At 72.3% G+C, this 55,333-nt stretch carries 50 protein-coding genes (1 of these 50 cut by a window edge); 12 read left to right on the forward strand and 38 right to left on the reverse strand.

All coding sequences use genetic code 11. From position 1 onward, the window contains the following. Nucleotides 1-28: 28 nt before the first annotated feature. The 20 genes from ACGF3H_RS29580 to ACGF3H_RS29675 all read right to left on the reverse strand — a co-directional run bounded on the left by ACGF3H_RS29580 (nucleotide 29) and on the right by ACGF3H_RS29675 (nucleotide 23,568). Nucleotides 29-1,324: a cation:proton antiporter gene (locus ACGF3H_RS29580; protein ID WP_393587824.1), complete on the reverse strand. Its 1,296-nt coding sequence runs from the start codon at nucleotides 1,322-1,324 to the stop codon at nucleotides 29-31. A 4-nt stretch (nucleotides 1,325-1,328) separates the two neighbouring features. Further along, nucleotides 1,329-1,814, reverse strand: coding sequence for a TrkA C-terminal domain-containing protein (locus tag ACGF3H_RS29585; protein ID WP_362500231.1), 486 nt, complete (start codon nucleotides 1,812-1,814; stop codon nucleotides 1,329-1,331). Between the two features lie 31 nt (nucleotides 1,815-1,845). Then, a complete protein-coding gene (gene glgB / locus ACGF3H_RS29590; RefSeq protein WP_362500230.1) occupies nucleotides 1,846-4,029 on the reverse strand; it encodes a 1,4-alpha-glucan branching protein GlgB in 2,184 nt (727 codons plus the stop codon). Continuing rightward, nucleotides 4,026-6,116, reverse strand: coding sequence for a maltotransferase domain-containing protein (locus tag ACGF3H_RS29595; RefSeq protein ID WP_362500229.1), 2,091 nt, complete (start codon nucleotides 6,114-6,116; stop codon nucleotides 4,026-4,028). Before ACGF3H_RS29595 ends, glgB begins: the two co-directional genes overlap by 4 nt. A gap of 84 nt (nucleotides 6,117-6,200) precedes the next feature. Then, nucleotides 6,201-6,968 carry an AAA family ATPase gene (locus ACGF3H_RS29600; protein WP_362500228.1) on the reverse strand — a complete coding sequence of 256 codons (768 nt, stop codon included), beginning with the start codon at nucleotides 6,966-6,968 and terminating at the stop codon, nucleotides 6,201-6,203. A gap of 49 nt (nucleotides 6,969-7,017) precedes the next feature. Beyond that, the gene (locus ACGF3H_RS29605) at nucleotides 7,018-8,268 is read right to left on the reverse strand and encodes a SpoIIE family protein phosphatase (RefSeq protein ID WP_362500227.1); all 1,251 of its coding nucleotides are present in this window, start codon (nucleotides 8,266-8,268) and stop codon (nucleotides 7,018-7,020) included. Between the two features lie 11 nt (nucleotides 8,269-8,279). Then, complete coding sequence (locus tag ACGF3H_RS29610) at nucleotides 8,280-8,768, reverse strand: ATP-binding protein (RefSeq protein WP_362500226.1); 489 nt, start codon at nucleotides 8,766-8,768, stop codon at nucleotides 8,280-8,282. A gap of 14 nt (nucleotides 8,769-8,782) precedes the next feature. Next, nucleotides 8,783-9,094 (reverse strand): anti-sigma factor antagonist, encoded by a 312-nt coding sequence (locus tag ACGF3H_RS29615; RefSeq protein ID WP_362500225.1) that lies wholly within the window; start codon nucleotides 9,092-9,094, stop codon nucleotides 8,783-8,785. 18 nt (nucleotides 9,095-9,112) lie between these two features. Next, entirely contained in the window at nucleotides 9,113-11,248 is a 2,136-nt protein-coding gene (glgX, locus tag ACGF3H_RS29620; protein ID WP_362500224.1) for a glycogen debranching protein GlgX, read from the reverse strand. After that, nucleotides 11,245-11,586 carry an STAS domain-containing protein gene (locus tag ACGF3H_RS29625; protein ID WP_362500223.1) on the reverse strand — a complete coding sequence of 114 codons (342 nt, stop codon included), beginning with the start codon at nucleotides 11,584-11,586 and terminating at the stop codon, nucleotides 11,245-11,247. Before ACGF3H_RS29625 ends, glgX begins: the two co-directional genes overlap by 4 nt. Beyond that, nucleotides 11,583-13,430 (reverse strand): AGE family epimerase/isomerase, encoded by a 1,848-nt coding sequence (locus ACGF3H_RS29630; protein WP_362500222.1) that lies wholly within the window; start codon nucleotides 13,428-13,430, stop codon nucleotides 11,583-11,585. The genes ACGF3H_RS29625 and ACGF3H_RS29630 overlap by 4 nt, the downstream gene beginning before the upstream one ends. Nucleotides 13,431-13,435: 5 nt before the next feature. Then, complete coding sequence (locus ACGF3H_RS29635; protein ID WP_362500221.1) at nucleotides 13,436-14,035, reverse strand: DJ-1/PfpI family protein; 600 nt, start codon at nucleotides 14,033-14,035, stop codon at nucleotides 13,436-13,438. After that, a complete protein-coding gene (locus tag ACGF3H_RS29640) occupies nucleotides 14,028-15,674 on the reverse strand; it encodes a thiamine pyrophosphate-binding protein (protein WP_362500220.1) in 1,647 nt (548 codons plus the stop codon). The genes ACGF3H_RS29635 and ACGF3H_RS29640 overlap by 8 nt, the downstream gene beginning before the upstream one ends. 38 nt (nucleotides 15,675-15,712) lie before the next feature. Beyond that, nucleotides 15,713-16,549 (reverse strand): type 1 glutamine amidotransferase domain-containing protein, encoded by an 837-nt coding sequence (locus ACGF3H_RS29645; RefSeq protein ID WP_362500219.1) that lies wholly within the window; start codon nucleotides 16,547-16,549, stop codon nucleotides 15,713-15,715. Between the two features lie 86 nt (nucleotides 16,550-16,635). Continuing rightward, the gene (locus tag ACGF3H_RS29650) at nucleotides 16,636-17,340 is read right to left on the reverse strand and encodes an EthD domain-containing protein (protein WP_362500218.1); all 705 of its coding nucleotides are present in this window, start codon (nucleotides 17,338-17,340) and stop codon (nucleotides 16,636-16,638) included. Between the two features lie 109 nt (nucleotides 17,341-17,449). Then, the gene (locus ACGF3H_RS29655) at nucleotides 17,450-18,433 is read right to left on the reverse strand and encodes an NAD(P)/FAD-dependent oxidoreductase (protein WP_362500217.1); all 984 of its coding nucleotides are present in this window, start codon (nucleotides 18,431-18,433) and stop codon (nucleotides 17,450-17,452) included. 39 nt (nucleotides 18,434-18,472) lie between these two features. Continuing rightward, nucleotides 18,473-19,969, reverse strand: a complete 1,497-nt coding sequence (locus ACGF3H_RS29660) for a maltokinase (RefSeq protein ID WP_362500216.1) — start codon at nucleotides 19,967-19,969, stop codon at nucleotides 18,473-18,475. Then, nucleotides 19,966-21,261 (reverse strand): IS701 family transposase, encoded by a 1,296-nt coding sequence (locus ACGF3H_RS29665; RefSeq protein ID WP_393587839.1) that lies wholly within the window; start codon nucleotides 21,259-21,261, stop codon nucleotides 19,966-19,968. The genes ACGF3H_RS29660 and ACGF3H_RS29665 overlap by 4 nt, the downstream gene beginning before the upstream one ends. A gap of 240 nt (nucleotides 21,262-21,501) precedes the next feature. Beyond that, entirely contained in the window at nucleotides 21,502-22,203 is a 702-nt protein-coding gene (locus ACGF3H_RS29670; protein ID WP_362500214.1) for an SDR family oxidoreductase, read from the reverse strand. 24 nt (nucleotides 22,204-22,227) lie between these two features. Beyond that, nucleotides 22,228-23,568 (reverse strand): NDP-sugar synthase, encoded by a 1,341-nt coding sequence (locus ACGF3H_RS29675; protein WP_362500213.1) that lies wholly within the window; start codon nucleotides 23,566-23,568, stop codon nucleotides 22,228-22,230. A gap of 389 nt (nucleotides 23,569-23,957) precedes the next feature. Here ACGF3H_RS29675 and ACGF3H_RS29680 point away from each other — a divergent pair, with 389 nt between their 5' ends. Continuing rightward, a complete protein-coding gene (locus ACGF3H_RS29680; RefSeq protein ID WP_362500212.1) occupies nucleotides 23,958-24,845 on the forward strand; it encodes a helix-turn-helix transcriptional regulator in 888 nt (295 codons plus the stop codon). A gap of 53 nt (nucleotides 24,846-24,898) precedes the next feature. Here ACGF3H_RS29680 and ACGF3H_RS29685 read toward each other — a convergent pair whose 3' ends face one another. From ACGF3H_RS29685 to ACGF3H_RS29705, 5 genes are all read right to left on the reverse strand, one after another. Next, the gene (locus ACGF3H_RS29685) at nucleotides 24,899-25,759 is read right to left on the reverse strand and encodes a transketolase (RefSeq protein ID WP_362500211.1); all 861 of its coding nucleotides are present in this window, start codon (nucleotides 25,757-25,759) and stop codon (nucleotides 24,899-24,901) included. A 116-nt stretch (nucleotides 25,760-25,875) separates the two neighbouring features. Continuing rightward, nucleotides 25,876-26,463, reverse strand: coding sequence for a TetR/AcrR family transcriptional regulator (locus ACGF3H_RS29690; RefSeq protein WP_362500210.1), 588 nt, complete (start codon nucleotides 26,461-26,463; stop codon nucleotides 25,876-25,878). A 198-nt stretch (nucleotides 26,464-26,661) separates the two neighbouring features. Then, nucleotides 26,662-27,423, reverse strand: coding sequence for a glucose 1-dehydrogenase (locus ACGF3H_RS29695; RefSeq protein WP_362500233.1), 762 nt, complete (start codon nucleotides 27,421-27,423; stop codon nucleotides 26,662-26,664). A gap of 2 nt (nucleotides 27,424-27,425) precedes the next feature. Then, nucleotides 27,426-28,124, reverse strand: coding sequence for an HAD family phosphatase (locus ACGF3H_RS29700; RefSeq protein WP_362500209.1), 699 nt, complete (start codon nucleotides 28,122-28,124; stop codon nucleotides 27,426-27,428). 156 nt (nucleotides 28,125-28,280) lie between these two features. Then, on the reverse strand, nucleotides 28,281-28,934 hold the full coding sequence (locus ACGF3H_RS29705; RefSeq protein ID WP_362500208.1) for a ScbR family autoregulator-binding transcription factor: 654 nt from the start codon (nucleotides 28,932-28,934) through the stop codon (nucleotides 28,281-28,283). 267 nt (nucleotides 28,935-29,201) lie between these two features. Here ACGF3H_RS29705 and ACGF3H_RS29710 point away from each other — a divergent pair, with 267 nt between their 5' ends. Continuing rightward, nucleotides 29,202-30,143 (forward strand): ScbA/BarX family gamma-butyrolactone biosynthesis protein, encoded by a 942-nt coding sequence (locus ACGF3H_RS29710; protein WP_362500207.1) that lies wholly within the window; start codon nucleotides 29,202-29,204, stop codon nucleotides 30,141-30,143. Between the two features lie 49 nt (nucleotides 30,144-30,192). Here ACGF3H_RS29710 and tpg read toward each other — a convergent pair whose 3' ends face one another. Both tpg and tap read right to left on the reverse strand, forming a co-directional pair. Then, nucleotides 30,193-30,750, reverse strand: coding sequence for a telomere-protecting terminal protein Tpg (gene tpg / locus ACGF3H_RS29715; protein WP_362500206.1), 558 nt, complete (start codon nucleotides 30,748-30,750; stop codon nucleotides 30,193-30,195). Further along, on the reverse strand, nucleotides 30,747-32,936 hold the full coding sequence (gene tap, locus ACGF3H_RS29720) for a telomere-associated protein Tap (protein WP_362500205.1): 2,190 nt from the start codon (nucleotides 32,934-32,936) through the stop codon (nucleotides 30,747-30,749). The genes tpg and tap overlap by 4 nt, the downstream gene beginning before the upstream one ends. A gap of 316 nt (nucleotides 32,937-33,252) precedes the next feature. Between tap and ACGF3H_RS29725 the strand changes: the two genes are divergently transcribed. The 3 genes from ACGF3H_RS29725 (at nucleotide 33,253) to ACGF3H_RS29735 (ending at nucleotide 35,739) form a co-directional block, all read left to right on the forward strand. Continuing rightward, the gene (locus ACGF3H_RS29725; protein ID WP_362500204.1) at nucleotides 33,253-33,570 is read left to right on the forward strand and encodes a hypothetical protein; all 318 of its coding nucleotides are present in this window, start codon (nucleotides 33,253-33,255) and stop codon (nucleotides 33,568-33,570) included. 108 nt (nucleotides 33,571-33,678) lie between these two features. After that, nucleotides 33,679-35,136, forward strand: coding sequence for a LuxR family transcriptional regulator (locus ACGF3H_RS29730; protein ID WP_362500203.1), 1,458 nt, complete (start codon nucleotides 33,679-33,681; stop codon nucleotides 35,134-35,136). 144 nt (nucleotides 35,137-35,280) lie between these two features. Then, nucleotides 35,281-35,739: a DUF2871 domain-containing protein gene (locus tag ACGF3H_RS29735; RefSeq protein WP_362500202.1), complete on the forward strand. Its 459-nt coding sequence runs from the start codon at nucleotides 35,281-35,283 to the stop codon at nucleotides 35,737-35,739. Between the two features lie 25 nt (nucleotides 35,740-35,764). On the opposite strand, the gene ACGF3H_RS29740 is transcribed toward ACGF3H_RS29735, so the two are convergent. Beyond that, nucleotides 35,765-36,358, reverse strand: coding sequence for a TetR/AcrR family transcriptional regulator (locus tag ACGF3H_RS29740; RefSeq protein ID WP_362500201.1), 594 nt, complete (start codon nucleotides 36,356-36,358; stop codon nucleotides 35,765-35,767). 152 nt (nucleotides 36,359-36,510) lie between these two features. Between ACGF3H_RS29740 and ACGF3H_RS29745 the strand changes: the two genes are divergently transcribed. Continuing rightward, complete coding sequence (locus tag ACGF3H_RS29745) at nucleotides 36,511-38,085, forward strand: condensation domain-containing protein (protein WP_362500200.1); 1,575 nt, start codon at nucleotides 36,511-36,513, stop codon at nucleotides 38,083-38,085. A 462-nt stretch (nucleotides 38,086-38,547) separates the two neighbouring features. Here the strand turns inward: ACGF3H_RS29745 and ACGF3H_RS29750 are convergent, their stop codons facing one another. Further along, nucleotides 38,548-39,726: a glycosyltransferase gene (locus ACGF3H_RS29750; protein ID WP_362500199.1), complete on the reverse strand. Its 1,179-nt coding sequence runs from the start codon at nucleotides 39,724-39,726 to the stop codon at nucleotides 38,548-38,550. Between the two features lie 194 nt (nucleotides 39,727-39,920). Between ACGF3H_RS29750 and ACGF3H_RS29755 the strand changes: the two genes are divergently transcribed. From ACGF3H_RS29755 to ACGF3H_RS29765, 3 genes are all read left to right on the forward strand, one after another. Continuing rightward, nucleotides 39,921-41,327 (forward strand): NDP-hexose 2,3-dehydratase family protein, encoded by a 1,407-nt coding sequence (locus ACGF3H_RS29755; RefSeq protein ID WP_362500198.1) that lies wholly within the window; start codon nucleotides 39,921-39,923, stop codon nucleotides 41,325-41,327. After that, nucleotides 41,324-42,298, forward strand: a complete 975-nt coding sequence (locus ACGF3H_RS29760) for a Gfo/Idh/MocA family oxidoreductase (RefSeq protein ID WP_362500197.1) — start codon at nucleotides 41,324-41,326, stop codon at nucleotides 42,296-42,298. The genes ACGF3H_RS29755 and ACGF3H_RS29760 overlap by 4 nt, the downstream gene beginning before the upstream one ends. Nucleotides 42,299-42,559: 261 nt before the next feature. Next, the gene (locus tag ACGF3H_RS29765; RefSeq protein WP_362500196.1) at nucleotides 42,560-43,240 is read left to right on the forward strand and encodes a DUF4232 domain-containing protein; all 681 of its coding nucleotides are present in this window, start codon (nucleotides 42,560-42,562) and stop codon (nucleotides 43,238-43,240) included. 20 nt (nucleotides 43,241-43,260) lie between these two features. Here ACGF3H_RS29765 and ACGF3H_RS29770 read toward each other — a convergent pair whose 3' ends face one another. Then, complete coding sequence (locus ACGF3H_RS29770) at nucleotides 43,261-43,680, reverse strand: ester cyclase (RefSeq protein ID WP_362500195.1); 420 nt, start codon at nucleotides 43,678-43,680, stop codon at nucleotides 43,261-43,263. Nucleotides 43,681-43,783: 103 nt separating this feature from the next. On the opposite strand from ACGF3H_RS29770, the gene ACGF3H_RS29775 reads away from it, so the two are divergent. The 3 genes from ACGF3H_RS29775 to ACGF3H_RS29785 all read left to right on the forward strand — a co-directional run bounded on the left by ACGF3H_RS29775 (nucleotide 43,784) and on the right by ACGF3H_RS29785 (nucleotide 47,223). After that, on the forward strand, nucleotides 43,784-44,851 hold the full coding sequence (locus ACGF3H_RS29775) for a glucose-1-phosphate thymidylyltransferase (protein WP_362500194.1): 1,068 nt from the start codon (nucleotides 43,784-43,786) through the stop codon (nucleotides 44,849-44,851). Beyond that, the gene (gene rfbB, locus ACGF3H_RS29780; protein ID WP_362500193.1) at nucleotides 44,848-45,840 is read left to right on the forward strand and encodes a dTDP-glucose 4,6-dehydratase; all 993 of its coding nucleotides are present in this window, start codon (nucleotides 44,848-44,850) and stop codon (nucleotides 45,838-45,840) included. The genes ACGF3H_RS29775 and rfbB overlap by 4 nt, the downstream gene beginning before the upstream one ends. Before the next feature lie 204 nt (nucleotides 45,841-46,044). Then, nucleotides 46,045-47,223 carry an acyltransferase gene (locus ACGF3H_RS29785; RefSeq protein WP_362500192.1) on the forward strand — a complete coding sequence of 393 codons (1,179 nt, stop codon included), beginning with the start codon at nucleotides 46,045-46,047 and terminating at the stop codon, nucleotides 47,221-47,223. Nucleotides 47,224-47,329: 106 nt separating this feature from the next. On the opposite strand, the gene ACGF3H_RS29790 is transcribed toward ACGF3H_RS29785, so the two are convergent. The 8 genes from ACGF3H_RS29790 to ACGF3H_RS29825 form a co-directional block, all read right to left on the reverse strand. Then, complete coding sequence (locus ACGF3H_RS29790) at nucleotides 47,330-47,923, reverse strand: dTDP-4-dehydrorhamnose 3,5-epimerase (RefSeq protein ID WP_362500191.1); 594 nt, start codon at nucleotides 47,921-47,923, stop codon at nucleotides 47,330-47,332. A gap of 100 nt (nucleotides 47,924-48,023) precedes the next feature. Further along, on the reverse strand, nucleotides 48,024-49,499 hold the full coding sequence (locus ACGF3H_RS29795) for a DHA2 family efflux MFS transporter permease subunit (protein WP_362500190.1): 1,476 nt from the start codon (nucleotides 49,497-49,499) through the stop codon (nucleotides 48,024-48,026). Between the two features lie 280 nt (nucleotides 49,500-49,779). Next, the gene (locus ACGF3H_RS29800; RefSeq protein ID WP_189234194.1) at nucleotides 49,780-50,250 is read right to left on the reverse strand and encodes an ester cyclase; all 471 of its coding nucleotides are present in this window, start codon (nucleotides 50,248-50,250) and stop codon (nucleotides 49,780-49,782) included. A gap of 109 nt (nucleotides 50,251-50,359) precedes the next feature. Then, nucleotides 50,360-50,926: a cupin domain-containing protein gene (locus ACGF3H_RS29805; RefSeq protein ID WP_362500586.1), complete on the reverse strand. Its 567-nt coding sequence runs from the start codon at nucleotides 50,924-50,926 to the stop codon at nucleotides 50,360-50,362. Between the two features lie 30 nt (nucleotides 50,927-50,956). Next, the gene (locus ACGF3H_RS29810) at nucleotides 50,957-52,438 is read right to left on the reverse strand and encodes an MFS transporter (RefSeq protein WP_393816559.1); all 1,482 of its coding nucleotides are present in this window, start codon (nucleotides 52,436-52,438) and stop codon (nucleotides 50,957-50,959) included. 70 nt (nucleotides 52,439-52,508) lie between these two features. Continuing rightward, entirely contained in the window at nucleotides 52,509-53,420 is a 912-nt protein-coding gene (locus ACGF3H_RS29815) for a TauD/TfdA family dioxygenase (protein ID WP_362500584.1), read from the reverse strand. Beyond that, nucleotides 53,417-55,039 (reverse strand): AMP-binding protein, encoded by a 1,623-nt coding sequence (locus ACGF3H_RS29820; RefSeq protein WP_362500583.1) that lies wholly within the window; start codon nucleotides 55,037-55,039, stop codon nucleotides 53,417-53,419. Before ACGF3H_RS29820 ends, ACGF3H_RS29815 begins: the two co-directional genes overlap by 4 nt. After that, on the reverse strand, nucleotides 55,029-55,333 hold the 3' end of the coding sequence (locus ACGF3H_RS29825) for a thermostable hemolysin (RefSeq protein WP_362500582.1). Its footprint extends 349 nt past the window's final position; 305 of the gene's 654 nt are visible here — the last part of the coding sequence; its start codon lies off the right edge, out of view — the gene reads right to left on this strand; it ends in the stop codon at nucleotides 55,029-55,031. The genes ACGF3H_RS29820 and ACGF3H_RS29825 overlap by 11 nt, the downstream gene beginning before the upstream one ends.

A 55,333-nucleotide genomic window follows, 5' to 3' on the forward strand; every position in this document is an offset into this window, starting at 1 on the left:
GGTGGCCGGCGGTGCGCCGGCCGGGAGGTCATCGGTGGCGGCCGGCCGCCGGGCCGGGGGGACCGGCGGCCGGTGCGGGCCGCTCGGCCGGCCGGGGCGGGCTCACCGGCGTGCGGGGCTGGCCCCGGTGCGCCGGGTCCGCGGTGCCCGGGCCGCCGGCACGGCGGACGTGGCGGCGGCCGAGCTCCTGGGCCAGGGGCTCCACGAAGCGGGCCGCCAGCGGGCCGAGGACGACGAGCAGCAGGACGTAGGCGGTGGCGAAGGAACCGAGGGCGGGATCGACGCCCGAGGAGACCGCGAGCCCCGCGATGACGATGGAGAACTCGCCGCGGGCGACGAGCGCGCCGCCCGCCCGCCACCGGCCCCGGGTGCCGATGCCGGCCCGTCGCGCCGCCCAGTAGCCGGTCGCCACCTTGGTGGCGGAGGTCACCACGGCCAGGGCGAGGGCGGGCAGCAGCACGGGAGGGACGGCGGCGGGGTCGGTGTTCAGGCCGAAGAAGACGAAGAACACCGCGGCGAACAGGTCCTTCAGGGGCATCAGTACGTGGTGGGTGTGCTCGGCGACCTCGCCGGACAGGGCGATGCCGACGAGGAAGGCGCCCACGGCCGCCGATACCTGCAGCTGCTGGGCGATGCCGGCCACGAGCAAGGTCGTGCCGAGGACCACGAGCAGCAGCTTCTCGGGGTCGTCGCTGGAGAGGAAACGGGAGACGACCCGTCCGTAGCGCACCGCGACGAGCAGCACGACACCGACGGCGGCGAGGGCGACGGCCAGGGTCACGCTGCCCGTCAGCAGGCTCGAACCGGCGAGCAGAGCGGTCAGGATCGGCAGGTACAGGGCCATCGCCAGGTCCTCCAGGACCAGGACGCTGAGGACGACGGGTGTCTCCCGGTTGCCGAGGCGGCCCAGGTCGCCGAGCACCTTGGCGATGACGCCGGAGGAGGAGACCCAGGTGACGCCCGCGAGCACCACGGCGGCCACCGGCCCCCAGCCGAGCAGCAGGGCCGCGGCGGCGCCGGGGATCGCGTTGAGGAGGAAGTCGACTCCTCCCGCGGGGGCGTGGGTCTTGAGGTGGCCGACGAGGTCGCCGGCCGTGTACTCCAGGCCGAGCATCAGGAGCAGCAGCACGACGCCGATCTCGGCGCCGACCTCGATGAACTCCTCGCTGCCGCCCAGCGGGACGACGCCGCCCGCGCCGAACAGGAGGCCGGCCAGCAGGTAGAGCGGGATCGGCGAGAACTTGAGCCGTACGGCGAAGCGGCCGAGCAGGCCGAGCGCGAGGACGACCGCACCGAACTCGATCAGGAAGACCGCGGAGTGCACGTGATCAGCTCCGTTCGAGGATCTCGTGGGCGCCGTCCACGCCTTCCCGGGTGCCGATGACGATCACGATGTCGCCGCCGTGCAGGCGGAAGTCGGGTCCTGGCGAGGGGATCGCGTGGGAGCGGCGCATGACGGCGACGACGGAGGCTCCGGTGGCGGTGCGCATCCTCGTCTCTCCCAGGGTGCGTCCGTTCCAGTGGGAGGTGCCGGTGATGGTGACCTGCTCGGCGAGCAGGCCGAAGTCGCTGGTGTGCAGCAGGTTGGGGTTGTTGTGGCCGGGCAGCAGGGCGTCGGCGAGGGACAGGGCCTCCGCGCCGGTCAGCACCAGGGACAGGCCGGCGGAGTCGGGGTCGTCGTCGTGGTGCACGTTCAGGGTGCGTCTGGTGTCCCGGTGGGCGATCACCGACAGGGTGTCGTGCCGCCGGGTGGTGAGCTCGTACTGCACCCCGATGCCGGGCAACGGGGTGGTCCTCAGGCGGGGAGCGGGCATGGTGTCCCTCCTTGGGCTGCGGGCTGCTGCGTCATTGCTTGCGGAACCACACGCCGCCCAGCGGCGGCAGGACCACGCTCGCGCCGGCCGGCAGGCCCTGCCGGGGTTCGGCGACGGCGTGGACGGGCCCGGGGTTGGTGGCCCCGGAGCCTCCGTACCGCGCCGCGTCCGTGTTGAGCACCTCGGTCCAGGGGCCGGTCTCGGGCAGCGCCAGGCGGTAGTCGTGGCGGACCGTGGGCTGGAAGTGGAAGACGCACACCAGCGACTCGCCGCCCTCGCCGTGGCGGACGAAGGAGTAGACGTTGTCCTCGGCGGCGTCCGCGTCGATCCAGCGGAAGCCCTCCGGCCGGCTGTCCAGGCTCCACAGTGCCGGGTCGTCGAGGTAGGTGCGGTTGAGGTCGCGCACCAGGTCGCGCACGGCGCTGTGGGGGGCGTGCGCGAGGAGGGACCAGTCCGGGCCGCGGTCGTGGGACCACTCGGTGTCCTGTGCGAACTCCTGGCCCATGAACAGCAGCTGCTTGCCGGGGAAGGCCCACATGAAGGAGAGGTAGGCGCGCAGGTTGGCCAGCTGCTGCCAGCGGTCGCCGGGCATCTTCGTCAGCAGCGAGCCCTTGCCGTGCACCACTTCGTCGTGGCTGATCGGCAGGGTGTAGTTCTCCGCGTAGGCGTACATCATGGGGAAGGTCATGGCGTGGTGGTGGTACTGCCGGTACAGCGGGTCCTCGGCCATGTAGGACAGCGAGTCGTGCATCCAGCCCATGTTCCATTTCTGGGTGAAGCCGAGCCCGCCGTCGTCGGTGCGCCGGGTGACGCCGTCCCAGGCCGTGGACTCCTCGGCGATGGTCATCGCTCCGGGGCAGCGCCGGGCCACCGTGGCGTTCATCTCCTGGAGGAACTCGACGGCTTCCAGGTTCTCGCGGCCGCCGTACACGTTCGGCAGCCAGGCGCCGTCGGCGCGCGAGTAGTCGAGGTAGAGCATGGAGGCGACGGCGTCGACGCGCAGCCCGTCGATGTGGAACTCCTCGCACCAGTACACGGCGTTGGCGACGAGGAAGTTGCGTACCTCGTCGCGTCCGTGGTCGAAGACCAGGGTGCCCCAGTCGGGGTGCTCGCCGCGGCGCGGGTCCGGGTGTTCGTACAGGGCGGTCCCGTCGAAGCGGGCCAGGGCCCACTCGTCCTTGGGGAAGTGGGCCGGGACCCAGTCGACGATGACGCCGATGCCGGCCCGGTGCAGGGCGTCGACCAGGGCCCGGAAGTCGTCGGGGCTGCCGAGGCGGGCCGCCGGGGCGTAGTAGGAGGACACCTGGTAGCCCCAGGAGCCGCCGAAGGGGTGCTCGGCCACCGGCATGAACTGGACGTGGGTGAAGCCCAGCGCCTTGACGTAGGCGGGCAGTTCGGTGGCGAGGGCGCGGTAGCCGAGGCCCGGCCGCCACGATCCGAGGTGTACTTCGTAGACGCTCATGGCGGACCGGTCCACGGGGCGTTCGCCGCGCCGGGCCATCCAGGCGTCGTCGCTCCAGGTGTGGCGGGAGCGGTGGACGACGGAGGCGGTGCCCGGGGCCGCCTCGGCCGATGTGGCGAGGGGGTCGGCCTTCTGGATCCAGCGGCCGTCGGGGGTGAGGATCTCGTACTTGTACCGGCAGCCCTCTTCGAGGCCGGGGACGAACAACTCCCACACTCCGGCCGCGCCGAGCGAGCGCATCGGGTGGGTCCTGCCGTCCCAGTGGTTGAGGTCGCCGATCAGGCGCACGGCGCGGGCGCCCGGGGCCCACACGGCGAACGCGGTGCCGGCGGTCGCGCCCCAGCCGCAGTCGTGTGCGCGCACGCGGGCGCCGAGCACCCGCCACAGCTGCTCGTGGCGGCCCTCGCGGATCAGGTGCAGGTCGAGTTCGCCGAGGGTGGGCCCGAAGCGGTAGGGGTCGTCGTAGGCGTGCACGCCGGTGCCGTAGTGGACGCGTACCCGGTAGTCGGGCACGGCCGGGCCCGGCAGCCGGCCCGCGAAGACGCCCTCGCCCTGGTGCGCGAGCTGCGCCAGCGGCTCGCCCGACGGCGTGGTCAGCCACACCTGGTCGGCCAGCGGCCGCAGCACGCGCACGTCGACGCCGTCGGCGGACGGGTGCGGTCCGAGCAGCGCGTGAGGGTCGCTGAGCTCTCCCGTGGTGAGCCGCTTGAGGTGGGTGGCGGCCAGGGCCGTGGGGCGCTGTGCGGTGGTCACGACTGTGAAGTCCCGTCCGTGAGTATGTGGGCCACTCGGTGCCGGGGGTCGAGGCGTACGTAGTTGTCGCGTCCCCAGCGGTAGTCCTCGCCCGACAGGGCGTCGCGCACCGTGAAGGTCTCCGAGCGTTCGAGGCCGAGGGCGGGCAGGTCGAGGGTGACCGTCGCCTCGCGGGTCTCGTGGGGGTCGAGATTGAGGACGACGAGGACCCAGTCGCCCCCGGCGGTCCGCTTGGAGAAGCAGGTCACCGCGTCGTTGTCGGTGCGGTGGAAGCGGAGGTTGCGCAGCTGGTGCAGGGCCGGGTGGGCCCGGCGGATGTCGTTGAGCGCGCGGATCAGCGGGGCCAGGGAGTCGCCCGTGCTCTGTGCGCCGGCCCGGTCGCGGGGGCGCAGTTGGTACTTCTCGGAGTCCAGGTACTCCTCGCTGCCGGGGCCCATGGGCACGTTCTCGTACAGTTCGTACCCGGCGTACACGCCCCAGGTCGGTCCTGCCGTCGCGGCGAGCACCGCGCGCACGGCGAAGGCGGCCCTGCCGCCGTACTGGAGGTAGGCGTTGAGGATGTCGGGGGTGTTCACGAAGAGGTTGGGCCGCAGGTAGGCGGCGCTTTCCTCGCCGCCGAGGCCGGCCAGTTCGGAGAGGTAACTCTCGACTTCCTCCTTGGAGTTGCGCCAGGTGAAGTACGTGTAGGACTGGTGGAAGCCCACGCGTGCCAGGGCGTGGAGCATGGCCGGGCGGGTGAATGCCTCGGCGAGGAAGAGCACGTCGGGGTCGCTCGTGTGGACCGCGTGGATCAGCCGCTCCCAGAAGGCGACGGGCTTGGTGTGCGGGTTGTCGACGCGGAAGATGCGCACTCCGTGGTCCATCCAGTGGCGCAGCACGCGCAGGCATTCGGTGTGCAGTCCGTCGGGGTCGGTGTCGAAGTCGATCGGGTAGATGTCCTGGTACTTCTTCGGGGGGTTCTCGGCGAAGGCGATCGAGCCGTCGGGGCGGTGCCGGAACCATTCGGGGTGTTCGGTGACCCAGGGGTGGTCGGGTGAGCACTGGAGGGCGAAGTCGAGGGCTATTTCGAGGTCCAGTTCGCGGGCGCGGGCCACGAAGCGGTCGAAGTCCTCGAGGGTGCCCAGGTCGGGGTGGACCGTGTCGTGTCCGCCCTGGGCCGAGCCGATCGCCCAGGGCGAGCCGGGGTCGTGCGGGCCCGCCTCGAGCGAGTTGCCGGCGCCTTTGCGGTGGGTGGTGCCGATCGGGTGGATCGGTGGCAGGTAGACCACGTCGAAGCCCATGTCGGCGACGGCTTCGAGGCGTTCGGCGGCGGTGCGCAGCGTGCCCGGCCGCGGCGGGCCGGCCGCGGTGTCCGTGGCCGCGGGGACGACGGCTCCCTCGGAACGGGGGAAGAACTCGTACCAGGCGCCGTACAGGGCGCGTTCGCGGTCCACCCGCAGCGGCAGTTCCGGCGAGCGGGTGAGCAGCCTGCGCGGCGGGTGGGCGGTGAGCAGGGCGGTCACGGGGGCGGTGGTGGCGGCGGCGAGTCTGTCCTGCGGGTCGAGCCGCCCGTCGCGCAGCAGCGCGGCCGCGTCGGTCAGCGGTTCCGCCTCCTGGGAGGGGAGCGTGGCGGCGGCCTGTGCCAGGATCGACGCGCCTTCTTCCAGGACGAGTTCGGTGTCGATGCCGGCCGGTATCTTGATCTCGGCGGTGTGGCGCCAGGTCGCCCAGGGGTCGGTCCACGCCTCCACCCGGTAGGTCCAGTCGCCTTCGCGTGCGGCGGTGACCCACGCGGTGTAGCGGTCGGTGCCGGGGGCGACGAGGCGCATGGGGGTGCGGGCGGCCGCCCGGCCGTCGGGGTCGGTGAGCACGACGCGGGCGCCGACGGCGTCGTGTCCTTCCTTGAAGACGGTGGCCGAGACCGCGAATTCCTCGCCGGGTACGGCGCGGGCCGGGGTGCGGCCGCCGTCGATCCGGGGGGTCACGTCCACGATGGGGATGCGGCCGATCCCGGGTCCGGTTCCCGGCCGGTCCGTCGGCCCGCCGGGCGGCTCCACGGCTGTGGCGGCCGGGCGCGTCGCGTCGCGCTGCATGGGCTTGCCCTCCATAGTGCTCGTGCCTCCTCGCACCGGGGTGCGGTCTTCGGACAGGGGGTGCTCGGTGGTGCGGGCGGTCGGGGCCGGCCGAAGCGGTCAGCGCCGGATGGCGGTGGTGCCGTTGCTGACCTCGGAGATGATCCGGCGGTATCCCGACACCAGGGGGTGGTGCGGGTACGCCGTGCAGAACACGCGTTCCCCGGCGAGCTGTGCCATTTCGGGCGCGTACGGCAGGACGGTGGTGACGGGTGTGCGGTAGGCGCTCTCCACCTCGCCGAGCAGCCGGTCGCCCAGGGCGCCGTCGGGGGCCATGTTCACGGCGACGCTCATGGCGCCGAAGCCGAGCCGGCCGGCCAGGGCCGTGGTCTCCCTGGCGCCGGCGAGGTCGAGGCGGTCGGCGCGGGTGACGACGACGAGCGCGTCCGAACTGGCCATCGCGGTGACGGTCTCGTTGTTGAAGCCGGCGTGGGTGTCGAGCAGCAGTGCGTCGAGCGCCAGGGTGTCGATGAGCCGGTCGAAGCCTTCGCGCAGCAGGCCCACGTCGTAGCCGCGGCCCATGATCTCGTTGACGCCGGTGGTCTGGCTCCTGGCCGGGACGAGGAAGAATCCGTCGTGGCCGACGGTGTGGTCGACGGCGTAGGCGGCCTCCTCGATCTCGCAGCGGCCGATGAGGTAGTCGGTGAGCGACCGGCGGGCGGGGACCGTCACGTCGTCGAACATCACGTCCAGTGCGGGGGTCTGGATGTCGGTGTCCACCAGAGCGACCCGCAGGCCCGAGGAGGCCAGCAGCAGGCCGAGGTTGGCGGCCGTGCTGGATTTGCCGGTGCCTCCCCGGTAGGAGTGCACCGTGATGATCTGCGACATGTTCTCCACCTGACGGTTTGGGGGGGTCGGCGGTCCGGCCGGTGGGCGGTCAGTCGGCGGCCCCGGCCGGCGCCTGCCAGTGCACGGCCAGCATCGTGATGTCGTCGGACTGTTCGGCCTGGCCGACGAAGTCGCTGAGGGCGCCGTCCATGTGGTCGAGGAGTTCCTCGCCGCGCACGGTGGCCTCGGTCAGCTGCTCGACGAGCTGGTCCTCGCCGAAGAAGTGCCCGGTTCGGGAGCGGGCCTCGGTGACCCCGTCGGTGTAGATGAACAGGGTGTCCCCGGGGGTGATCTGCGTGTACCCGAGCGAGAAGGTGCAGTCCGGCATGACGCCCACGACCGGCCCGGTCGGCTGGAGGAGCACCGGTTCGGCGCCGCTTCCGCTGACGAGGACGGGGGGGTTGTGTCCGCCGTTGATGTAGACGAGGTTGCCGGTGACGGGGTCCAGGACGCCGAAGAACATGGTGGCGAAGTAGCCCTGTTTCATGTGGTTGCGGGTCAGGTAGCTGTTGGTGCCGATGACCGCGTTCAGCAGCGGGGTGGCGCCCACGACGGGGATGGCCCGGGTGTGTTCGGCGCCGCCGGGCTCCTCCCCCATCAGGTCCGCGGCGATGAGGTTCTGCAGGCCGCTCTGTTCCGCGGTGTGCCGCAGCAGGGAGCGGATGAGTGCCATGAACAGGGCCGCGCCGACGCCCTTGTCGCACACGTCGGCGACGACGAGGGCGAGGCGGCGCCGGTTGACCAGTTCGAAGACGTCGTAGAAGTCGCCGGCCACGGTCCGGGCGGGCCGGAAGCGTACCCGGATGTCCCAGCCGTCGGGGCTGGGCAGCGAGTCCGGCAGGAATCCCAGCTGGATCTCGCGGCCTATCTCCAGTTCCCTCTCGTAGCTGAGCAGTTCGGCGTGGGCGGCGACCTCCTCGATGTTCTGGTTGAGTTCGGCGTGCTGGTGGCAGTCCCGCAGCCGCGCCTCCACCAGGACGGGATGGAAGGGCGGCAGCAGGTAGTCCGAGCCCGCGCGCACGTGGCCGTCGAGGAGGTGCAGGTCGTGCTCCGCGTAGGCCACGACGGTGGGCTGCTGTCCCTCGTCCGCCAGCCGCCGGGCCACCGACCGCACGGTGTGGGGCGACAGTGTGGCGTCGGCGAGCAGTGCGGTCACCGCCGGCATCCGGCCGCGGGAGGCGGCCAGTACGTCGCCCGGTGTGCAGGTGTGCGCCTCGGCGCCCACGGCGGCCAGTGCCCTGGCCAGCCCTTCGGGGACGTCCCGTCGTTCATCCAGTATGAGGACTCTCGTCTGCGCCATCTCCGCCTCGTCTACTCCACTGCCGGCCGGCGCATCACGAGGGTGCTCACGTTGCGCCCCGCGACGAGCTCGTACTCGAAGGTGTCCACGGCTGTGAACGCCAGGAAGACTCCCAGGCCGCCGATCTCCCGCTCCGCGAGCGGCACGTCGAGCGCGGGCGCCCGCATGCCCTGCCTCGGGTCGAACGCCGGGGCGTCGTCCTGGAAGCGGACCCACACCGTGCCCGGGTCGATGCCGCCGTCGACGGTGATCTCGCCCCTGTCGCCGCGGTATCCGTGCAGGACGATGTTGGTGGCCAGTTCGTCGGCGGCCAGGCGGAAGCGGTAGAGCGCGCTCTCCGTGAGGCGGGCGCGGCGGCCGAGGACCAGGACGAAGTCGGACACCGGCTCGAGCGAATCGATCGTGGCGGGAACACGGAGCGCGTTCGCCCTGCCGCATCCGGGTGCCGGTGCGACGCCCGCCGCCGTCTTGGCCCCTGCGGCCTCGAAGTCGAACGTCATCTCGGTGCGTCCCTTCAGGCGTCCACGAGATCGATGCTGTGGTCGAAGCCGGCGAGCCGGATGGTCCGGGCCACCGGTTCGGAGGCGCCGACGACGGCGATGCGCACCTCGTCGCCCATCTTCTGGCGGGCGAAGACCAGGGAGCGCAGGCCGGCGCTGGAGAGGTAGCCGAGCTGTTCGGCACGGATGACCAGTTCGAGGGCACCGGCGCCGGCCGCCCGGCCGACGGTGTCGTGGAACTCGCCCGCCGTGGAGGCGTCCAGCTCTCCCGAGAGTTCGATGGTGGCGACCTTGTCGTCGATCCTCAGGCGCACGTCGAAAGCCATGATGGTTCTCCTTCTGGGTCAGGCGGTCGTCCGGGCCGCGCGTCCCACGAGGACGACGGCGCTGTGGGCTGCCAGGTGGAAGCGCCCGGGGTGCTCGAGTTCCGGCTCGCCGCCGACCGGGTGGGCGGCGGTGCCGGTGTCGGCGAAGAGGTGCCAGCGCTGTCCGTCGGGCAGGGCGGGCAGCTCCAGGTCGTGGCCCTCCCAGTGCGCGTTGACGGCGACGTACACGTGGTCGTCGCTCACGCTGCCGCCCTTGGCGTGCCGGCCGCACCGCATCAGGGCGAGCACCCGGCCGTGGTCGGCCCAGTCGGGGGCCCAGGCGTTGACGCCGTGCCAGCTGACGTCGGGGTAGCCGCTGCCGACCCGGTCGGTGCCGGTGGGGTGGTCGCTGGTGCGCAGGACGGGGTGGGCGTGGCGGAAGGCGATCAGTTTCCGGGTGAAGTCCAGGAGTTCGGCGTTGGCCTCGACGAGCCCCCAGTCGAACCAGGACAGTTCGTTGTCCTGGCAGTAGGTGTTGTTGTTGCCGAGCTGGGTGCGGCCGACCTCGTCGCCGGCCAGGATCATCGGAATGCCCTGGCTCATGAGCAGGATGGTGAGCAGGTTCTTCATCTGCCGCATCCTCAGCTCGCGGACGTGGGCGGAGGCGCTGGGTCCCTCCTCCCCGCAGTTCCAGCTGTTGTTGTCGTTGGCTCCGTCGTTGTTGTCCTCGCCGTTGGCCTCGTTGTGCTTGTCGTTGTAGGAGACCAGGTCGGCCAGGGTGAAGCCGTCGTGGGCGGTGATGAAGTTGACCGACGCGGACGAGGTGCGGCCCTGGTACAGGTCGGGTGAGCCGGCCATCCGGGTCGCCAGCTCGCCGACCAGGCCGGGCTCGCCCTTGACGAAGCGGCGGACGGTGTCGCGGTACTTCCCGTTCCACTCCGACCAGCGGCCGTAGTTGGGGAAGTTGCCCACCTGGTAGAGGCCGGCCGCGTCCCAGGCCTCCGCGATCAGCTTGGTGTGCCGCAGGACCGGGTCGTGGGCGAGCTGTTCGAGCAGGGGCGGGTTGGGCAGCGGGGTGCCGTCCGGGGCCCGGTCGAGGATGGCGGCGAGGTCGAAGCGGAAGCCGTCGATGTGGTACTCGGCGACCCAGTGGCGCAGGCAGGAGAGTACGAAGTCCCGCACCACGGGGTGGTTGCAGTTGACGGTGTTGCCGGTGCCGCTGAAGTTGTAGTACTCGCCGCGCGGCGTCAGCATGTAGTACGTGGCGTTGTCGAGGCCGCGGAAGGAGATGGTCGGGCCCTGCTCGTTGCCCTCGGCCGTGTGGTTGAAGACGACGTCGAGCACGACCTCGATGCCGGCCTTGTGCAACTCCTTGACCAGCGACTTGAATTCGTCGGCCTGCATGCCGAAGGGGCCGGTGGCGGCGTAGCCCGCCTTGGGGGCGAAGAAGGAGACGGTGTTGTAGCCCCAGTAGTTGTACAGCCGCTCGCCGGTCACCGGATCGGTGCGCGGGTTGTCCAGCTCGTCGAACTCGAACACGGGCAGCAGTTCCAGGCAGTTGACGCCGAGCTGCCGCAGGTAGGGGATCTTCTCCCGCAGTCCTGCGTACGTGCCGGGCGCCGACACCTTCGCGGAGGGGTGGCGGGTGAAGCCGCGGACGTGGGTCTCGTAGATGACGAGGTCCTCGGCGGGGATGCGCAGGGGGCGGTCGCCGGCCCAGTCGAAGTCGTCGTTCAGTACCTGCGCGCGGTAGTGGTAGACGTTGTTCCAGTCCGGTTCGCGGCCCCACACCTCGCGTCCCGAGATCAGCCGCGCGTAGGGGTCGCTGAGCACCTTGGTGCGGTCGAAGCGGTCGCCGCGGCCGGGGTCGAAGGGGCCGTCGGCGCGGAACCCGTACTCCAGGTTCTCCGTGTCGAGTCCGAAGACCGTCATGGCGTACACGCTGCCGGTGCGGAACTCCGGCGGGAACGTCAGTTCGGCGCTGGGCTGTGCGGCGCCGCGTTCGAAGAGCACGAGGCTCATCGTGGTCGCGCCGTCGGAGTAGACCGAGAAGTTGACGCCGCCGGGCACCGGGGTGGCGCCGTAGGGGAAGGGCCGGCCGGCCCTGACCCGGTAGGGGCCGATCCGGTGCGTCGGGTAGGCGTCGACGCGCTCCCTGATGTCCGGGGTGCTCATCGGCCCGCACGTTCCAGTTCGGTGTCCAGGTCCTCGGCGACCCGGAAGAAGTCCAGGAACCCCGTGGCGGACATGACGAACGAGACCTCCTCGGAGAGGCCGACGAGGGTGATCTCCGCGTCGAGCTGCTGGGCGTGGCGGTGCACGATGAGGAGGGTGCGCAGGCCGGCGCTGGAGATGTAGGAGATTCCGGTGAGGTCGATGAGGACCACGGCGCCGCGGCCGATGAGCGGCAGCAGCTGTGACTGCAGTCCGCCGGAGGTGGTCGAGTTGATCTCGCCCTCCAGGGCGACGACGGTGGCACCGGCGAGCACCTGTGAGCTGACCTTGACAGTCATCCCCTCACCTCCGGGCGGGATTCGGCTTCGAGGCGGACCTTGACCTTGACCCGGCCCGAGGTCTCGGGCAGCCGGACGGTCAGGGCCTGCGCGTTGAAATCGGTGTGCTCCGCGCCGTCGATCTCCACGGCCGCGATGCGTACGGCTCCGGCCGGCAGCAGGTCGGGGGCGACCCTGAGGACGCGGTCCTCGATCAGGGCGGGGTCGGGCTTGAACCAGAAGTCCATCGGTTTGCCGCCCGCGAGCAGGTTGTTGTAGACGGCGGCCAGGTAGCACAGCTCGGCCGAGTGGTACATCGACATCGAGTGGCTGCCCTTGAGGCGTTCCACGCCGAGGAGGTAGGGCAGGCCGCTGGCCATGGTGTTGAAGTAGACGGCGCCCTCGTCGTGGTCGAGGAAGAACGCGTTGTAGAAGGACTGGGCGTCGCGCGCCTCGGTGCGGAAGTCCACCCGCCCGGTGACGCCGTGCAGGATGAGGTAGGCGAGGATCGCCTGCTCCTGCTGCCACCATGCCTTGCGGTCGTGCCAGGCGAAGCGGAACCGTTCCTCGCCGTCCACCTTGACGCGCTCCACCACGTCGTACCAGCCGCCGCGCTGGCGGTCGCCGCCGACCTCGGGCATGGACTCGCCGAGGGAGACGGCCGTCTGCAGGTAGGCGTCCTTGGGGCGCAGGGAGTTCATGCGCATCAGGTTCCAGGCGATCTTCAGGTTGTGCCCGACGACGGCGCGGTTCTGCTGCCACCCGTGGGTGGTGTCGGGCGACCAGTCCTTGTGGAATCGTTCCTGCACGAAGGGGCTGTTCTTCAGGTCGGGGAAGCGTTCCACGATCGTGTCGAAGGTGTACTCGAGCATGTCGGCGTACTTCTGCTCGCCGGTCGCCAGGTACAGGTTGATCAGGTACGCGGGTGCGTGGTCGCCGACGGAGTTCCAGTTCTTGCGTGCCTGGTTGGGTCCGAGGGAGGAGTGGTGCGGGCTGAGCAGGATCGGGTCGATGTGCGAGAAGTAGCCGCCCTCCTCGGGGTCCAGGTAGAAGCGGTCGAAGAGCCGGAGGGTGGCGTCGGCGTCGGCCTTGATCCGCGGGTCGCCGGTGATCCGGTAGGTCTGCACGGGGCCGGCGAGGGCGTAGATCTGCTCGTAGGCGGGCAGCGCGTCGTAGTCGTCGGAGAACTCGGAGGTGAACAGCTTCGTCTCGACGTCGCCGTCGACCTTGAGGCCGTGGTACCAGTAGACGACGTTCTCGTCGGTGTCCACGAACCGCATGTGCTCCCGCAGGTACTCGGTGCCGCGCTCGGCGACCTCCAGGTACTCGTCGTCGCCGGTGAGCAGGAAGGCGGAGGCCATGCCGTAGACGAGCCGCGAGATGGTGTCCGTCTCCTGGACGTGGCTGGCGGTCTTGTCGCCGCCGAGGCGGATCTCGGTGCGGTAGTCGGCGAAGTCGACGGGGCCGTCGCCGAACTGGGCCTTGCGGTAGAAGCCGGCGATCTCCCGGATCTGCCGGACCCACCAGCCGGCTTCCTCGAAGCGGAAGTCGTCGGGGTCGCGGCCCACGAAGATCAGCCGCTTGGCCTCGAAGCGCAGGGTCCGGCTGTGGGGGTAGAAGACGCCGTAGGCGAGGACGAAGGTGTCCTGGGTGAGCAGCTCGTCGATGTGGCTGGTGGCGTCCTGGTACGGCTCGCCGAGGTTGTGCAGCAGCTCCGCGCTCGGGCCGCCGTCGAGGCCGATGTCGAAGAGCCGGCCGTCGGCGGTGACCAGGGTGAAGACGCGGGCCTGGCTGTCGAAGGCGGTCACCCGTCCGGCGATGGTGTCCGAGAAGGTGAAGTCGACGTTCCTGACGCTTTCTGACATGGCTGTCACACCCCTCGCAGTACGAGTTCGTCGATGATGGTCCTGGCGAAGAGATGGCAGTGGTCGCCGGTGCGGGCGGTCACCAGGTCCCCGTCGACGACGACGTCCTGGTCGACGTAGCTGGCGCCCATGTTGCGCACGTCGCCGAGCAGGTTGTTGTGGCAGACCACCTTGCGCCCGCGGACGACGTAGGGGATCGAGGAGGCCAGCCACATGCCGTGGCAGATGATCCCCTTGAGCACGCCCGAGCGGGCGAAGGCGCGGCGCAGCAGGTCCGTGGCGGGCGCGAGCTGCTCGACGTCCTCGGTGTAGCGCAGCCGGTCGGCGACCATGCCGGAGGGCACGATCAGCGCCGCGTAGGTGCGCAGCCGGCGGTCGTCGAGGTCCTCCAGGCTGCGGGTCACCGTCAGCGGTGCGCGGTGCTCGTGGCCGGTGAAGGTGATCGACGTGTTGCCCCACAGGCGGGTGACGAAGTCGACCTGGGCGCCTTCCTCGGCGAACCGGCGCTGGTAGTAGGCGATTTCGGGCTCGTAGAAGTCGCTCTCCGCCAGGATCGCGATCTTCTGCCCGCTGAGCGCCCCGTCACGGGACGGTACGTCAGCCACGGTCTCCCCCTTCGGTGGTGCGCAGGTCGATGAGGAACGGCTTGTCGTCGGCGAGCATCCGCTTGACCGCGTCGGCGACCTGGGCGTGGTCGTCGACCCGCAGGGCCTCCACCCCGAATCCCCCGGCGATCTGCGCGAAGCCCAGGTCGGGGTGGGAGAGGTCGAACGGCGTCGGGTAGGCGTGCGGCGCGACGTCCCGTTCGCGCCAGTACTGCTCGATGTTGTGGTCGAGCAGCTTGTAGCTGCGGTTGTTGCAGACGACGAACTTGGCGCCGATGCCGTGCCGTACGGCGGTGTAGAGCGCCTGGACGGTGTACATGGAGCCGCCGTCGCCGGTGAAGCCGATGACGGTCTTGTCCGGGTGGGCCAGCTTGATCCCCATCGCGCCGGGGATGCCGACTCCGAGGGAGCCGCCGCGCGTGGAGAACCAGTGGCCCGGCCGGCGGCCCGGCAGGTGGGCGGCGAGCGCGCCGGAGGCGGTCAGTGCCTCGTCGAAGATCATCACGTCGTCGGGGACCTGGCCCGCGAGTTCCCGCAGGAAGGCGTGGAGCAGCGACCCGTCGTCCGGTACGCCGGCGGGGCGTTCGCTGCGGCGGGCCCGCAGGCGTTCGGACGCCGCCGCCCGGTCGGGTGCGGACAGCCGGCGGGCCAGCTGCGTGCCGAGCGCGGACAGGGTCTCCTTCGGGTCGGCGACCAGGCCGAGGGTGACGGGGTGGTTCTTGGCTATCTCGTAGTCGTCGAGGTCGATGTGGACGATCCGGGCGTCCGCGCGGAACGGGTCGCCGGTGTCGGGGAACACTTCGGGGAAGGTGTAGGTGCCGACGATCAGGACGACGTCGGCGTCCTTGACGGCGGCCGTGCTGACGGCGCCGAACATGTGGCCGAGGTCGCCGCGGTAGAGCGGGTGCGTGACGTCCAGGTTCACCTCGGAGTAGTTGACGCCGTAGACGTCGGCGCCCAGCTGCTCGGCCACCCGCACCAGTTCCTCCTGGGCGCCGGAGGCCGAGACGCCGTCGCCCGCGAGGACGATCGGCTTCTCGGCACCGGTCAGCAGCCGCGCCGCCTGCGCCACGAGCGTGTCGGCGGGGGCGGTGCGGGTGCTGGGGGCGGAGGTCGGCACGATCTGCTCGGTGTTGACAGCGTCGAGCACGTCGAGAGGCAGCGCCACGAAGACCGGGCCCATCGGGGGTGTCATCGCCGTCTTCATCGCCCGGCGCAGCACCCGCAGCACCGAGCGCGGGTCGGTGACACGCGTCGCGTACTTGGTCACGGGCCTGGCCATGGCGACCAGATCGGCTGCCATCTGGGCGTCCATGGACTCGTACCGGACGCCCGACTCCCCCGCGATCGCGAGGATCGGCGAGTGGCCGCGCTTGGCCTGGTACAGCATGCCGATGGCATTGCCCAGGCCGACGCCGCTGTGCAGCTGCAGGAGCGCGGGCCGGCCCGTGGCGCGGGCGTAGCCGTCCGCGATGCCGGCCGCGACGGTCTCCTGCAGGGTCAGGATGTACTGGAGGTCGTCGTAGTTCTCCAGTGCGTCCAGGAATCCCTGCTCGACCGTTCCTGGGTTGCCGAACATGAAGGGAATTCCGTCGGCGATGAACTGCTCGATGATCGCCGCATTGCCCTGCCTGGCCATGTCTGCCTTCTCTCGATTTCTCGATCGTTGCCGCGGAATTACCAGCCGAAGCGGCGCAGGCCGTCCTCGAGCACCTCGACGACCTTTTCTCCGGTCAGGTAGGAGTCCGGCGTGGAACGCCCGGTGATGAACGGGTAGTCCACGATCACCGAGGTCTCTTTCCCGAAGTTTCCGATGTAGCGGCCCTCGGGTCCGGTGGCGTCGCGCAGGATGTATTCGAGCGGGTACGGGGGCGGGCCGATCACGAAGTCGGTGCCGAGGAATCCGGTCCCGTCCTTGTAGTCGTACTCCTTGCAGTGGCCCGTGACGTGCTTGCCCCGGATGATGGACGTGCGGTCCTCCCAGTCGCGGGCGAAGGCCAGCGGCGCGACGCCGTAGCACTCGGCCGCGATCGGCTTGTCCGCGCGCAGGAAGGCCAGGATGATCTGGTGCACCCGCTCGTTGTTGGCGAGGTCCACGACCGGGCCCGAGCCGCCGACGATGAGCAGGGCGTCGTAGTCCTCGAGCTCCTGCGCCACGACGTCGACGGCCCGGTGGTAGGCCTCCAGCTTGCGCAGGTAGTCGTCGTCCGCCGTGTAGGGGCGCTCGGGGATCCAGCGGGAGATGTCGATCGGGTCGTCCAGGCGGGTGGAGGCGTCGATCTCCCGGGTGAGCTTGGCGACCTCCTCGGAGGTGACCGAGCGGCCGAGCGGCGGGTCGATGTACCCGGGGTCCATCGACGGGGGCAGCGCGTGCGCCCGCTTGCCGGTCGGGGTGGCGAACTCCACCTCGTAGCCGCGCTGGTCGAAGTGGTGCAGGGGCCCGACGAGCTCCTCGCCCCAGTAGCCGTACTCCGACAGGATCACGAGGATCTTCTTGGCGTTCTTCCTGGGCACGCCGACTCCTTCGGTCTTCGGTTCGAAAGGGGTGGCCGGGCGCCGCGACGCAAGGGGGCGGCGCCTGAGCCACCGGATCAGGGGGATCAGCGGGCCTCGGGGCCGATGATCCAGTTCTCCCGGGCCGCCAGGGAGAAGACGTACTTCGGGTCGGCGATCTCCTCGCGCGCGGCCTTCACCTGTTCGGTGAACCAGGGCGAGCGCAGCGCTTCCTCGAGGGCGGCCCGGTCGTCGAACCACAGCTGCTCGACGCTGTCGAAGGCCGCCTCCCCGAAGACGTAGGCGCCGTCCACGGTGTGGGCGTGCAGGTAGCGGCGCAGCCCCGGGGTTGCCTTGACGACGGAGGCGTACGCGTCGAGGGTCTGCTTGCGGTAGTCGTCCAGGGGCAGGCCCGGGCGCCGCTTCAGCAGCACGGTGAGCTTGACCCACTCGCGTCCCCTGGCCGGCGGCGGGCCGGGGACGATCTCGTGCGCGGTGGTGTCGATGACGATGGTCTGCCAGAAGGCGGCCCAGTTGGGCTCGTCGAGCCGGGCGCCCTGCAGGAACTCCTCGGTCTGCAGGGAGGCCAGCTGCTCCTCGCCGTTGGCCAGGAAGATCTCGGCGATGCCCTGGTGCGGCAGCGCCGGCTCACCGAGGTTCGCCTCGATGTCCACCACCGTGTCGACCATGTACTTGCGGATCTGCGGAATCTTCGATGCGTACTGCACCGCGTGCACATTCACCCAGTAGTCCTGGAATTCCTGTGCGGTCATGCCCGGCTTGGGCGCCGCCAGAATGAACTGGTGGATCATCGAATTCTCCTTCGGGACGGGCTCGTTCATCATGTCCAGCGGTCACCGGGAAAGCCAAAGAAGGGAAATCGACTTTCTGAACTGTCGCGCCGGTGGCGCGTTTCCGCTGTCAGTCTGCCTTCAGCTCCGGTGGATAAAGGAAGTAGTTGGCCGCGGAGGCGGCCTGTGCCCCTTCCTGCACCGCCGCGGAGACCTGGTGGGAATGCGGTGCCGTGATGTCCCCGGCCGCGTACACGCCGGGGACCGAGGTGTGCTGCTCCGTGTCCACCTCCACGTAGCCGTGCGCGTTGAGGCGGACGCCGAGGCCGCGGGCCACGGCCGTCTCCGGGGTGGCGCCCTGGATGGAGAACAGGGCGTCCAGCTCCAGGCGTCGGCCGCCCCGCGTCACGATGACCGACAGCCGGCCGTCCGTGCCCTCGGCCGCCTCGATGCGGTCGTGGACGACGGGGACGCCGGCCGCGGCGAGGCGGCGTGCGAAGCGGTCGCTGATGTCGTTGCTGCGGCTGTTGGTGAGCAGCCGGACCCGTTCGGTGAGGCTGTGCAGTTGCATGGCCTCGCCCGCTGCGGCGTCGGTGTGTCCCACGACGAGGATGCGGCGTCCGCGGCTCTCGTACCCGTCGCAGGCGATGCACCAGAACATCGACCGGCCCACGTACTCCTGCCAGTGGGGGAAGTGCGGGAAGTGGTCGAGGACACCGGTGGCGAGGACGACCGTCCTGGCCCACCACACGTGGCCCTGCGCCTGGACGGTGAAGCCCCGCCGCGCATCGCCCACCACACCTGTCACGCGGTGGGCGGCGATGCGCACGTGCGGGTAGTGGGCGAGCTGGCGCCGGCCCAGGTCGCGCAGTTCGGTGGTGGCGATGCCGTCGGGGAAGCCGAGGTAGTTGCGGTTCGTCTGGTGGTGGGTCGAGCGTCCCTGCCCGGTGTCGAAGACCATCACCCGGCGTCCGTAGCGGGCCAGTTGGAGCGCGGCGGACAGCCCCGCCGGGCCTCCTCCGACCACGGCGACGTCGGCGCCGCCCGCACCGTCCGGGTCGTCCGGGTCGTCCGGGTTCCCCAGGTCCTCCAGGTCGTTCGTCTGCGTGGTCACGGCCACGTCCCCTTTCCCTTCTCGTCGGCGCCGTCGCGGTCAGTGCGCCGGGCGGCCGCCGTGTGCGAGGCGGCGCACCGCGGCGAGCGGTATGGGCAGCCATTCGGGCCGGTTGCGGGCCTCGTAGAGCGCCTCGTACACGGCCTTGTCGGCCTCGAAGGCCCTCAACAGCACGGGGCTCGTGCGCGGGTCCGGGCCGCCTGCCGCGGTGTAGCCGGCGCAGAAGGCGCGCCTGCTGTGCAGGGCCCAGGCCGAGGCCCGGCGTGCCAGGCGCGCGCCGCGCGGGTCGTGCGGGGCCTGTCGTCCGGGCGGGGCGCCGAGGACGTCGCCGAGGGCGTGGTGTGCCGCGTAGTCGAAGGAGCGCAGCATGGCGGCGACGTCGCGGACGGCCGGCTGCAGGTGGCGCCGCTCGGCGAAGGGGTGTCCGGGTTCGCCCTCGAAGTCGATCAGTACCCATGTGTCCGCGGTCCGCAGTGCCTGTCCCAGGTGGAGGTCGCCGTGGATGCGCTGGACGGGCAGCGGGTTGCCGCGCCGCACCACTTCGCTCAGGTCCCGGTAGGCGTTCTGCAGTCCGCGCGCGCAGGGGGTGAGGTCGGGTACCTCGTCGAGGGCGTCGTCGAGCCGGGCCAGGAGGGTGTCGGTCAGTTCGGCGGCTTCGGGCAGGCTCAGGGGGCGGCTCTCCAGCTGCTGGGCGAGTGCCCGGTGCACCTGGGCGGTGGCCCGTCCCAGGCGGAACGCGTCGTCCGAGAAGCCGCCCGGCGGCGTGAGGGACGCGCATGCTCCGCGGATGCAGGCCTCCGCCTGTGCCGTGGCGATGCTCCAGCCGTCTCCGCGCGAGGGCACGAACTCCTGGAGGATGCACAGTGCGGCCGGCTCCGCGCCCTGCAGTGCGGCGGTCTGCGCCCAGGCCAGCGGTGCCGCGCTGGGCACGTCGCCGGCCCGCTCGAGTGCGGTCAGCATCTCCAGCTCGGTGTTGGCCCCCGGCATGATGCGGCGCAGTACTTTGAGCATCATGCGGTCGCCGAAGGCCACCGAGGTGTTGGACTGCTCGCCGGTGAGCGGTCTGGCCCGCAGTCCGGAGGGGATCACCGCTGCGGGGACGTGGTGGTACTCCAGGGCTCCGCACGGTTCGGCCGCGACGAAGCGGTCGAGCAGGGCGGACAGCAGCTCGGGGTCCGTGCTCGCCTCGTAGAGGGTCAGCCGCCGTCCGTCCGGTGTGCGGGCGCTGCCGATGACGGCGTCGGCGGGCACACCGGCACCGGGCGGGCCGGGCGCGGCGCCGACCAGGAGCTGGTAGCACGCGCCGTCGTCGGTGCGGAACACGGTCTGCAGCAGTGCCGGTGTGCCGGGTACGACGATCTCCGCGAGCAGGGGCCGGACCTCGGACAGGCCGTGGCCCTTGCCGGCGTACCAGCGTCTGCCGGGCAGCCAGGCCGGCAGGAGCCGGCACAGCTCGCCGACGATCGCATCCAGGTCCGTGGCGGCCGGGCCCGCCGGGCGGCGGGGGGTGGCGGTGTGCTGACCGGTGGCGGTCATACGGCGCTCGCCTTCGTGCGGTGTGACGGGACGAGCGTGATGCGGCCCGTGGGGGCGGGTGGGCCCTGCGCGCGGGACGGCGAGAGGACGGTGGCGGCGTGCGCCAGGGACACCATCGTCATGTGGTGGTGCCAGCCGCGGTAGGAGCGGCCCTCGAAGTCGCGGACGCCGAGGCCGTCGCTCACCTCCGCCAGGTCGCGCTCCACGCGCCGCGAGAGCATGGCCGTGCGGTAGACGGTGCCGAGCTGGGACTGCGCGAGGTTGGAGAGCCAGAACTCGCTCGGGGAGCGCCGGCCCGGGTCCGTCCAGGCGGCCAGGAGCACGAGGTCGAGGCGGTCGGGCTGTCCGTGACCGGTGGGGCCCGTGCGCAGTGCGACGCGGGCGGCGCCGACGGAGGTGGCGCGCATGGTCTGTGTCGTGTGGTCGAACCACTCCACCGGCATGCGCTGCCTGTGCAGCGCGGAGAGCAGGCCGGCCGAGCCCACCCAGCTCCGGGTCCCGTCCGGGGGTCCGTCCGGCGCGGTCTTCGGTCCGGGCGGCACCGGGGTGATGGAGGAGGGGTCGACCCGGACGACGAACGGGAGCTGGCGGGACATCAGTTCTGTGCAGACCGGCTGCGGCGGTGTCTGCCGCAGGTCCATCACCACCGGCCGGCCGCGCAGTCCCCACTGCCGTGCCATCTTGCTCACCGAGTCGACGGCGCACTGCTCGGGCGGGCACGATCCGACGTCGGTGGGGATGGAGGCACGGCGGCGCATGTCCTCCTGGTCCGTCCAGCACTCGGGGAGCGCCAGCTGCCAGTCCACGGGGCAGCTCCCCCGGTCCCCGGCGAGCCATACGCTCATCGCCTGCTGGCAGTTGACGATCCGTCCGATCTGCGAGACCCACTGCCGTTCCACTCCGACGGAGTGCTGGCCCACTTTCGTGATCACGAGGGGCTGCACCACCCAGGCGCGGGGCTGGGCGCGTTCGACGAACAGCCGCGCCAGGTCGCCGCGCACCGGGTCGGCGTCCCAGGGCGACTTGCTGATGAATTGGTAAAGACTTTGCTCGGCCCCGCTGCCCGCGCCATTGGCGAGAGCGCGCATGGTTTTCTTCCCGCGGACCGCGAGCAGCCCGCGCACATACACTTCGCCCCAGCGTCGCTGGTCGCTTCGCGGAATGGAGCGCAGCGCAGAGAGAACCTCGGCGAATTCGTTCGGTGAAATGTCGTCGGGAAGCGTCTGCTGGTCTTGTGCGGACACTGTTCTCCCCTCTCCATCGAATACGTGAGTCACGTTCCGGTGAGCCACGGATCAGTGCTGCGGTGACAGAGGGCCTCCGAATTCGGGCAGGCCTCGTCACCGCGTGCCGGTCTCGGGCGTGCGCGCCGGCGGCGCGGCGACGGGCGACGTCGGAAGAGCGGTGGTGGACACGGGGCCGGTACCGGCCCCGTGTCCCCCTGCCGGTGACGGGGGAATGCCCGGCAGGTCTCGGGCGGGGGCGAGCCGGTCGAGGGGGCTGCGCCCCGCCGTGCGGGGGTCAGGCGGTCGTCAGCGGACGGGCCCCGGGTACGCGGGGACCCGGTCGGGGACCAGCCGGTCGAACAGCGGGCCCCAGTCGGCGGGCTCCTCCCCCGGTTCGTTGTAGAGCTCGAAGGTCGTCCCGCTCGCGGCCGGCAGGCGCAGGGACTGCACGCACGCCTCCGCGAGCGACTTCCTCGACACCCAGCCGTCGCCGCGGTCGTGCTGTTCGAGGCGCACCCGGGCGCCCGCGACGTCGCCGTCCGTCAGCCAGCTGGGGCGTACGACGGTGTAGGGCAGGCCCGAGGCGCGCACCTCGTCCTCGCCGCGCAGCCGCCAGTCGAGCAGCCTGCCGTAGGCGTTCATCGGGTGCTCGCGCCGCGTCACGTAGATCTGGCTGACCAGGACGATGTGCGGGCGCCGCCCGCCGTCGGCGGCCGCGGCGAGCACATTGCGCACCCCGTCGTAGACGGTGGTCCCGGGGCTGTGGGGGCCGGAGTCGGCGGTGCCCGGCTCGACGGTGAACACGATGCCGGAGCAGTCGCGCAGCGCGGGTCCCAGGGCGTGCGCGTAGCGCACGTCGGCGCGGTGCCTGTCCACTCCGGGCGGAAGCGCCGCGCTGTCCGGGTCGCGGCTGATCACTCGTACGCGGCGGCCTTCCTCGGTCAGCCGGCGGGTGATGAGCACGCCTGTCCGGCCGGCCCCTCCGATGACGGCAATGGGGTTATGCATGGTGCCCTCCAGGGATGAGCGCCGTCACACCCAGCGCAGGATGTCGTCAGCGCGCCTGAGCTCGGTCTGTGCGGGTACGCCGGCCAGCGTCGGCACCCGCAGTCGGGGGTACACGGTGACCCCGCAGAATCGTGATCCCGGCCAGAGCACGGCTCCGTCGCCGATGGCCGAGAACTGCTCCAGTCGCAGTGGCCTGACGCGCTCCGAGAGCACCTGGGCCATGGGGCCTATGTAGGTGTCGGTGATGTCGGCCCAGCTGCCGACCACCGCCGACTCGCCCACCGCCGACCGGGCGAGGGTGGCGCCCTCGCGGATGTCGGCCCCGTCGCCGACGTCCGTGTGCTCCAGGCGCACTCCGGGTCCGATCTCGACGTCGCGGCCGATGCGGACGCCCGGGCCGATGACGACCGAGCCGTCGTCGATCTTCTGCGCCAGCGTGGTGCCGGCGACGTCGTCCTTGGTCTGCAGACTGCTCTCGTGGATCCAGCAGCGCGGATCCGTCCGGTCGGGGGCCGGCATCAGCCGGTTCATCTGCTCGTACGCGCCGTCGAGCACGAGGCGGACCGTGTGCAGGTAGTCGGGCACGTTGCCCATGTCGCCCAGGCGCCCGATGGTGTGGGTCGCCACCGGCACGCCCCGTCCGGCGAGGTGGGGCAGGAGGTCGCCGCCCCAGTCCAGGCGCTGGTGGGACTGCCGGAAGAGGTCCGGCTCGCGGGCGAGCATCCGCAGGCGGCCGCAGTCCACCAGGTACATCCCGGCGTTGGTCGCGAGGGTCGCGCCGGGATCGCCGGCCGTCCGCGGGAAGAGCGCACCGAGCTCGGCGAGGCCGGGCTTCTCCACGAAGCCCTGCACCAGCCCGCGTTCGTCGGTCCGCATGACGCCGTACTTGCCGGCGATCTCCGCCGCGGTGCGGGCCACGGACGCGACCGTGACCACCGCGCCCCGGGCGCTGTGGGTCGCCTCCATCGCCGCCAGGTCGAAGTCGAAGAGCGAGTCGACGGGCAGGACCAGCGCGCGGCCCTGCAGGTCCCACTGCTCGAGGTTGTGCAGGGTGGCACCGGCCGAGCCCACGTTGTACCGGTCGAACCGGGAACGCGAGTAGGTGATGTCGACGCCGAAGCGCTCACCGTGGCCGAGCAGGAGCTTGATCTGGCCGCGGTTCTCCAGGCCGTGGGTCACGACGTAGAACCGGCGCACGCCCTGCGCCCGGCAGGCGTCCGTCATCCACTCGACCAGACGTCGTCCGACGAACGGGATGAGCGCCTTGCTCCGGATGTAGTCCGGGGACTTGAGAGTGATCGGCTTGGCCCGCTCGCCCCTGCCGCCGGCCAGGATGATGCCTACTGTTTCCTCGTCACGGTTCACGCCCACTGCCCCCCGCGAATATGGATTGTGCGTCGTATTCCGGTTTCCGGTCCACCTGGCCGCTGTTCTAGCGCGGAGCGGCACTCCAGTTCTCGTCGTCCGATTCCACAAGGGGCGCGGGAACCCTGTGCAGCAACAAGGCCGACCCCGTTTCCTGTTGCATTTCCATCCCTTCTGTCCGGCGGAAAAGGCACCGCGCCCTTCCGCCTCAAACAGCATGGCGCGCAAAAGGCTGGAATCCACGGACGGGTAGGCTCAGGATCGTGCATTGCAGGAACCAGCAAGGGGGAAATGTGTGCAGGGATCCGGACATAAGCCCACAACCGAATGTCGTAGCTCTGTGCGAGCGCGGGCTGGATTGCTACCGCCGCGCGCTGGCCGAGGGCCTCGTGTCCGACGACATCCCGGACTGCCTGATCGAGCTGGGCCTGATGCGACGGCAGGCCGAATCCGGTGACCGCTGGGTGGCCGTGCCGCCGGACATCGCCTCCCACGACCTCACCCGCCCGCTGGAGCGCGCCATCCTGGCCCAGCAGCACACGGTGGCGGGCATCTACGACGCGCTGTCCGCGGCCGAGGACGTGTACCGCACGCAGCAGCGCACCTCGGCCGCGTCGGTGCGCCTGCTGCACGGTGCCGATGTCATCTACGCGGCGCTCGAAAGAGCCTCGGAGGCCTGCCGCGAGGAACTGCTGACGGCCCATCCCGGCGGGGCCCGCGATCCCGACGCCCTGGGCAGGACCCTGCCCCGCACCCTGCGCCTGAACAAGCGCGGGGTGCGCCAGCGCACGCTCTACCAGCACTCGGTGCGCGCGCACGGTCCGACGCTGGCCTACATAGAGCGGGTGACGAACGCCGGGGCCCAGGTGCGCACGCTGGACGAGGTCGTCGACCGGCTGATCGTCTACGACCGCTCCATCGCCTTCATCCCGGACCCCCGCTACGACCAGCAGACGACCGCTCTCGCCGTGGAGCATCCGGCGCTCATCCACTACCTCGTCAAGGTCTTCGACCACGCCTGGCAGCGGGCCGAGCCGGTCGCCGTCAGCCAGGACAGCAGGCCCCCGCTGCTGACGGACGAGACCCGCCGGGCGGTGCTGAAGCTCATGGTCGAGGGCCACACGGACGCGGGGATAGGCAAGCGGCTCGGCATCAGCAGCAGGACGGTGTCCCACCACATCAAGAAGGCCTCGGACCTGGTCGGCGGCCGCAGCCGGGCCCATCTCGCCTACCTGCTGGCCCGCTCCGAGCTCCTTGAGGCGCCGCGCGGCGACTGACCCGGGGGCCGGGCCCGCCCGGAGCGGCCGCCTCGGGCCGCTCCGGATGCCGCTCATCGCCCCAGCCGTTCGACGGCCGAGAGCACCCGGTCGACGTCGGCGGCGAGGTCGCCGCCCGGCGTCACCTCCCGCACCTCGCAGCCCGGCATCAGCCGGCTCAGCCGACCGCGCACCCCGCCCGGCCCCCGGTACCCGCCGAGCACCACGAACCGGTCGTGGCGACGGGCCAGTTCGCCCGCCGCCGCGGCCAGATGGCTGTCGTCGAGGTACACCAGGTGCGCGTGCGCGGGCCCCGCGTCGCGCTCCCGGGCCGCCAGCGCGAGCCGGGTGCCGTCCTCACCGACCGAGACCAGGCAGACCCCGGGGTCCGCGCGCCGGCCGGAGCCGCGGGCGACGTCCCAGACGACCGAGGGGATGTCCCCGTCGCCGGCCCCGGCCCAGCCCGCCGTCACGTCGGCGGGGGCCCCCGCGCCGATGCGGATGTGGTACGGCCGCCCCGAGCGGGCCGCACCGCGCACCACCGCCCTGATCTCCTGCACGCCGCTGGGCGCCGCGATCCGGACGCGCGGTGTCCGCAGCAGCTCCACCGGATCGGCCTGGGAGTCCGGCACCACGACCGACGCACCCGAGCGCAGATGGGCCAGGGCCAGCCGGGGCAGCCGCTCCGCCCCCAGGCCCGTGCCCAGTCCGCACACGAACACCCTGAACCCGGCGGTGACCAGCCCTTCGACCATGTTCACCATGGCGGTCCCGACGCTGCCCAGCTGGAAGAACCGGTCCGGATGAGCCGTCTCGAAAGGGTGCCGGGCACCGCCCGGCAGAGCGTCCACACACACCACTCGGCCGTCCTCCGCGCCCATCCTTGCCAGTTCCTCGCGGTAGACGTCCTCCGCCAGGATCGCTGGAGCCCCCATGGCGAAACCCCTCTCAGAGAAGATCGAAGAACATTTAGAATGCTCTCTTTGTTTTTTGGGCCGAAAGAATCCCCCCGGTGCCGCCCGTCCGGGCGGTCCGCGGAGGACGTGCGGGGTCACGTGCTCCCGGCGGCGACGGCACGCCGCACGAACGGCAGCAGCCGCGACAGGGAGTGCTCCGCGCCGAGGCCCTCCCCGACGGGGGAGCCGCGGTGCACCTCGACCGCGGTCAGCAGGTACACCGCCAGCGTCGTCACCGCGACGGGCCGGGCCTCCTGGTGCAGTTCCCCCCTCCTGTCCGCCTCCCGCAGCAGCTGACGCAGCGTCGGCACCCAGGCCTGGTGCCAGCCCGGCACCGCCTCCGGCCTCTCCCGCGCCAGCAGGGCCGCCGCCCTCACCACCACGCTCTCGTCGAGCAGGTCGGCAAGGTGCTGCAGCAGGGCGATCGCGGCCGGCAGCGGAGAGGACTGGCCCGCGACGGCAGCTTCCGCACGCTCGCGGGTGAGGGCGGACGCCTCCTGGACGACACCCTCGGCCAGCGCGCGCTTGCTGGCGAAGTGGAAGGTCAGCGCCCCCATGGAGACGTGCGCCGACGCACTGATCGCGGAGAGGGTGGCCCCGTCGTAGCCGTTGACGTCCATGTCGGCGGCCGCGGCCGCGATCAGCGCCTGACGCGTGCGCGCGGCCCTGTCCTGAGTCACCATCCGCCCTCCCGCGGCCGCGGCGGCCATCCGCCGTCCCGGGAAGACAGTAGTCGAACCACACCCCTAAAGCAAAGCGATCGTTCTATTTAATTCGCTGCGGGGTGGAGGCGCGGGCGGAGGCATGCGGCGGACCGCAGGCCGGGGGCCGGGAGGCGCTGTCCGTGGGCAGCGTCTCCCGGCCCCCGGAGGGCGCCCCGTTCAGTCGCACAGGGCGGTGGCTCCCCCGTCGACCGGCACGGCCGCTCCCGTGACGAACGACGACAGGTCGCTGCACAGCCACGCCGCCGCCTGGGCCACCTCGTCCGGGTCGGCCATCCTCTTCTGCACCGCCGCGTCCATGAAGACCTGCTCCAGCTGCGGTGTCCGGGCGATGACGTCGTCCATCATCTCGGTGCGCGTGCTGCCCACGACGAGTGCGTTGACGCGGACGCCCTGGGCGCCGTAGTCGGCCGCCGCCGCCTTGGTCATGCCGATCACGGCGTGCTTGGCGGCCACGTAGGCGGCCGAGGCCCCGGTGGCGGCCACGCCGGCCACGCTGGAGGTGTTGACCACCGCTCCGCCCCGCCCGGACGCGAGCATGACGGGGATCTGGTGGGCGAGGCAGTTCCACACCCCCCGCACGTTGACCGCCATGGTGCGCGTGTAGACCTCCTCGTCGATCTCGTGGAGGACCTGTCCGGCCGTCGCGTACCCCGCGTTGTTGAACGCGGCGTCCAGGCCGCCGAACGTGTCCGCGGCCCGGGCGACGGCGTCGGCGACGTCCTGACCGCGCGTCACGTCGCCGCCGACCGCCAGGGCCTTCCCGCCCGCCGCGGTGATCTCGTCGACGAGGAGCTCCAGCCGCTGCGCGCGCCGGGCCATCAGGCAGACCGCGGCGCCCTGCCGGGCGAACAGCCGTGCGGCGGCCGCCCCGATGCCGCTGGACGCCCCGGTGATCATGACGGTCTTGCCGTCCAGCATGCTCATCGCTCCCAGCTCCTGCCGGCCGCCGCCTCGGCGTCGATCCGGTGCAGCAGCTCGGCGTCGATCCGGTCGAGCCCGCTCACGACGTGCCGCACCCCGGCCTCGGCCATGAGGTGCCACTGGAAGCTGTGCACGAAGGTGCTGGGGTGACCGATGAAGGCGACGTTCAGCACGCGGGCCTCCTCGGCCACGCGGGCGACGTCGTCGATGACCAGTGCCTCGTCGTGCTTCAGGCCGAACGTCTGCGTGACGATCTCGTGGATCCCGGGGCGGAAGTCGTTCGTGCAGACGTACCCGGGGCCGTCGAACAGGTCCGCGAAGGCCCCCAGGTGGGTGTCGAAGTGTTCCTTGGCGAGGCCTCCGTAGCACACCACCTGCAGTCCCAGGCTCCGCAGACGGTGCAGCAGGTCCACCGCGCCCTCCGACAGGGCGACCGGGTGGCGCTCGAGGTACTTCTCCCGTTCCGCGAAGTAGGCCTGCAGCGCCTGCTCCCCGGTGAGGGGCTCGGGAACCGCCTCCGCCATGCGCAGGCCGGCTATGTGCTGCGGCTGGGAGAAGACGGCCCGCTCGGTCTCCGCCGTGTACTGCCCGCCGCGTCCGACCACGAACCCGTGGATGACGGGGCTGAAGGTGTCGTTGAGGAGCACCCCGTCGATGTTGACCGCGGCAAGCCTCAGCCGCCCGAGATTCCGTGTCATGAACTCTCCCCGTCTTCGGCCCCGGTACCCGGCCGGGGCGCCGTGCGCTGCCACGCGCTCATGGGCTGCTCCGCACGCGCGCCCTTGCTCCGTGCGGTCGTGCGTCACTGCGGGAGGCGCCCGCGAAGGCGCCTTTCGTGAACGGGCGTCCCGGCCTCAGCCGGACACCGGCTCGGCCCGCTCCAGCGCCTCCGCACGGCGCGGGTCGAGGTCGAGCCGGACCACCGTAGCCGGGACCGCGATCCCCGGAAGCAGCAGTTGCCACATCCGCTGCGTACGGTGCAGCAGGTCCGCGCGGTCGGTGCTGGCGGCCTCGGAGAGCAGCTGCATGCCGGTACACGCCGCCACGACGTGCTCGGCCACCTGCCCGGGGTCCACCCCCGCCTGCAGCTCCCCCAGTTCACGGGCGCTCTGCAGGCACTCCTCCATCACCTGTGCCCAGGCGGCGTACGGCTTGTCCGCACCGCCCATGCCCAGGACCCCCGCCTCGGTGGTCAGCCGGACACCGGCCCGCAGCACGACGTCGGTCTGGAGCTGGCGCGACCACAGCAGCGTGATGTCCACCAGCCGCTGCAGCCCCTCGGACTCCAGGAGCGGCAGGATCCTGTCGGACTGCCTGCTCATCACGGCACGCGCGAGCCCTTCCTTGGACTCGAAGTGGAAGTACAGGGAGCCGGCCGTGGCACCGGCACGCTCGAGGATCCGGTTGATGCCGGCGGCGGCGTAGCCCATCTCGTCGAAGAGCTCCGCCGCAGCGTGCAGGATACTCTCGCGCGTCTCCACAGCTCGCTGCTGCTTTGGCTGCCGCATCGCCCCTCCAAAGTAAATAGAACGATCTCTAACTTACTCGATACCGCGCCGGGAGGAAGCCACCCGGCGCGGACTGTCTGATTTGCCCCTTATTCTCATGGTCCTGCGGCGCCCTGCGAAGGTTTCTTTGCCCCGCCTTGACTTGAAAAAAAGAGAGCACTCTCTAAAGTTTGAGCAGCTCTCCAGCACGTCACCAGCACAGCTCGAGGGCCGGTACGCGCCTCGGGTAAGCCTCGCAGATCCGTACGTTCTAGGGGGAAATGACGTATGCACAGCACCGTTCCGACGTTCTCGGCATCGTGCGCAGAGGGCGCGCCGGTCACGAGCGAGCAGGTCCACAAGAGCGCGAACGCCGAGCGGCTGCTGACCGAGTGGCACCGGCACGGTGACGACGACTACGTCATACGCGCCCGGTGGCCGCAGAACCACAGCTTCTACGCCCCTCGGCACGACCTGCTCGACCCGCTTCTGCTGGCCGAGTCGGTGCGTCAGTGCGTGCCGCTGCTGAGCCATGCGGCCTACGGTGTGCCCTTCGGCCACCGTCAGTCCTGGAGCCACTTCAGTTACGCCCTCGACCCCATGGCGCTCGCTGTCGACGCCATGGCGACGGCGGAGATCGAGCTGCAGGTGGCGTGCCGGGACGTCGTCCGCCGGTCGGGGCGGCTGGCCTCGTTGGACATGCAGGTCGCCGTGGTGCGCGACGGTGTGCGGGTGGGCACCGCCCAGACCCGCTTCGCCAACCACGCCCCGGCGCTGTACAAGCGCCTGCGCGGGCCCTACGCGGACCTCGGCGAGGCCACCGCGCACGCCCTGCCGCTCACCCCGCCGGTCGCTCCCGCCCAGGTGGCGCGCGAGGCCTTCGCCGACGTGGTGCTGTCGCCGACCAACTCACCGCGCCGCAGCCAGCTGCGCGTCGACCTCAACCATCCCGTCCTCTTCGACCACCCCGTCGACCACGCGCCGGGCATGCTTCTCCTCGAAGCGGCGCGCCAGTCCTCGCACGCCGCGGTCCATCCCGCCCCGGTGTGCGCCGTCGCCATGGACGTCGTGTTCGCCCGCTACACCGAACTGGACGCGCCGTGCTGGATCCACACCGATCTGCTGCCGGCGGGCAGGGCGGACGAGCACCGGGTCCTGGTCACCGCGGTCCAGCGGGACATCTGCGTCTTCTCCGGCATCACCACGCTGCGGCGGCTGCCCGCGAGCTGAGCCGGGCCCGGCCCCGCCGGCCCGGAGCCGGGCCGGCGGGGCGCGGCCGCTACAGGTCGAACTCCAGGTGCTCGATGTCCGTGAAGCGGACCTCTTCCAGGCTGCCGGCGCGGCGGCCGTTGTCCTGGAAGTAGACCTCCCTGAGCGCTTCGGCGGCGATCTCCTTCAGCTGCCGGTCGCCTGCGCCCTGTTCCTGGGCGGTGAACAGGCGGGCGGCGTACTGCGGGGGCAGGGCCACGGTCAGGTGCCGGACGCGGTCCTGGTCCGTGGAGCCGACCGGTGCGGTGTAGCCCATGCGGGCACGGGTGTCGATGACGATGCCGCTCGTGGTGGCGGCCCTGTGCCGGGCCCTTGCCCGGATGCGGGGCTGCCACCGCTTCTTCACCTCGCGCTCCAGGCGCGCGGCGAGGTCCGGGCGGGGCTTGGTGATCTGGTTCTTCACGTACCGCTCGACGGTGCGCCGGGAGATCCGCAGCGTCCGGGCGACCGGCCCGGTCCCCCCCAGCTGCTTGACCAGGTAGCGCATCTGCGGGCCGGCCGTCTTCGGTGCCGGGCGGGTGAACGCCTTCTGCACCGCCTTGTCGAGGCCGTCCCCGAACAGGCTCATCGTCCTCCCCGCTTCCCGGCCTGGGCGTCGGTGACGGTGCCGTCCTTGATGTACCGGGCGAGGTTGAGGTCCGGGGCGTCGAAGCGTTCCCGCAGGCCCTCGCCCCACAGCACGCTCTGTGTGCCCTCCCACTTCACCAGGCCCGGGTTGACGCCGAGCCGGAAGCCGCCCGGCAGCGGCCTGCCCTCCCGGTGGGGCAGGAAGTCCAGCGGCGAGGGCCCGTCGGCCGCGTACACGACGCAGTCGGACAGGACGGCGACCGGGTACTGCCCGGTGAACGCCGCATGCTTGACGATCTTGCGGTGGAGGTTGGTCCGGGTGCGGGAGATGACGGCCGCGCGGATGTCGGGCCGCCACGTCGGGCGGGCCAGGGCCCGCCACGGCTCTCCCGGCCGCCAGCCCTCGCCGCGGGGCCGTTCGCGCAGTTTGCCCAGCCCGCCCTTCACCGTCGCCTTGATCGCCGACACCACGATCGCCAGCTCCGGGTCGCGGCTGCGGCAGGCGTCCATCGCCGTCAGGAAGTCGGCCGGTGCCAGGTCGGCGTGGACGCCGAGGTCGGCCATCGTGGCGAGGTAGGCGTCGCGCAGGCGGTGGTACCAGCCGTCCAGGTAGCGGCCGTTCTCGTGGCGCACCCACGCCTCCAGGGGCCGTACCTCGTAGCCGAGTTCCACCGCGTACGCGACGGTCGGTGTCGCGTACCAGGCCGGTCCCTGCGGGCGCTCGCCCTGCGGCGTGAACGGGCTGGGCAGCAGGGAGGCGTCCAGCTCCACCCACTCCTTGCCGGCCTTCACCCGGGAGAGGTCGACGTGGGAGAGGTCCACCAGCCAGCTCCCCGGCAGCTTGGGGTCGAACGCCGGGTTCCTGACGTGCGTCGGCGCTCCGAGGCCGACGGTCAGGCCGTTGGCGCCGGCCGCGAAAGCCATGTTCACGTCGATGCCGACGAGGTTGCGGCGCAGGCATTCGGCGTCCGTGAGCGGCCGCGCCCAGTCGTAGGCCTCCTCGAACAGCTTCTCGGCCGGGCCGCGGACGGCGAACCGGGGCAGGTCCTTGAGCAGGGGGTGTCCGTCCGGGGCCTCGCACGGCGCGCAGTCCACCGGGTCCTTCCCCAGCGAGCCGGGGTTGTGCTCGGAGTGCCGTCTGCCGTGCGCGTCCGGCTCGGAGGCCCGGGTCGCCGGGTGCAGCGCGGTCATCAGCTCCAGGCCGGTCACGGCGGTGGAGCCGCGCGGTGTGGTCACGCGGGAGGCGTACACGCCCAGTACGCGGGCGAGTTGCGCCGGCGGGAGCTGTCCGGCCGCGCCCCAGTGCCGCGCGTCCAGCGCGTTCCAGGACGGGATGCACAGCTGCACGCACTGGCGGTCCGGGCCCTTGGCCGGGCGGTAGATCCGCGCCCACGGGCCGAACCCGCGCTTGGTCAGCTTCCACTCCGCACGCGCGAGCTGCTGGACGACCTTGTGCTCTTGCGGAATCCGGCCGGCGAGACGCTCTTCCTCGGTGAGGGCGACGGGCAGGCCGTAGCGCTTCAGCGCCGTCTCGGTGAGCACGAGCAGCGGATCGGCGTCCCTGCCCGAAGCGGACAGCCGCGGCTGCCCGAGCCTCGCCTCCTTCAGCGTCCACTCCACCAGCGCCGGCATGCTCCTGGCGGGTACCTCCAGGACCAGGCCGCCGGTGCAGTACGCGCGCACCTGCCCGTCGCCGGCGTCGACGACCGCCAGCGGACCGTTCTCGAACCGCGGGTCGGTGCCGTCCGCCGGGGCTGCGGCCGGGCGGGCCCCCTTTTTCCCGCCCGGACGGCGCGGCGCCGAGGACGCCGACGACGCGCCGGCGGTGCGCTCGGGACGCGGTGCGGCCGCCGCGGGGGCGGGGGCGGGCGGGGTGTTCCCGGACGCGGTCGTGGCCGCGGGGGTGGCCGGGTCCGGCAGGGGCTCGGGCACGGCCGGGGAGGCGGGGTAGAGCCGCGCGAGTCGCGCCAGCAGGTGCGCGTACGCCTCGCGTTCCGGTCCGCGCGGCTCGACGGGCTTCTTGGCCGACTCCCAGCCGGACACGGTGGCCCGGCGCACCTTCAGCGCGGCGGCCACGTCGTCCAGCGTCAGGCCGTGGGCGACGCGCAGCCGCTTGCGCTCGGGGGCCGGCGGCAGCGCGGACCGGGACGCGACCAGCGCGTCGACCGCGTCGAACAACTCGGACATGGCACCTCCTGCTCCTCAGCCTAACCCTGTGACCGTACGGATGGCGTATGTCTGCCGTGCGTTTGGCGTACGGATGCGGAGGTGCCTCTGTGGTCGTCGGGGTGGCGGGGCGCCTGTGGCGGGGCGCCTGTTGTCTGCGGGTTGCCAGGGGTTGCCAAGGCGGTGTGCCCGGTGGGTCGGCTGCGACGGTGCAGGCGGAGGGGGTTCTCGAGTGGTTCTCGGTCCGTTCTTCAGTGAGTCACGAGGGGGCGTTGCCAGCCTTGAGGCAAGAGGTTGCCACAGAGCGAACACACACTTGTCACCCCAGGAGCCAGCCATGAAGCGCATCGCCCGGATCGCCGCCGTCGCCGCCGTCGTCGCCGCCGCCTTCACCACGGCGGGCACCGCCGCCGCGGCCACCGCCGGCGACACCGGCCGGCCGCAGGCCGTCGCCGGTGATGTCGGCTGGCCCGTCGCGCCGCCGCAGGACAGCACGGACGACGTCGGCTGGCCCGTTGCGCCGCCGCAGGACACCACGGACGACGTCGGCTGGCCTGTCGCGCCGCCGCAGGACACCACGGACGACATCGGCTGGCCTGTCGCGCCGCCGCAGGACACCACGGACGACGTCGGCCGGCCCGCCGCGGGTGTGTGACGGATCCGGTGTCCGATCTCCGTCCGTGCTCGACCCGGTCTAGAGCGGCTGCCCGGATCCTCGTCCTGGATCAGTGGACGCAGGGCGACGGCGGTGAAGGGGCGGTTCATGACGGAGGCGGCGGGCGGGGTGTCGGTGGCCGGTGCTCTGGAGACGGTCCTCGCGATGTGTGCGGCGGGCCGGTCCGGGACGGTCGTGATCGAGGGGGCCGCCGGGTGCGGCAAGAGCCGTCTTCTGGACGCGGTGGCCGCCAGGGCCGGCGCCGCGGGGGCCCTGGTGCTGCGGGCGGCCGCGACCGAGGAGCACCTTCTCACCCCGCTGGGTGTGCTGCGTCAAGTGGTGGGCAGCGCACCGGCGTTCGCGCTCGCACGCATCGGTCCTGAGCACCGTGCGCTGCGTGAGGAGACCGTGCGGGAGTTCTGCGCCCGGCTGTGCGCGCTGGCCGTCGAAGGGCCGGTGGTGCTCTGCGTGGACGACGTGCAGCACGCCGATGCGCAGTCGCTGCGCTATCTGGACCACATCGCCCGGCACGCCCGGCCGGCGGCGGTGCTGCTGGTGGTGACGCTCTGCCCCGAGACGCAGGAGCGGCATCCGGTGGCCGTCACGGAGCTGACGCACCGCCCCCAGGTCCGGCGGATCGCGCTGGGGCTTCTCACACCGCGCGAGGTGGCGCAGGCCGTGGAGGGCCGTTCGGTGCGCACCGTGGCCGAGTTGTGCCGTCTGAGCGGGGGCAACCCGCTGCTGCTGCGGGCCCTGGTCGAGGAGGAGGAGCAGGCGGGCGGGGCGGGTGGACCGGTGTTCGCGGGTGACGGGCCGTTCGCCGGGGCCGTTGCCGCGTGTCTGGCCCGCTGCGGTCCGGCCGCGGTCGCCTCCGCCCGGGCGGTGGCCGTCGTGGGCGCGGGGGCGAGCGAGGCGGTGCTGGCGCAGATGCTGGGGACGGGGCTGTGGGGGCCGGGGCTCGCGGCGCTGCGTGCCTGCGGGCTGCTGAACGGGCTGCGGTTCGGGCATCCGGCCGTACAGGATGTGGTGCTGGCGCTCACCGCGCCGCGTACCCGGGCGGGTCTGCACCGGCGGGCCGCGCTGGCGCTGCGTGAGGCGCAGGCCCCGGCGACGGCCGTGGCGGGGCATTTCCTCGCGCCGATCGCCGAGGGGATACGGCGGCCGGTGCGGCCGGGTGATCTGGAGGTGCTGCGCGATGTCGCCGAGGAACTGCTGGCGCAGCGCCGGCCCGAGGAGGCCGGGCGGATCCTGGCGCTCGCCCACGACGTGTGCCCCGATGGCGTGACGCGGGCCGCCGTGGAGCTGCGGCTGGCGGAGATCGCGGCGTGGCCCGCCTCGGCGGCGGCGGTTGTCGAGCGGGAGCCGTTGACGGCCGGCGAGCAGCGGGTGGCGGCGCTGGCGGCGCGCGGGCTGACCAACCGGCAGATCGCGGCGGGTCTGCTGCTGTCGGTGAGTACGGTGCAGCAGCGGCTGACGCGGATCTACCGCAAGCTGCGCATCCGGGGCCGGGCCGAGCTGCCGGCGGCCCTGGTGCAGGGCGCGCGGGCGGACGCGGTCGTCGGCTGAGGTACGGCAGGGCGGTCGGGGCCCGCTCGACCATGACTGGACGAACGCTCGAGAGGGCCTGCGTCAGGGGCAGTTGGAGCCGTCCGGGGGTGCTTGAATGAGCGGTGTCGGCACGGTAATCGACCGCAGGGAGCGAGCACCGCGATGCGAAAGTCGTTCTACGCAGCGCATGTCTACATGATCATCGGGGTGGTCTCGGGGCTGTTCTACCGGGAGTTCACCAAGATCAAGGACTTCACCGGGGACACGCAGCTGTCGGTGATGCACACGCACCTGCTGACGCTGGGCATGTTCGGGTTCCTGATCGTTCTGGGGCTCGACAAGCAGTTCGGGCTCTCCCCCTCGAAGCTGTTCACGAACTTCTTCTGGTTCTACAACGCCGGTATCGCGGTGTCCGTGGGCATGATGGGCGTGCACGGCTGCCTGACGGTGCTCGGGCACGAGATGCCGGAGGCCCTGTCGCTGGTGGCGGGCCTGGGTCACATCCTGCTGACGGTCGGGCTGATCCTGCTGTTCACGCTGCTGGGCAAGCGGCTCAAGGAGTCGGCCGGCACGCGGCAGCCGCCCGCCGGGGAGCCGGAGCACGTCAAGAGCACGGTCTGAGCCGCCGGCCCCCGCCCGCCCGGGTTCAGGCGGGCTGGGCGGCGGGGCCGGTGAGCCGGTCGGTCAGCATCGCCAGACGCGCCCCGGTCGGCTCCGCGTCCAGACGGCCCGCGTTGACCAGGGTCGCCATGCCGTGCCAGGCGCTCCACAGCACCTGGGTGAGCAGCTGGGCGTCCTGGCCCGCGGCCAGCGGGGCGACAGCTTCCTCGATCTCGGCCATGACCTCGGCCAACGGGCCGGGCGCATACGGGCCGTCGCTGTCGTCAGCGGTGTCGAGGACGAGCATGGCCTGGTAGAGGACGGGTGAGCGGGACGCGAAGCCGACGTAGGCGCGGGCGAGTTCGCGCAGGGTCTCCTGCGGGTCGCCGGTGTACCGGCGGCGGGCGGCGCGCAGGGCGGCGGCGAGTTCGGCGAAGCCTTCCAGCGCCACCGCGCGGATGATGGCGTCCTTGTTCTTGAAGTGCTGGTAGAGCACGGGCTGGCTGTACTCGATGCGGTCCGCCAGGCGCCGGGTGGTCACGCTGTCCCAGCCCTCCGACTCGGCCATCTCGCGCGCGGTGGCGAGGATCAGCTGATGCCGGCGGGCCTGTTCGCGCAGGCGGCGGTCGCGGGGAGTCATGGAGCCACCGTAGCACTTTCAGCGATACTCAAGTTGTCAGTGATAGGGAATCTGCTCTCGGCAACGGCGGGTTGCGGCGCACCGGCTCGAGCGGGCTTCGAGGGCCGGTGGGCAGCATGCGGGGCAAGACGGCCACCGGGAGGGCGGACCTCATGCTGACCCCGACTTTTCTGGACACGCTGCTCGACCTGGCCGCGGACGTGACGGGCGGCGACCGGCGCGGCGTGCGCGGCGGGGCGGCGGGGTCGCCGTTCGTCACCCTGGGCGGCACCCTCGAGCAGGCGATGCGGCTGCAGCGGCGGGCCGGCGAACGGCTGGGACTGTCCCTGGACCTGGCGGCGCTCATGGGGCCCGCCCCTCTCTCGGACGTGCTGGCCCGTGCGGTGCCGGCCCGCGCCCCGGCGGCGCGGGAGAGCGGGGTGCTGCGGCCCCTGCTGCCCGGGCAGCGCGCGGCGCTGGCGGGCCGTCACGGCTCCCGGGCCGCTCTGCGTGTCCTGAGCGCGGAGCTGTCCGGCCCGCTGGACGTGGCGGCGCTGCGCACCGCCGTCGCCGCGCTCAGTGCCCGGCACGAGGGGCTGCGGACCTTCTTCGCGCCCTCGGCCGGCGGGCCGGTGCGGCGGGTGCTGGACTCCTGCACGGTCCCGCTGGTCGCCGGCCCCGCGGTGGCGGGTGAGGCGGACGGCGTCGCCGCGGTGCACCGGCGGCTGGCCCGGGGCGCCGCGCCGTGGGCCACGGCGGCGGGGCGCCCGCCCGTCGCTTTCGTGCTGGTGCCGCTGGCCCCCGGACGGCATGTGCTGTCCTTCCTGTACCACCGGGCCGTCGCCGGTCCCTGGTCGGCGGCGCTGGTGTGGCGGGAGCTGCTCGACGACTACGGCCGTGCGGCGGCGGGCCTGCCGGTGGACCGGGAGCCGACGCCCGCGCCCGGGGCGGCGGGGGTGCCGTACGCGCGGGCGGTGCGGCGCGCCGGCCTGCTGCGCGGCGCGGCCGGCCCGGTGGACCTGGGGGCCCCGGAGCGGCGCCCGGCCGTCTTCGACTTCCGCGGCGGGCGGCTGCCGTTCGTGCTCGATGCGCAGGTGCGCGACGCGGTGGACGCCACCGCCCGCCGGGCCGGCGTCCCGCACAGCACCGTCGTGCTGGCCGCCTGGGCCCTGGCCGTGGGCCGGCGCTGCGGCCGCGAGGAGCTGCTGGTGGGGGCCGAGCTGCCGCGCCGGCCCGCGGCCGCGCTGCCGCGCACCGTCGTGCCGTGCGCGGTGACGCACCCGGTGCGCTGCACGCTGGAGGGCACCGCCGACTACTACCTGCGCGGCATCGCCTGCGCGCTGAGCGAGGGCCTGGCCGACGCCGGCACGGACGAGGACGACCTCGCCCGGGCGCTGGGCACGGCCGGCGACAGGTCGCGGCCGGGACCGGCGCAGGTGACGTTCGCCGCGCACGACGAGCTGCTTCCGGCCGCTGCCGGGGCCGGCGGGCTGTCCGCACGCTTCCACCACGGACACCTGGGCGGTGCCGAGGCCGACGCGGCGCTGACGCTGGTGCGGTGGCGTGAACGGCCGCTGCTGTGCCTGGACTTCGCCTCGTCGGTGCTCACCCGCATCGAGGCGGCCCGCCTGGCCGCCGACGTGAGCGCCGCGCTGCTGGCCCTGGCCCTGTCGGCACCCTCGACTCCGGTCGACGACCTGCTGCCGGCGATGCCCACGGCGGGCGCGACACTGCCGACACCGCCGTAGCCGGCCGGCCGGGACCGACGGGGCGCCGAGTGCCGGGCGCCGGGCGCCAGGTGTTGGGGCCGAGTGTCGGGGCCGGACCGAGGAGTGCCGGGGCCGAAGGTGCCGGGCCAGGGCCGAGGTGTGCCGGGCCAGGGCCGAGGTGTGCCGGGCGCCGGGGCTGAGGGGTGCCGGGTGCCTGGGACCAGGGCCGAGGGGTGCGGGGCCGGGAGCGAGGAGTGCCAGGTGCCGGATGCCGGGACCGAGGGGGCCGGGTGCCGGGTGCCGGGATCGAGGCGTGCCGGGGCCGGGTGCCGGGTGCCGGGGCCGAGGGGGCCGGGGCCGGGTGCCGGGTGCCGGGATCGAGGCGTGCCGGGGCCTGGGGGTGCCGGGGACGGAAGGGATGGCCCGGTGCGCGCGCCGCGGGGGAAGTCGGCGCGCGCACCGGGAGTCGCGGGACATCTGCGGGACGGCCGCCCGCGGGTGTCAGGCGGCGAGGTCCGGGAGCCTGGCGGCGGTGGCGGCCGGGTCGGGCATCGCGGCGATCTCCTCGGCGACCTTGCGGGCGCCGGTGCGGTAGGAGTCGTCGGCCAGCAGGCGGCGGGCCGCGTCGTGGACCGCCTGGGGGGTCAGGTCGCCGGCGAGGACGTACTCGCCGGCGCCCGCGGCGTGGACCGCAGCGGCGTTGGCCGGGCCGTCGGCGCCCTGCGGCAGGACGAGCTGGGGCAGGCCGGCGCCCAGGGCGGCCAGGGTGGTGCCGGCGCCGCCGTGCTGGACCACGAGCGAGGCGTGCGCGAGGGCCTCGGGCTGCGCCACCCACGGCACCGCCACGACCCGTTCGGGCTGTTCGCCGAGCGCGTCCACGGGGACCACGGGTCCGGCGGCGACCAGGACGGGCACGTTCAGCGGCAGCAGGCCCTCCACGACCGTGCGCAGCACCTCGGCCGAGGCGAGCGCGGTGCCCAGGGTGACGTAGACGAAGGGGCCCTCGGCGGTGCGGATGCGCTCGGGCAGCTCGCCGGGTTCGCCGTAGGGGACGGGGCGCTGCTCGATGCGGTTGAGGGGGGCGGCGAGGAAGTGCGGGTCCTGCAGGGAGGGCGGGCAGATGTCGACGAAGGCGCGGGCGAGGGCCAGGAGCTGGCCGCCGGGCACGGTGACGCCGAGGTCGGCGGCGGTGACCAGGAGCCGTTCCATGACGCGGGCCTCGTCGGGTCCGACGGTCATCGGGCCGACGCCGTGCGCGACGGCGGGTACGCCGGCCAGGTGGGCGGCGAAGGCGGCGCCCGGGTTGAGCGCCTCGTAGACGACGAGGTCTGGGCGCAGCCGCTCGAGGGCCGCGGTCAGGTCCTCGGTGACCCAGCGCGGCAGGACGGAGCCGAAGACGTCCACGTGCAGGTCGGCCAGGACCTGGGGCGGGACGTCCTGCGGCCTGAGGTCCGCCTCGCCTTCCGCGAGGAGGCCTCGAGAGCGCGCTGCTTCCATGAATCCCTCGGGCACCGAGCGGCCCGCGGGTACCGGCTGGAGGCCGGCCGCGGTGACCGCGGCGTGCAGTTGGGCGCCCGTGGCGAAGAAGACCTCGTGGCCGGCGGCCCGCGCGGCCTTCGCCAAGGGGAGGAGGGGGTAGACGTGGCCGAAGTTTCCGGCGCCGGCGAAGAGGATTCTCATGGCGTCGAGCGTAGGGACGCCCCCAGCCCCTGTCTAGCACTGACAGGAAAACTGTCAGCGATAAGAAGGAGGAGTCGAGCGGGACTCCGGCGGGCGCCGAGGCGGTCTCCGCTGCGCCCCGATCGCCACGGCCCATGGTCGTGCTGCGGCCGCCTGTCTGAGGGCGAGCGGAACGAGTCGAAGGAGTCGCGCTCATGACCATCACCCAGGCAGCAGCGTCTGTGGGTGCCGCCCCGAGTACGGTGCAGCGGTTCGTGCGCTCGGCGCGGGCCGGTGACAGCGCGGTGACGCCCAACGCGGTGTTCCGCGAGTGGTTCGCCGAGCAGCGCCGCACCAACCGCTACGACGTGCGCCGCATCCCGTTCTCCGAGCTGGTCGGCTGGCGCTTCGAGGAGCAGGGCGGCAACCTGGTGCACGACAGCGGCCGGTTCTTCGCCGTGGAGGGCCTGAGCGTGCGCAGCGCGTGGGACGGCCACGAGCTGTCCTGGACGCAGCCCATCATCAACCAGCCCGAGGTGGGCATCCTCGGCATCGTCGTCAAGGAGTTCGACGGTGTGCTGCACTGCCTGATGCAGGCCAAGATGGAGCCCGGCAACCTCGACACGGTGCAGCTGTCGCCGACCGTGCAGGCCACGCGCAGCAACTACACGGGCGTCCACAAGGGCTCCGCCGTGCGCTACATCGACTACTTCCGGCCGCCCAGGCTGCGCTCGCGGGTGCTGTACGACTCCCTGCAGTCCGAGCAGGGCTCGTGGTTTTTGTGCAAGCGGAACCGGAACATGGTGGTCGAGGCGCTGGGCGAGGTGGAGCTGCACGAGGACTTCGTGTGGCTGACGCTCGGGCAGATCCATCGGCTGCTGTACGAGCCGAACGTCGTCAACATGGACGCGCGTACCGTGCTGTCGCTGATCCCGGCCCCGGCCGGGCGCGGGGGGCCGTCGCTGTACTCCATGGAGGAGGTGCTGAGCCGGCTCACCGAGATCCGGGCGCGCCGTGAGCTGGTGCAGCGTTCGGTGCCGCTGGCGCAGGTGGAGCGCTGGCGCCGCAGCGAGTACGCGATCGAGCACGAGAGCGGGCATCACTTCGCCGTGATCGCCGCGTCCGTGTCGGCCGCCAACCGGGAGGTGACCAGCTGGACCCAGCCGCTGCTGGCGCCCAAGGAGCAGGGGCTGGTCGCGTTCCTGATCCGCCGGGTGGGCGGGGTGCCGCACCTGCTGGCGCGGGCGCGGTCGGAGGCGGGGGTGCTGGACGTGGCCGAGTTCGGGCCCACCGTGCAGTGCCAGCCCGGGCGGGCGCTGACCCTGCCCGTCCACCTCCGGCCCCGCTATCTGGACCTGGTGATGCGGGCACAGCCGCACGAGCTGCTGTACGACGTGGTGCAGTCGGAGGAGGGCGGCCGTTTCCATCATGCCGGCAACCGGTACGTGCTCATGGAGGTCGGGGACGACTTCCCCCTCGACGTCCCCGACGAGTTCGTGTGGCTGACGGCCGGTCAGCTCGCGGAGCTGATGCGGCACAGCAACTACCTGAACATCGAGGCGCGCACGCTGCTGGCGGTGCTGCGCGGGGTGTGGGCGTCGGACGGGGGGTACGGCCGGTGAGCGGCGGGAGGGTGCGGTCGCTGCGGCTGGGTGTGCTGGGCTGCGCGGACATCGCCCGGCGCCGGATGCTGCCCTCGCTGGAGCACCAGCCGCTGGTGACGGTGACGGCGGTGGCCAGCCGCAGTGCCGGGCGGGCCCGGGAGTTCACCGACCGCTTCGGCGGCGTCCCGGTCGCCTCCTACCAGCAGTTGCTGGAGCGCGACGACGTGGACGCGGTGTACGTGCCGCTGCCGCCCGAGCTGCACGTGGAGTGGACGCTGCGGGCGCTTGCGGCCGGCAAGCACGTGCTGTGCGAGAAGCCGTTCGCGCCCAGTGCGGCCGAGGCGGAGAAGGCGGTGGCGCTCGCCCGGGAGCGGGGGCTGCTGCTGATGGAGAGCTTCATGTTCCTGCACCACTCGCAGCACGCGCGGGTGCGGGAGCTGGTGGCGGACGGGCTGATCGGCGAGGTGCAGCTGTTCACCTCCGAGTTCGGCATACCGCTGCGGCCCGGGCCGGACGGCGGGGCGCCGCAGCGGGCCAGCACCCTGCCGGAGGTCGCCGCCTACCCGATCCGTGCGGCCCGGCACTTCCTGGGTCCGCTGCGGGTGGCCGGAGCGCAGGAGCGGGCGGCGAGCGCGCTGGGCCCGCGGCCGGCGGGCAGCGCGCTGCTGGTGTCCGGTTCCGGGGTGGCCGCGCAGCTGTCCTACGGGGTGGAGCACGCCTACCGCAGCGGGTACGGCCTGTGGGGCAGCCGGGGCCGGCTGCGGCTGGAGCGTGCCTTCAGCACCCCCGACGAGCACACGCCCGTGCTGACGGTGGAGCGTGAGGGGAAGGTGAGCGAGATCGTCCTGCGGCCCGACCGTCACTTCACCAACATCGCCGGCGTGTTCGCCCGGACCGTGCTGGAGGGGGAGGACTTCGCCCCGCACGCGCGCGACATCCTGGAGCACGCGGCGCTGGTGGAGGAGGTGGAGCGGGCGGCGGCCGGCTGAGCGTCCGTCAAGGCGTGCCGGGTCACGGGTCCGTCCCAGCCGCCCGGCGCCCCGCGGGCGGGCGGCGGGCGGCTCCGGCGCCCCTGGCGGCGGGCCCGGAGACGGTGTGCGGGACTCGCTGTATGTAACAGGGATGTCCTGACGGGCCGTCGGGCGGAACGCTTGGCCGGGCAGGAACGGTCCTGGTGGTCACAGAAGCTCGCTCGTGCCCCTTGCCGGGGCCGGGCGGCCGGCGCCGTCACCGAGACTGAGGAAGAAACGATGCGCGTTCGCAAGCTCACCTTCGCCGCCCTTGCCGTTGCCGCGGGTCTGTCGCTCACGGCCTGCAACGGCGACGACGGCACGGCGCAGGACGACGGCCCGTCCGCGTCCGCGCCGGCTTCCCCGGACGGCGGCGCGGACGCGGGCGCCCCGGAGCAGGGCGGCGGGAAGGAGAGCGCCGGGAACACGGCCGGCGCGCAGGACACGGACGGCGGCTCCGGCGGGCAGTCCGCCGGCTCCGGTGCGGAGGCCGGGGCGGGCGCGTGCCGCACCGACGAACTGGACGTCACCGCGTCGGACAGCACCATCGACGGCGACAGCGAGGGCTCGGTCGCGGTCACGTTCACCAACGGCGGCGGCCGGGACTGTGCCCTGACCGGGTACGCGGGCGTCGACCTGCGGACCGCCGCGGGGGATGTGTCCGCCGAGCGCACCGGCCAGGAGGCCGGCGCCATGACGCTGGAGGACGGCAAGTCGGTGTCGTTCACCGTCAGCTACCCGGTCAACGACTCGGGCGGCTCGGGCGTGCGCGTGACCGCCCTGGTGGTGACCCCGCCCGGGGAGACGAAGTCGGTCACGCTGGAGTGGCCGGGCGCCGCGACCCTGCCCGTCACCGACGGCGCCGGCTCCCCCGTCCGGGTCGGCCCGATCGGCAGCGCCGGCCAGGGCGGGGCGAGCTGACCTTTGGCGGACGGAACCGCCTACGCCTTCTGCAGCGCGTAGAAGTCGACGCCGAGCTGGTGGAACATGCCGCCCATGTCGAGCTGGTCCCAGTGCTCGGCCAGCAGGCCGTCCTCGACGCGCCAGATGTCGATGGACTGGAAGGTCAGCCGGCGCCCGGTCGCCCCGACGCCGAAGAAGGTGCCCTGGTGGGTGCCGGAGTACTCGAAACGGCCGGCGATCCGGTCCCCGTCGACGATCACGTCGTGGGCGACGACCTTCACGTCGGGGAACGCGTCGAAGATCTGCTGGAAGAAGGCCGCGTTGGCCTCCACGCCGTCGGCGACGACCGGATTGTGGTCGATGTGCCCCGGCGCGGTGTGCTCGCCGATGGTGGCGACGTCATGGTTGTTGATCATGTCGACGAACGCCTGGATGAGTGCGCGGTGGTTGTCTGCCATGCCCGGAAGCATCGGGCGGGCGTCTCGAGCGGTGCTGGAGGGGTGGTGAGGGCGCGGGCGATCCCCCACTCCCGCTCTAGCGTGCGCTCCTAGGGTCGGTGCCATGAAGGCTCTCGTACTCTCCGGCGGGGCCGGAACCCGCCTGCGCCCCCTCACCCACACATCAGCCAAGCAACTGGTGCCCGTGGCCAACAAGCCCGTGCTCTTCTACGGCCTGGAGGCGATCGCAGACGCCGGCGTCACGGAGGTCGGGATCGTCGTCGGGGACACCGCCGCCGAGATCAGGCAGGCCGTCGGCGACGGTTCCAAGTTCGGTCTGACGGTCACCTACCTCCCCCAGGAAGCCCCGCTCGGGCTCGCCCACGCCGTGCTGATCGCCCAGGAGTTCCTCGGCGACGACGACTTCGTGATGTATCTCGGGGACAACTTCATCGTCGGCGGCATCTCCTCCATCGTCGACGACTTCCGCGCGCAGCGCCCCGACGCGCAGATCCTGCTGACCCGGGTCTCCGACCCGCGGGCCTTCGGCGTGGCCGAGCTGGGCCCGGACAACAACGTGATCGGCCTGGAGGAGAAGCCGGCCACGCCCAAGAGCGACCTGGCGCTGGTCGGCGTCTACCTGTTCACGTCCGCGGTGCACCGGGCGGTGCGGGCCATCAAGCCGTCCTGGCGGGGCGAGCTGGAGATCACGCACGCCCTGCAGTGGCTGATCGACCACGGGCACGACGTGCGGTCCACGACGGTGTCCGGATACTGGAAGGACACCGGGAACGTCACCGACATGCTCGAGGTGAACCGGTCGGTGCTGGAGTCCGCGGAGCCGCGCATCGAGGGCGACGTGGACGAGGCGAGCGAGATCATCGGGCGGGTGCGGATCGCGGAGGGCGCCAAGGTCACCGCCTCGCGGATCGTCGGCCCGGCGGTGATCGGCGCGGGCACGGTGATCTGCTCCTCCTACGTCGGCCCGTTCACGTCGATCTCCAACGACTGCGACATCACCGACAGCGAGATCGAGTTCTCCATCGTCCTGGACAATTCCTCCGTGCGCGGCGCCCGCCGCGTGGAGGCGTCGATCATCGGACGCAACGTGGAGGTGACGCCCGCGCCGCGGGCGCCCGCCGCGCACCGGCTCATCCTCGGCGACCACAGCAAGGTACAGATCTCGTCATGACTCTCACACGCATTCTCGTCACCGGCGGCGCGGGATTCATCGGATCGCACTACGTCCGCCGGCTGCTGGGCGCCGGCGGGCCGGGCGACGTGAGCATCACCGTGCTCGACAAGCTCACCTACGCCGGCAACCCGGCCAACCTCGACCCGGTCCGCGATCACCCGGGCTTCGGGTTCGTGAAGGGGGACATCTGCGACCGGGACCTGGTCGCCGAGCTGGTCGCCGGCCACGACCAGATCGTGCACTTCGCCGCCGAGTCCCACGTGGACCGCTCCATCGCGGGCGCGGCCGAGTTCGTCACCACCAACGTGCTGGGCACCCAGACCCTGCTGGACGCGGCGCTGCGCCGGCCCGGCGGCCCGGCGCGGTTCCTGCACGTGTCCACCGACGAGGTGTACGGGTCGCTGACGGAGGGCTCGTGGCCGGAGAGCGACCCGCTGCGGCCGAACTCCCCCTATGCGGCGTCGAAGGCGTCCTCCGACCTGATGGCGCTGTCCTACCACCGCACGTTCGGTCTGGACGTGCGGGTCACCCGCTGCTCCAACAACTACGGCCACCACCACTTCCCGGAGAAGGTCATCCCGCTGTTCATCACCAACCTGCTCGACGGGCGCACGGTGCCGCTGTACGGGGAAGGGGTGAACGTGCGGGACTGGCTGCACATCGACGACCACGTGCAGGGCCTGGAGCTGGTGCGCACCGGGGGCCGGGCCGGTGAGGTGTACAACATCGGCGGCGGCACGGAGCTGAGCAACAAGGAGCTGACCGGGCTGCTGCTGGAGCTGGCCGGGGCGGGCTGGGAGAGCGTGGAGCACGTGCCCGACCGGCTGGGGCACGACCTGCGCTACTCGGTGGACTGCACCAAGATCGCCACGGAGCTGGGTTACCGTCCCCGCAAGGACTTCACCGAGGGGCTGGCGGAGACGTTCGCCTGGTACCGCGACAACCGCGACTGGTGGGAGCCGTTGAAGGCCCGCGCCGCCCTGTGACACCACCCCTTCGCCGCCTGTTCCTGCGACCACGGCCGTCCCGGACCCTCCGGGGCGGCCGTCGCGCGTCCCGGACCGACGGCGAGGGGCGGCCCTGGGGTGGTCCTGGGGCGGTTCACGAGCGTTTCGCGAGCGGGCGCCCCTACAACGGTGGGACAAGCACCACTCCCCTCCCCCGTCCCCTTCCTGTGAGAACGGACCCCCATGGCCACTGACCAGGTAGTGACCGGCTCGGCGCCGGCCGGTGCGCGCGGCGGAAGCGCCGCCGCGCCCCGGCGGCCCGCGCCGTCCCGGCTGCCGTCCCTGACCGGCCTGCGGTTCCTCGCCGCGCTGGCCGTCTTCGCCCACCACGCGTTCCTGCCGATACCGCCGCTGCGGCTGCTGGCCGACGACGCCACGGAGTTCCGCCTGTACCGCTGGTTCAACCAGGCCGGCGGGCTCGGCGTGTCGTTCTTCTTCGTGCTCAGCGGCTTCGTGCTGACCTGGTCGGCCCGCCACGACGACACCGTGACGTCGTTCTGGCGGCGCCGGTTCGTCAAGATCTATCCCGTGTACGTCGTCGCCTGGGCGCTGGCGATGGGGCTGTTCGCGGCCCCGGCCACCACCGACGGCGTCGCCGTCGCCAACCTGTTCATGGTGCACGTGTGGGTGCCGGAGTACTTCACCAACTTCAGTGTGGACTCCCCCAGCTGGTCGCTGGGCGTGGAGGCGTTCTTCTACCTGTGCTTCCCGCTGCTGCTGCGGCTGTTCCAGCGCATCGACGCGGCGCACCTGAAGTACTGGATCGCCGGGGGCGTCGCCGCGGTGTGGGCCACGCCCGCGCTGGCGTACGGGCTGTTCTCCAAGACCGAGCTGGTGCCCAGCGGGCAGGATCTGTCGGTGTCGCAGTACTGGTTCAGCTATGTGCTGCCGCCGGTGCGGATGGCCGACTTCGCCCTCGGCATCCTCGTGGCGCTCGCGGTGCGGCACGGCCGCTGGCGCGACATCGGCATGTTCTGGTCGGCGGTCCTGCTGGCCGGCGGGTACTGGCTGACGTTCCACGTGCCCTATCTGTACGGTCAGCGCGCCGCGATGATCGTGCCGATCGTGCTGCTGATCGCGGCCGCGGCGAACGCGGACGTCGAGGGCCGCTTCACCCTGTTCCGCAACCGTGCGATGGTCAAGCTGGGCGAGATCTCCTTCGCCTTCTACCTGCTGCACTACATCGCGCTGTCCTGGCTGCGCAAGGAGCTGGGCACGCAGATGTACTCGACGCCGGCGGGCCTTGCGATGCTGGCGGGCACGGTGGTGGCCACGGTGGTGGCCTCGTGGGCGCTGTACGCCCTGGTCGAGTCCCCGCTCGTGCGGCGGTTCGGGCGGGCCCGGCCCGCGGCGAAGTCCTGAACGGTACGCACGGGTTCCGCCCCGAAGGGGGCACGGCCGCACGGCCGTGCCCCCGGCGGCATGCCGGGGGCACGGCCGTGCGGGCCGGCGCCGGCCCGGGTCGGGGTCAGGGCGTGCGGTAGGAGGCCTTCGCCTGTTCGTAGGTGGGCAGCAGGCCCTGGCGGACCGCTTCGGCGAGGGTGGGGGCGTGGGTGTCCTTCTCGGACCTGACGAGAGGTTCCGTGGTGTTCCAGGGGATGCCGATGTCGGGGTCGAGGGCCTGGATGTCCACCATCGTGCCGGGCACGTACTCCTCGGAGCACAGGTAGTTCATGCAGGTGTCGTCGGTCAGCGCGAGGAAGGCGTGACCGAGGCCGTCGGCCAGGTAGACGCCGATGCCGGAGCCGGCCTCCTGCAGGGTGGTGTCGAACATGCCGAAGGTGGGCGAGCCGACCCTGAGGTCGACGACGACGTCCAGGGCGGCGCCGCGCACGCAGGTCACCAGTTTGGCCTGGCCCGGCGGCAGGGTCGTGCCGTGGATGCCGCGCAGCGTGTTGCGCCGGGAGACCGAGTAGTTGACCTGTCTGACGGTGAAGGTCTGCCCGCTGGCCGCGGTCAGCTCGCTCGACCGCCAGGCTTCGAAGAAGTGTCCGCGGTTGTCCGGCAGGGATGACGGGATGATCCTGAAGGCGTCTTGGACCTTCATCTCCTCGATGGCCATGGGCTCCTCGGTTCGTCGCTGGGCGGCCTGTCTGACGGGGGGTGCACAGGGACGCGCGCCCGGTGGGTCCGGGCGCGCGCAGGGGGTGGTGCGGGGAGGTTCAGCGCACCGTGGCCGGGGAGGCCTCCTGCCCGGCGGCGGGTGCGGGGGCCGGGTCGCCGGCCGCGGGGGCGGCGGGCGCGGCACGCCGGCCGGGGACGACCAGCATGGCGGCGGTGGCCAGGGCCACCCCGGCGGCGCCCACCCACATGGCGGGGACCAGGCCGTCGACGAAGTTCTGCGGTGAGGCGTAGCCGCCGTTGGCGCTGAAGATGGAGGCCAGCAGGGCGACGCCGAAGGCCGCGCCGAGCTCGCGGGTGGCGGCGGTGACACCGGAGGCGATGCCCTGTTCGTGTTCGGCGACCGAGCCCATGGTGAGGTTCATCAGCGGGGCGTAGAACAGGGCCATGCCGGCGCCGCAGACCATCAGGGACGGCAGCTGCCCGGCGTAGGAGACGCCGGGTTCGAGGACCAGCGCCCAGTAGGCCATGCCGGCGGTCATCATGGCCAGGCCGAGGGTGACGACGGGTTTGCCGCCGATGCGGTCGGAGATCATGCCGCCGATGGGGGCGACCACCATCGGCATGGCCGTCCAGGCCAGCAGCCTGACGCCCGCCTCCATCGCGCTGTAGCCCTGGATGTTCTGCAGGAACTGGGTCATCAGGAAGATCGCGCCGAACATGCCGACCGACATCAGCACGCCGGCCAGGTTGATGCCGGTGAAGGCCCGGTTGCGGAACATGCGCATGGGCACCATGGGGCGTTCGGTGGTGTTCTCCCAGGCCACGAACGCGGCCATGACGGCCGTGCCGCCGATCAGGGAGCCCAGCACCAGGGCCGAGGTCCAGCCCTCCTCGTGGCCCTTGACCAGGCCGAGGACGATGCCGAACAGGCCCACGCCGGACAGCACGGTGCCCACCGCGTCCAGGCGGGAGTCGGTGATCCGGCTCTCGCCGAGCTTGCGGAACGCCAGCGGGGCCAGGGCCAGGCCGATGGGCACGTTGAGCCAGAAGATCCACTGCCAGGACAGGTGCTCGACGACGGCGCCGCCGACGAGCGGCCCGGCGGCGATCGACAGGCCGTTGATCGCCCCCCAGATTCCGAGGGCCGAGCCGCGCTTCTCCGGCGGTACGGCGACGGTCAGCAGGGTGACCGACAGCGGCATGATGATGGCCGCTCCGGCGCCCTGGACGGCGCGGGCGGCGATGAGTTCGCCGACTCCCGGGGCCAGGGCGGCGGCCGCGGACGCCGCGGTGAACAGCAGCAGGCCCAGGCCGAAGACGCGGCGCCGGCCGAAGCGGTCGCCGAGGGCGGCACCGAACATCATCAGCACCGCGAAGGACAGGGTGTAGGCGTTGACCGTCCACTCGAGGTCGCTCAGGCTTCCGCCGAGTTCGTCCTTGATGGTGGGCAGCGCCGTGATGATCACGAGGTTGTCCAGGCCCGCCATGAAGGAGGCGAGGCCGGTGACGAGGATGGCCCAGAGGACCGTCCCCTTCGTTCCTCCGCCCGGGGATGGGGGGTTGGCGGTGCTCATCCGAGCATCCTTTCTGGAGGCGGACTGTGCGTCGGGGGCGTCGCCGGCACCTGGTCCGGCGGGCCGCTGCACGCACGACGGCACGGCCGGCAGCTCCGGCCGCCGCGGTCGACGCTAGGCAGGGGCACTCGACTTTCCCTCGAGTCCGGCCGGTCCCCCGTTCGCACTCGCGCGCGCCGGGCGAACACGGGTGCCGGGCCGCAGCGCGGACGGCGGTGCGGCCGGGCCCCCTGCCGGCGTGGCGGCAGGGGGCCCGGCCGGGGAGGCGGGGCGCAGGGGCTCAGGCGAGCTGGCGCTGGAAGGTGGCGACGTCGAAGTAGAGGGTCTCGTCGATCAGCACGTCACCGTCGAAGTGGAAGATCACGCAGACGGGGGCGTCGATGGACTTGCCGCGGTTGGGGATGTCCCGCCAGTCGGCTTCCTGCTTGCCGCGGGCCTGCGCCTCCAGGATCACCGCGGTGGGCGTGTGGTGCACGGCGTGCAGGTCGTGCTCCAGGTTCGGGAACGCCTTCTGCATGTCGTCGAAGTAGCCCTTGCGGATGGCCGCGTCCCCGACGAGGGGGCCCTCCTCGAAGGCCTGGACCCGGTAGACCGGGCCCCGCGGGAAGGTGGCGAACACGCCGTCGATGTCCCACTGGGTCTCGGCGATCGTGTGGGCGATGACCACCGCCTCGCGCCGGGCGCGCAGGTCGGCGTCGGGCTGCGGGAGATCCGCGCCCGGGAGGGTGAATCCGTGCTCGTCGCTGGCCATGTCGCAAAGTCCTCCACGCGTACGGCGGTTGGGGTCGTCGCCGACGCTACGGCCGCTTCCTCGCCTGTCTCTCGCGCGGCGCTCGAGAACCGGCCGATGCGGGCCGGTGTCAGACGGCCGGCTGGGACTCGCGGGTCTGCGGCGGGCGGTAGGTGGGCCGGTAGCCCATGGCCGCCGACAGCGGGGCCAGCGCCGTGCACAGGGCCACGTCCAGCAGGTGGGGGCGGCCGGTGACCACGCGGTACTCGTCGCGGAAGCCGAGCACGAGCAGCGGCATCTGCAGGAAGGGGGTGCCGTCGGGGCGCAGCCGGCCCTCGTTGGTCAGGCCCCACAGGGTCTCGAAGACCTTCTCGGTGCGGTAGGCGGGTGTGGTGCGCCAGTTGATCCGGGCGCGTTCGGGGCCGGGGTTCCACAGGGAGTGGGGGGCGTTCGGCGGGATGTAGAACTCGTCGCCGGCGCTGTACTCGCGCAGGTCGCCGTCGATGAGGAGGTTCAGCCTGCCGCTGGTGACGCGCATCCGTTCGGTCTGCTTGGGGTGGTAGTGCACGGGCGGTTTGATGGAGGCGGGTGAGTACTCCACTTCCACCTCGACGTAGGCGCCGTCGGTGTCGGCGGCCGTGGTCAGGAAGGTGAGGCGGTCCTCGCCGAGGTGCAGGACGTCTCCGGGGCGTGCCATGAGGGGGTCTCCCGTCGGGTCGGTGGGGGGTCAGGCGGCCTGGGGTGCGGTGGCGGCGGTGGGCCGCCGGTCCATGCCGGCCAGGGCGTTGATCAGGTTGAGCACGGCGATGCCGAGGGCGATCCAGAAGCCCAGGTGCAGTCCGTCGAGCCAGGCCTGGGCCGGTGGGGTGTGGTCGGACAGCCGTGTGGTGGTCCGGCTCAGGGCGCTGGTGGCGACGGTGGCCAGGCCCAGGGAGGCGCCGATCTGGAAGGCGGAGACGAGCACGCCGGAGGCGATGCCCTGCTGGTGTTCGGGGATGTCGGAGACGCCGTGCACGTTGACGGGTATGCCGCAGCACTGCATGGCCACGCCGAGGACGAGCAGGGCGGGCAGCACGTGGGGCAGGTAGTCGCCGTGCCGGGGGGCGGCGGTGAGCAGCAGCAGGCCGAGGACGGAGCCGGCGGAGCCGGCGATGTAGACGGGGCGCGGGCCGAGGCGGTGCATGACGCGGGTGGCCGGGGCGGTGACCGCGATGGCGGCCAGGCCCAGCGGCAGGAACGCGAAGCCGGACTTCAGGGTGGAGTAGCCGAGGGTGCGCTGGAGGTAGTAGCTGCACAGGAAGAGCACGGCGGCCTGTACCGCGCTGGTCAGGACGCGGCCGGTGGCGGCGGTGGCCAGGGAGCGGGTGGCGAACATCCGCATCGGCATCAGCGGGTCGGCGGCCTTGAGTTCGATCAGGGTGAACGCGGTGAGCAGGGCCGCGGCGGCCAGCGCCGGTGCGATGACGTAGGCGGTGGAGTACCAGCCGTGTTCCTGGATGTTGACCAGGGCGTAGACCAGGGCGGCCAGGCCGGAGGTGACGGTGAGCGCGCCGAGGACGTCGGGGCGGGTGCCGGTGGTGGTCTGTTCGCGGCGGCCGGAGGTGAGGGCCAGCACGCCGGTGACGGCGACGAGACCGAAGGGGAGGTTGAGGTAGAAGATCCAGCGCCAGCTGAGGCTGTCGGTGATCAGGCCGCCGGCGACGACGCCGAGGGTGCCGCCGAGGCCGGCCAGTGCGGCCCATACGGCGAGCGCCGTGGTGCGTTCCCGTCCGCGCGGGAAGGTGGTGGTGACCAGGGACATCGCGGCCGGGGAGAGGAAGGCGGCGCCGCATCCCTGGGCGGCGCGGGCGGTGATGAGGGTGCCGGGGCCGTCGGCGAGTGCGCACAGCAGGGACGCGGCGGTGAACAGGGCGGCGCCGAGCAGGAAGGTCGGCTTGCGTCCCCAGCGGTCGGCGGTGCGTCCGCCGAGCAGCATCAGGCCGCCGAAGCAGAGGATGTAGCCGGTCAGGAACCATTCGGTGGCCGTGGCGCTCGCCGCGAGGTCGGTCTGGATGGCGGGCAGGGCGAGGTTCACGACGGTGGTGTCCAGGAGCACCATGAACTGGGCCAGCGCGACGAACACGAGCAGCCGCCAGCGCCGCGGGTCGGGCAGGCCCTGGTCGTGGGGGGTGGTGGCGCCGGTTGGGGGCGCGGGGTGTTCGGTTTCCATGGTGTCCTCTCGGGCGGGGCCCGCTCCCGCCGCACCGGGGGCGGGCCCGTGCGCGTGGCCGGTGCGCGGGTCAGGCGGCTGCGGGGACCTTGATGTAGCTCAGTGCGTTGTAGATGGTGCGGTCGGGGTCGGTGATGGCGCGCCGGCCGTGCATGACGCGGGTGTTGTCGATGACGGCGATGTCCCCGTCCTGCCAGTCGAGGTTCTCCGTCAGTGCGGCGGTCACCGCTTCCACTTCGGTGAGCAGCTGGGGGGAGAGTCCGGTGCCGTCGGCGAAGGTGATCGTCGGCTTCTCGTAGTTGAAGGAGGGGCCGAGGATGCTGTTGGCGAAGGAGAGGCGTTCGCCGAAGACGGTGGTGCCGGCGGCCGGGGTGGTGAAGGAGTAGCGCACTCCCCCGTCGGCCTCGGGGACGATGTCGGTGCCCTCCAGGCGGCCGGCCAGGGCGAGCAGTTCGGCGACGTCGATGTCCTGGGCGGGCTTGGTGCCGCCCAGGAGGTGGTGGGCCATGGCGCGCCACTGGGGTTCGGCGACGTAGCGGCTGTAGACGATGTCCTGGGCGGCGAACGCCTCGCGCGTGGCGGGTGAGAGCGCCTCCCAGACGCGGTAGCCGTCGCAGACGGTGGTCTGGGAGCCGGAGGAGGCGGCCTTCTCGCAGAAGAACCAGGCCAGGTGGGAGCGGAAGGGGCTGTTGCCGTTCTCGGTGTGCAGGCCGACCTCGTCGAAGCCGGCGTCGACCTTCTGGGCGACCTCGGAGTAGAAGTCGCGGGCCGGGTCGAGGGTGGTGGAGGTGGAGGTGTTCTGCACCAGTGCGGTGAATGCCGCCATGTCGGTCTCGAAGCCGCGCAGCAGCAGGAAGCCTGCCTCGGCGAGGAGGCCGAGGAGGTGCTTGTGGTCGATGTCCGCCGGTGCGGTGCCGTGTGCGGGCTGGACGAGGAGGCCGCTGCCGGTGCCGTAGGGGGTCGTCGTGACGGCGGTGCTCATGCTGTCTCCTTGATCTGGGTGGGTGCGGTGGCCGGGGGGCGGCCCGTCAGGACGTGGGAGCGGATGACGTCGCGGCGCGGGCGGCCGGTGACGGTGAACAGGCGGGCGTAGTCGGGGTCGTCGGCGGACATCAGGTGGATGACGCGGGCGCGTTCGATGTCGGACAGGCGGGTGCGGCCGAACTCCTCGATGCGCAGGCGGGCGGTGTGGTGGTCGAGTCCGGTCTCGACGACGAACAGGCCGTGCACCTCGGTCAGGCCCTCGGCGATGACGGCGGCCTCCCGCAGGAAGCCGAGTTCGCGGTAGCGGGCCTCGACCCATTCGGGTGAGAGGTTGCGTCCGCCGGCGGTGATGACGAGGTTCTTGCGGCGGCCGGTGATGCGCAGGTAGCCGTCGTCGTCGAGGGTGGCCAGGTCGCCGGTGTGCAGCCATCCGGCGGCGTCGACGGCGACGCTGGAGGGGTCTTCGCGGGTGTAGCCGGCGAACAGGGAGGTGCTGCGGATGAGGAGTTCGCCGTCGTCGTCGATGCGTGCCTCGACGTGGTCGAGTGGGCGGCCGACGGTGCCGAAGCGGACTTCGCCGGGCACGTTCCAGGAGACCACCGAGGAGTTCTCGCTCAGTCCGTAGCCTTCGTGGACGGTGATGCCGTGGTCGTGCAGGCGCTTCAGGACTTCGGCGGGGACGGGGGCGCCGCCGCAGGCGATGAAGACGGGGCCCGGGTGGCCGAAGATCCGCTCGTGGCGGGCGGTGGTGTCCTCCTGGGGCCGTTCGTCGCACAGGGCGAGGAAGAGGCCGGCCACGGTGGGCGGGACGACCAGGGCGGTGGGCCGGGCCCGGCGCAGCAGGGTGAGCATGCGGGGGGCGGCGTCGGCGGCGGTGCCCACGAGGGCGGTGCCCGGCGGCAGGAAGGTCACCGAGCCGCCCGCGAGGAAGGGCATGTAGAGGCCGGCGACCTGTTCGATGAGCAGGCTGAGCGGCACGATCGACAGGTAGCGCTCGAAGATGGCGGTGCCGGTGCGGGCGCGCAGCGAGGTCAGCAGGGCGTCCAGGCCGTGCCGGCGGATCCTGACGCCCTTGGGGGCGGAGGTCGTGCCGGAGGTGTGGATGACCTTGACGACGGCGTCCTGGGCGGGGGCCGCGCGGTCGGGGGGTGGGGGCGGGGCCTGGGCGAGGAGGGCCGGCAGGTCGATGGGGGTGACGGTGCAGTGCTCGCCCAGTACGGCGGTGGCGGTGTCGTCGCGCCAGCGGTCGAGGGCGTGGCGGCCCGCGGTGTCGACCAGGCACCAGTCGGCGTCGGTGAGCAGGGAGGCGGCCTGCTGGGCGGTGAAGGCGGTGGGGACCGGGATCTCCACGGCGGAGGCGAACAGCAGGGCGAGGTCGGCGACGACCCATTCGGGCGAGTTGTCGGCGAGCAGTCCGACCCGGGCGGGCCTGCCGTGCTGGTGGGCGAAGGCGTGCAGCCGGTCTGCCAGGGCGAGGGCGGCGCCGATGAGTTCGCGGTAGGTGAACTCGGCGGCGGGGGTGTCGCCGGCGGGCAGGACGCGCACCATGACGGCGTCGCTGTCGGCGTGTGCGAGCAGGCCCGCGGTCAGGGAGAGGGGTGTGGTGTCAGGCCGCATGGGCCAGTCCCCTTCGTTCGGGGCCGTTGCGGACCAGCCGCATGTCGACCGATTCGAAGCAGTACCGGCCGATCGCGGCGAGCAGCAGCGTGCTCTGGGCGGCCGCCTCGGCCCATCCGACGATGGGCCGGGTGTCGTAGTAGGTGCCCCAGGCGTCGGCCTCCTGCGGGGTGAGGCGGTCGGGGGTGGCCTCGCCCAGGGGGTGGAAGACCACGCCGAGGCGCTGCATCAGCAGGGAGAGCCGGCTGGTCATCGTCATGACCGCGTAGGGGCGGCCGAGGCAGGCCATGACCA

It is taken from the genome of Streptomyces sp. NPDC048185 (assembly GCF_043202495.1).
GTDB lineage: Bacteria > Actinomycetota > Actinomycetes > Streptomycetales > Streptomycetaceae > Streptomyces.

Excerpts from the sequence above, each read along its gene's own strand:
- ACGF3H_RS29750 (WP_362500199.1), bottom strand. The coding sequence starts at position 39,726 with ATGAGAATCCTCTTCGCCGGCGCCGGAAACTTCGGCCACGTCTACCCC.
- ACGF3H_RS29605 (WP_362500227.1), bottom strand. The coding sequence starts at position 8,268 with ATGGCGCAGACGAGAGTCCTCATACTGGATGAACGACGGGACGTCCCC.
- ACGF3H_RS29775 (WP_362500194.1), top strand. The coding sequence starts at position 43,784 with ATGAAGGCTCTCGTACTCTCCGGCGGGGCCGGAACCCGCCTGCGCCCC.
- ACGF3H_RS29670 (WP_362500214.1), bottom strand. The coding sequence starts at position 22,203 with ATGCATAACCCCATTGCCGTCATCGGAGGGGCCGGCCGGACAGGCGTG.
- glgX (WP_362500224.1), bottom strand. The coding sequence starts at position 11,248 with ATGAGCACCCCGGACATCAGGGAGCGCGTCGACGCCTACCCGACGCAC.
- ACGF3H_RS29805 (WP_362500586.1), bottom strand. The coding sequence starts at position 50,926 with ATGGCACGCCCCGGAGACGTCCTGCACCTCGGCGAGGACCGCCTCACC.
- ACGF3H_RS29640 (WP_362500220.1), bottom strand. The coding sequence starts at position 15,674 with ATGGCCAGGCAGGGCAATGCGGCGATCATCGAGCAGTTCATCGCCGAC.
- ACGF3H_RS29705 (WP_362500208.1), bottom strand. The coding sequence starts at position 28,934 with ATGCGGCAGCCAAAGCAGCAGCGAGCTGTGGAGACGCGCGAGAGTATC.
- ACGF3H_RS29585 (WP_362500231.1), bottom strand. The coding sequence starts at position 1,814 with ATGCCCGCTCCCCGCCTGAGGACCACCCCGTTGCCCGGCATCGGGGTG.
- ACGF3H_RS29740 (WP_362500201.1), bottom strand. The coding sequence starts at position 36,358 with ATGACTCCCCGCGACCGCCGCCTGCGCGAACAGGCCCGCCGGCATCAG.
- ACGF3H_RS29710 (WP_362500207.1), top strand. The coding sequence starts at position 29,202 with ATGCACAGCACCGTTCCGACGTTCTCGGCATCGTGCGCAGAGGGCGCG.
- ACGF3H_RS29660 (WP_362500216.1), bottom strand. The coding sequence starts at position 19,969 with ATGACCGCCACCGGTCAGCACACCGCCACCCCCCGCCGCCCGGCGGGC.
- rfbB (WP_362500193.1), top strand. The coding sequence starts at position 44,848 with ATGACTCTCACACGCATTCTCGTCACCGGCGGCGCGGGATTCATCGGA.
- tpg (WP_362500206.1), bottom strand. The coding sequence starts at position 30,750 with ATGAGCCTGTTCGGGGACGGCCTCGACAAGGCGGTGCAGAAGGCGTTC.
- ACGF3H_RS29770 (WP_362500195.1), bottom strand. The coding sequence starts at position 43,680 with ATGGCAGACAACCACCGCGCACTCATCCAGGCGTTCGTCGACATGATC.
- ACGF3H_RS29820 (WP_362500583.1), bottom strand. The coding sequence starts at position 55,039 with ATGCGGCCTGACACCACACCCCTCTCCCTGACCGCGGGCCTGCTCGCA.
- tap (WP_362500205.1), bottom strand. The coding sequence starts at position 32,936 with ATGTCCGAGTTGTTCGACGCGGTCGACGCGCTGGTCGCGTCCCGGTCC.
- ACGF3H_RS29725 (WP_362500204.1), top strand. The coding sequence starts at position 33,253 with ATGAAGCGCATCGCCCGGATCGCCGCCGTCGCCGCCGTCGTCGCCGCC.
- ACGF3H_RS29810 (WP_393816559.1), bottom strand. The coding sequence starts at position 52,438 with ATGGAAACCGAACACCCCGCGCCCCCAACCGGCGCCACCACCCCCCAC.
- ACGF3H_RS29610 (WP_362500226.1), bottom strand. The coding sequence starts at position 8,768 with ATGACGTTCGACTTCGAGGCCGCAGGGGCCAAGACGGCGGCGGGCGTC.
- ACGF3H_RS29600 (WP_362500228.1), bottom strand. The coding sequence starts at position 6,968 with ATGTCGCAGATCATCACGGTGCACTCCTACCGGGGAGGCACCGGCAAA.
- ACGF3H_RS29650 (WP_362500218.1), bottom strand. The coding sequence starts at position 17,340 with ATGATCCACCAGTTCATTCTGGCGGCGCCCAAGCCGGGCATGACCGCA.
- ACGF3H_RS29700 (WP_362500209.1), bottom strand. The coding sequence starts at position 28,124 with ATGACACGGAATCTCGGGCGGCTGAGGCTTGCCGCGGTCAACATCGAC.
- ACGF3H_RS29800 (WP_189234194.1), bottom strand. The coding sequence starts at position 50,250 with ATGGCCAGCGACGAGCACGGATTCACCCTCCCGGGCGCGGATCTCCCG.
- ACGF3H_RS29595 (WP_362500229.1), bottom strand. The coding sequence starts at position 6,116 with ATGGAGGGCAAGCCCATGCAGCGCGACGCGACGCGCCCGGCCGCCACA.
- ACGF3H_RS29735 (WP_362500202.1), top strand. The coding sequence starts at position 35,281 with ATGCGAAAGTCGTTCTACGCAGCGCATGTCTACATGATCATCGGGGTG.
- ACGF3H_RS29685 (WP_362500211.1), bottom strand. The coding sequence starts at position 25,759 with ATGGGGGCTCCAGCGATCCTGGCGGAGGACGTCTACCGCGAGGAACTG.
- ACGF3H_RS29790 (WP_362500191.1), bottom strand. The coding sequence starts at position 47,923 with ATGGCCATCGAGGAGATGAAGGTCCAAGACGCCTTCAGGATCATCCCG.
- ACGF3H_RS29690 (WP_362500210.1), bottom strand. The coding sequence starts at position 26,463 with ATGGTGACTCAGGACAGGGCCGCGCGCACGCGTCAGGCGCTGATCGCG.
- ACGF3H_RS29755 (WP_362500198.1), top strand. The coding sequence starts at position 39,921 with ATGACCATCACCCAGGCAGCAGCGTCTGTGGGTGCCGCCCCGAGTACG.
- ACGF3H_RS29730 (WP_362500203.1), top strand. The coding sequence starts at position 33,679 with ATGACGGAGGCGGCGGGCGGGGTGTCGGTGGCCGGTGCTCTGGAGACG.
- ACGF3H_RS29795 (WP_362500190.1), bottom strand. The coding sequence starts at position 49,499 with ATGAGCACCGCCAACCCCCCATCCCCGGGCGGAGGAACGAAGGGGACG.
- ACGF3H_RS29745 (WP_362500200.1), top strand. The coding sequence starts at position 36,511 with ATGCTGACCCCGACTTTTCTGGACACGCTGCTCGACCTGGCCGCGGAC.
- ACGF3H_RS29695 (WP_362500233.1), bottom strand. The coding sequence starts at position 27,423 with ATGCTGGACGGCAAGACCGTCATGATCACCGGGGCGTCCAGCGGCATC.
- ACGF3H_RS29630 (WP_362500222.1), bottom strand. The coding sequence starts at position 13,430 with ATGTCAGAAAGCGTCAGGAACGTCGACTTCACCTTCTCGGACACCATC.
- ACGF3H_RS29765 (WP_362500196.1), top strand. The coding sequence starts at position 42,560 with ATGCGCGTTCGCAAGCTCACCTTCGCCGCCCTTGCCGTTGCCGCGGGT.
- ACGF3H_RS29815 (WP_362500584.1), bottom strand. The coding sequence starts at position 53,420 with ATGAGCACCGCCGTCACGACGACCCCCTACGGCACCGGCAGCGGCCTC.
- ACGF3H_RS29625 (WP_362500223.1), bottom strand. The coding sequence starts at position 11,586 with ATGACTGTCAAGGTCAGCTCACAGGTGCTCGCCGGTGCCACCGTCGTC.
- ACGF3H_RS29785 (WP_362500192.1), top strand. The coding sequence starts at position 46,045 with ATGGCCACTGACCAGGTAGTGACCGGCTCGGCGCCGGCCGGTGCGCGC.
- ACGF3H_RS29615 (WP_362500225.1), bottom strand. The coding sequence starts at position 9,094 with ATGGCTTTCGACGTGCGCCTGAGGATCGACGACAAGGTCGCCACCATC.